Source organism: Halomonas sp. DP5Y7-2, assembly GCF_019802025.1.
Taxonomy (GTDB): domain Bacteria; phylum Pseudomonadota; class Gammaproteobacteria; order Pseudomonadales; family Halomonadaceae; genus Halomonas; species Halomonas litopenaei_A.
In genome coordinates this window covers 628,427-686,097 of the sequence record NZ_JAHVHY010000003.1, presented here as the reverse complement: position 1 = coordinate 686,097, position 57,671 = coordinate 628,427, and the positions used below count along the sequence as shown (strand labels likewise).

Annotated in this window: 52 protein-coding genes and 2 tRNA genes (2 of these 54 running past the window's edge); 20 read left to right on the top strand and 34 right to left on the bottom strand. The window is 61.9% G+C overall.

The window, feature by feature from the left end:
• Positions 1-1,208, top strand: the 3' portion of a protein-coding gene (locus KUW18_RS06680) for a TRAP transporter permease (protein ID WP_206942539.1). The gene continues 979 nt to the left of window position 1, outside the view; 1,208 of the gene's 2,187 nt are visible here — the last part of the coding sequence; its start codon lies off the left edge, out of view; the stop codon is at positions 1,206-1,208.
• A gap of 210 nt (positions 1,209-1,418) precedes the next feature.
• Here the strand turns inward: KUW18_RS06680 and metF are convergent, their stop codons facing one another.
• Positions 1,419-2,264 carry a methylenetetrahydrofolate reductase [NAD(P)H] gene (gene metF / locus KUW18_RS06675; RefSeq protein WP_222561030.1) on the bottom strand — a complete coding sequence of 282 codons (846 nt, stop codon included), beginning with the start codon at positions 2,262-2,264 and terminating at the stop codon, positions 1,419-1,421.
• 260 nt (positions 2,265-2,524) lie between these two features.
• On the opposite strand from metF, the gene KUW18_RS06670 reads away from it, so the two are divergent.
• Entirely contained in the window at positions 2,525-3,460 is a 936-nt protein-coding gene (locus KUW18_RS06670) for an AEC family transporter (protein ID WP_206942537.1), read from the top strand.
• Here KUW18_RS06670 and KUW18_RS06665 read toward each other — a convergent pair.
• Positions 3,457-4,122, bottom strand: a complete 666-nt coding sequence (locus tag KUW18_RS06665; protein WP_222561029.1) for a glutathione S-transferase family protein — start codon at positions 4,120-4,122, stop codon at positions 3,457-3,459. The genes KUW18_RS06670 and KUW18_RS06665 overlap by 4 nt on opposite strands.
• A 137-nt stretch (positions 4,123-4,259) precedes the next feature.
• Between KUW18_RS06665 and KUW18_RS06660 the strand changes: the two genes are divergently transcribed.
• On the top strand, positions 4,260-4,844 hold the full coding sequence (locus tag KUW18_RS06660) for a TetR/AcrR family transcriptional regulator (RefSeq protein WP_222561028.1): 585 nt from the start codon (positions 4,260-4,262) through the stop codon (positions 4,842-4,844).
• Positions 4,845-4,942: 98 nt separating this feature from the next.
• Here the strand turns inward: KUW18_RS06660 and KUW18_RS06655 are convergent, their stop codons facing one another.
• From KUW18_RS06655 to metK, 5 genes are all read right to left on the bottom strand, one after another.
• A complete protein-coding gene (locus tag KUW18_RS06655; RefSeq protein WP_222561027.1) occupies positions 4,943-5,746 on the bottom strand; it encodes a UDP-2,3-diacylglucosamine diphosphatase in 804 nt (267 codons plus the stop codon).
• Positions 5,747-5,835: 89 nt separating this feature from the next.
• Entirely contained in the window at positions 5,836-7,833 is a 1,998-nt protein-coding gene (gene ligB, locus KUW18_RS06650; RefSeq protein WP_222561026.1) for an NAD-dependent DNA ligase LigB, read from the bottom strand.
• A 248-nt stretch (positions 7,834-8,081) separates the two neighbouring features.
• Positions 8,082-8,204 carry a hypothetical protein gene (locus KUW18_RS19740; RefSeq protein WP_261315831.1) on the bottom strand — a complete coding sequence of 41 codons (123 nt, stop codon included), beginning with the start codon at positions 8,202-8,204 and terminating at the stop codon, positions 8,082-8,084.
• The gene (locus KUW18_RS06645) at positions 8,201-8,422 is read right to left on the bottom strand and encodes a hypothetical protein (protein ID WP_206942530.1); all 222 of its coding nucleotides are present in this window, start codon (positions 8,420-8,422) and stop codon (positions 8,201-8,203) included. Before KUW18_RS06645 ends, KUW18_RS19740 begins: the two co-directional genes overlap by 4 nt.
• Positions 8,423-9,039: 617 nt before the next feature.
• On the bottom strand, positions 9,040-10,260 hold the full coding sequence (metK, locus tag KUW18_RS06640; protein ID WP_206942528.1) for a methionine adenosyltransferase: 1,221 nt from the start codon (positions 10,258-10,260) through the stop codon (positions 9,040-9,042).
• A gap of 368 nt (positions 10,261-10,628) precedes the next feature.
• Between metK and tkt the strand changes: the two genes are divergently transcribed.
• Positions 10,629-12,620 carry a transketolase gene (gene tkt / locus KUW18_RS06635; protein ID WP_206942526.1) on the top strand — a complete coding sequence of 664 codons (1,992 nt, stop codon included), beginning with the start codon at positions 10,629-10,631 and terminating at the stop codon, positions 12,618-12,620.
• A 193-nt stretch (positions 12,621-12,813) separates the two neighbouring features.
• Here tkt and KUW18_RS06630 read toward each other — a convergent pair whose 3' ends face one another.
• From KUW18_RS06630 to KUW18_RS06620, 3 genes are all read right to left on the bottom strand, one after another.
• Entirely contained in the window at positions 12,814-13,236 is a 423-nt protein-coding gene (locus KUW18_RS06630) for an Hsp20/alpha crystallin family protein (RefSeq protein ID WP_222162130.1), read from the bottom strand.
• Between the two features lie 25 nt (positions 13,237-13,261).
• On the bottom strand, positions 13,262-13,759 hold the full coding sequence (locus KUW18_RS06625) for an Hsp20/alpha crystallin family protein (protein WP_222561025.1): 498 nt from the start codon (positions 13,757-13,759) through the stop codon (positions 13,262-13,264).
• Between the two features lie 185 nt (positions 13,760-13,944).
• Positions 13,945-14,997, bottom strand: a complete 1,053-nt coding sequence (locus KUW18_RS06620; RefSeq protein WP_206942525.1) for a class I fructose-bisphosphate aldolase — start codon at positions 14,995-14,997, stop codon at positions 13,945-13,947.
• A 177-nt stretch (positions 14,998-15,174) separates the two neighbouring features.
• Here KUW18_RS06620 and KUW18_RS06615 point away from each other — a divergent pair, with 177 nt between their 5' ends.
• The 5 genes from KUW18_RS06615 to fba all read left to right on the top strand — a co-directional run bounded on the left by KUW18_RS06615 (position 15,175) and on the right by fba (position 19,797).
• Complete coding sequence (locus tag KUW18_RS06615; RefSeq protein ID WP_222561024.1) at positions 15,175-15,564, top strand: CidA/LrgA family protein; 390 nt, start codon at positions 15,175-15,177, stop codon at positions 15,562-15,564.
• The gene (locus KUW18_RS06610; protein ID WP_206942521.1) at positions 15,561-16,277 is read left to right on the top strand and encodes an LrgB family protein; all 717 of its coding nucleotides are present in this window, start codon (positions 15,561-15,563) and stop codon (positions 16,275-16,277) included. Before KUW18_RS06615 ends, KUW18_RS06610 begins: the two co-directional genes overlap by 4 nt.
• A 114-nt stretch (positions 16,278-16,391) precedes the next feature.
• A complete protein-coding gene (locus KUW18_RS06605) occupies positions 16,392-17,417 on the top strand; it encodes a type I glyceraldehyde-3-phosphate dehydrogenase (protein ID WP_206942519.1) in 1,026 nt (341 codons plus the stop codon).
• Positions 17,418-17,487: 70 nt separating this feature from the next.
• Positions 17,488-18,666: a phosphoglycerate kinase gene (locus KUW18_RS06600; protein WP_206942517.1), complete on the top strand. Its 1,179-nt coding sequence runs from the start codon at positions 17,488-17,490 to the stop codon at positions 18,664-18,666.
• A gap of 66 nt (positions 18,667-18,732) precedes the next feature.
• On the top strand, positions 18,733-19,797 hold the full coding sequence (fba, locus tag KUW18_RS06595) for a class II fructose-bisphosphate aldolase (protein ID WP_206942515.1): 1,065 nt from the start codon (positions 18,733-18,735) through the stop codon (positions 19,795-19,797).
• A gap of 136 nt (positions 19,798-19,933) precedes the next feature.
• Here fba and KUW18_RS06590 read toward each other — a convergent pair whose 3' ends face one another.
• Positions 19,934-21,031 carry a hypothetical protein gene (locus tag KUW18_RS06590; RefSeq protein ID WP_222561023.1) on the bottom strand — a complete coding sequence of 366 codons (1,098 nt, stop codon included), beginning with the start codon at positions 21,029-21,031 and terminating at the stop codon, positions 19,934-19,936.
• Positions 21,032-21,619: 588 nt separating this feature from the next.
• Complete coding sequence (locus KUW18_RS06585; protein ID WP_222162134.1) at positions 21,620-21,901, bottom strand: DUF4235 domain-containing protein; 282 nt, start codon at positions 21,899-21,901, stop codon at positions 21,620-21,622.
• 282 nt (positions 21,902-22,183) lie between these two features.
• Between KUW18_RS06585 and KUW18_RS06580 the strand changes: the two genes are divergently transcribed.
• The 9 genes from KUW18_RS06580 to KUW18_RS06540 all read left to right on the top strand — a co-directional run bounded on the left by KUW18_RS06580 (position 22,184) and on the right by KUW18_RS06540 (position 31,530).
• Positions 22,184-22,876, top strand: coding sequence for an HAD family hydrolase (locus KUW18_RS06580; RefSeq protein WP_222561022.1), 693 nt, complete (start codon positions 22,184-22,186; stop codon positions 22,874-22,876).
• Between the two features lie 377 nt (positions 22,877-23,253).
• Positions 23,254-24,300 carry a LacI family DNA-binding transcriptional regulator gene (locus tag KUW18_RS06575; protein ID WP_222561021.1) on the top strand — a complete coding sequence of 349 codons (1,047 nt, stop codon included), beginning with the start codon at positions 23,254-23,256 and terminating at the stop codon, positions 24,298-24,300.
• Entirely contained in the window at positions 24,297-25,268 is a 972-nt protein-coding gene (locus KUW18_RS06570) for a sugar kinase (protein WP_222484442.1), read from the top strand. The genes KUW18_RS06575 and KUW18_RS06570 overlap by 4 nt, the downstream gene beginning before the upstream one ends.
• Positions 25,269-25,363: 95 nt before the next feature.
• A complete protein-coding gene (locus KUW18_RS06565) occupies positions 25,364-26,344 on the top strand; it encodes a 2-hydroxyacid dehydrogenase (protein ID WP_222561020.1) in 981 nt (326 codons plus the stop codon).
• Positions 26,345-26,431: 87 nt separating this feature from the next.
• On the top strand, positions 26,432-27,445 hold the full coding sequence (locus KUW18_RS06560; RefSeq protein ID WP_222561019.1) for a TRAP transporter substrate-binding protein: 1,014 nt from the start codon (positions 26,432-26,434) through the stop codon (positions 27,443-27,445).
• A 57-nt stretch (positions 27,446-27,502) separates the two neighbouring features.
• Positions 27,503-28,108, top strand: a complete 606-nt coding sequence (locus KUW18_RS06555) for a TRAP transporter small permease (RefSeq protein ID WP_222561018.1) — start codon at positions 27,503-27,505, stop codon at positions 28,106-28,108.
• The gene (locus KUW18_RS06550) at positions 28,105-29,412 is read left to right on the top strand and encodes a TRAP transporter large permease (protein WP_206942504.1); all 1,308 of its coding nucleotides are present in this window, start codon (positions 28,105-28,107) and stop codon (positions 29,410-29,412) included. The genes KUW18_RS06555 and KUW18_RS06550 overlap by 4 nt, the downstream gene beginning before the upstream one ends.
• A gap of 52 nt (positions 29,413-29,464) precedes the next feature.
• Positions 29,465-30,145: an HAD family hydrolase gene (locus KUW18_RS06545; RefSeq protein WP_222561017.1), complete on the top strand. Its 681-nt coding sequence runs from the start codon at positions 29,465-29,467 to the stop codon at positions 30,143-30,145.
• Positions 30,146-30,354: 209 nt separating this feature from the next.
• Positions 30,355-31,530 (top strand): acetyl-CoA C-acetyltransferase, encoded by a 1,176-nt coding sequence (locus KUW18_RS06540; RefSeq protein WP_206942501.1) that lies wholly within the window; start codon positions 30,355-30,357, stop codon positions 31,528-31,530.
• Positions 31,531-31,618: 88 nt separating this feature from the next.
• Here the strand turns inward: KUW18_RS06540 and KUW18_RS06535 are convergent, their stop codons facing one another.
• The 18 genes from KUW18_RS06535 to rlmE all read right to left on the bottom strand — a co-directional run bounded on the left by KUW18_RS06535 (position 31,619) and on the right by rlmE (position 50,594).
• Entirely contained in the window at positions 31,619-33,064 is a 1,446-nt protein-coding gene (locus tag KUW18_RS06535) for a sodium:solute symporter (protein WP_409995822.1), read from the bottom strand.
• A 43-nt stretch (positions 33,065-33,107) separates the two neighbouring features.
• On the bottom strand, positions 33,108-33,347 hold the full coding sequence (locus KUW18_RS06530; protein ID WP_206942497.1) for a hypothetical protein: 240 nt from the start codon (positions 33,345-33,347) through the stop codon (positions 33,108-33,110).
• 63 nt (positions 33,348-33,410) lie between these two features.
• The gene (locus KUW18_RS06525) at positions 33,411-34,619 is read right to left on the bottom strand and encodes an MFS transporter (protein ID WP_224851887.1); all 1,209 of its coding nucleotides are present in this window, start codon (positions 34,617-34,619) and stop codon (positions 33,411-33,413) included.
• 101 nt (positions 34,620-34,720) lie between these two features.
• Positions 34,721-36,853, bottom strand: coding sequence for a polyribonucleotide nucleotidyltransferase (gene pnp / locus KUW18_RS06520; protein ID WP_206942495.1), 2,133 nt, complete (start codon positions 36,851-36,853; stop codon positions 34,721-34,723).
• A gap of 203 nt (positions 36,854-37,056) precedes the next feature.
• Positions 37,057-37,326: a 30S ribosomal protein S15 gene (gene rpsO, locus KUW18_RS06515; protein WP_206942494.1), complete on the bottom strand. Its 270-nt coding sequence runs from the start codon at positions 37,324-37,326 to the stop codon at positions 37,057-37,059.
• A gap of 90 nt (positions 37,327-37,416) precedes the next feature.
• Positions 37,417-38,379: a tRNA pseudouridine(55) synthase TruB gene (gene truB, locus KUW18_RS06510; protein ID WP_206942493.1), complete on the bottom strand. Its 963-nt coding sequence runs from the start codon at positions 38,377-38,379 to the stop codon at positions 37,417-37,419.
• On the bottom strand, positions 38,379-38,795 hold the full coding sequence (gene rbfA / locus KUW18_RS06505; protein ID WP_222561015.1) for a 30S ribosome-binding factor RbfA: 417 nt from the start codon (positions 38,793-38,795) through the stop codon (positions 38,379-38,381). Before rbfA ends, truB begins: the two co-directional genes overlap by 1 nt.
• Before the next feature lie 21 nt (positions 38,796-38,816).
• On the bottom strand, positions 38,817-41,354 hold the full coding sequence (infB, locus tag KUW18_RS06500) for a translation initiation factor IF-2 (RefSeq protein ID WP_206942491.1): 2,538 nt from the start codon (positions 41,352-41,354) through the stop codon (positions 38,817-38,819).
• Between the two features lie 27 nt (positions 41,355-41,381).
• A complete protein-coding gene (nusA, locus tag KUW18_RS06495) occupies positions 41,382-42,875 on the bottom strand; it encodes a transcription termination factor NusA (protein ID WP_206942490.1) in 1,494 nt (497 codons plus the stop codon).
• A gap of 87 nt (positions 42,876-42,962) precedes the next feature.
• On the bottom strand, positions 42,963-43,424 hold the full coding sequence (rimP, locus tag KUW18_RS06490; protein ID WP_206942489.1) for a ribosome maturation factor RimP: 462 nt from the start codon (positions 43,422-43,424) through the stop codon (positions 42,963-42,965).
• A 210-nt stretch (positions 43,425-43,634) separates the two neighbouring features.
• A tRNA-Met gene (locus KUW18_RS06485) sits at positions 43,635-43,711 on the bottom strand.
• Positions 43,712-43,842: 131 nt separating this feature from the next.
• A tRNA-Leu gene (locus tag KUW18_RS06480) sits at positions 43,843-43,929 on the bottom strand.
• Positions 43,930-43,945: 16 nt separating this feature from the next.
• Positions 43,946-44,380, bottom strand: a complete 435-nt coding sequence (secG, locus tag KUW18_RS06475) for a preprotein translocase subunit SecG (RefSeq protein ID WP_206942488.1) — start codon at positions 44,378-44,380, stop codon at positions 43,946-43,948.
• A gap of 4 nt (positions 44,381-44,384) precedes the next feature.
• Positions 44,385-45,131, bottom strand: coding sequence for a triose-phosphate isomerase (tpiA, locus tag KUW18_RS06470; protein ID WP_206942486.1), 747 nt, complete (start codon positions 45,129-45,131; stop codon positions 44,385-44,387).
• A 152-nt stretch (positions 45,132-45,283) separates the two neighbouring features.
• Entirely contained in the window at positions 45,284-46,633 is a 1,350-nt protein-coding gene (glmM, locus tag KUW18_RS06465) for a phosphoglucosamine mutase (protein WP_206942485.1), read from the bottom strand.
• Complete coding sequence (gene folP, locus KUW18_RS06460) at positions 46,626-47,420, bottom strand: dihydropteroate synthase (RefSeq protein WP_206942612.1); 795 nt, start codon at positions 47,418-47,420, stop codon at positions 46,626-46,628. The genes glmM and folP overlap by 8 nt, the downstream gene beginning before the upstream one ends.
• 196 nt (positions 47,421-47,616) lie before the next feature.
• On the bottom strand, positions 47,617-49,608 hold the full coding sequence (gene ftsH, locus KUW18_RS06455) for an ATP-dependent zinc metalloprotease FtsH (RefSeq protein ID WP_206942484.1): 1,992 nt from the start codon (positions 49,606-49,608) through the stop codon (positions 47,617-47,619).
• 317 nt (positions 49,609-49,925) lie between these two features.
• Positions 49,926-50,594, bottom strand: a complete 669-nt coding sequence (gene rlmE, locus KUW18_RS06450) for a 23S rRNA (uridine(2552)-2'-O)-methyltransferase RlmE (protein WP_206942483.1) — start codon at positions 50,592-50,594, stop codon at positions 49,926-49,928.
• A gap of 327 nt (positions 50,595-50,921) precedes the next feature.
• On the opposite strand from rlmE, the gene KUW18_RS06445 reads away from it, so the two are divergent.
• Complete coding sequence (locus tag KUW18_RS06445) at positions 50,922-51,248, top strand: YhbY family RNA-binding protein (RefSeq protein ID WP_222561060.1); 327 nt, start codon at positions 50,922-50,924, stop codon at positions 51,246-51,248.
• Positions 51,249-51,385: 137 nt separating this feature from the next.
• Here the strand turns inward: KUW18_RS06445 and greA are convergent, their stop codons facing one another.
• The 4 genes from greA to dapB form a co-directional block, all read right to left on the bottom strand.
• Positions 51,386-51,862 (bottom strand): transcription elongation factor GreA, encoded by a 477-nt coding sequence (gene greA, locus KUW18_RS06440; RefSeq protein ID WP_206942482.1) that lies wholly within the window; start codon positions 51,860-51,862, stop codon positions 51,386-51,388.
• Positions 51,859-55,089 (bottom strand): carbamoyl-phosphate synthase large subunit, encoded by a 3,231-nt coding sequence (gene carB / locus KUW18_RS06435; RefSeq protein WP_222561014.1) that lies wholly within the window; start codon positions 55,087-55,089, stop codon positions 51,859-51,861. Before carB ends, greA begins: the two co-directional genes overlap by 4 nt.
• A gap of 51 nt (positions 55,090-55,140) precedes the next feature.
• Positions 55,141-56,286, bottom strand: a complete 1,146-nt coding sequence (carA, locus tag KUW18_RS06430) for a glutamine-hydrolyzing carbamoyl-phosphate synthase small subunit (protein ID WP_206942479.1) — start codon at positions 56,284-56,286, stop codon at positions 55,141-55,143.
• A 367-nt stretch (positions 56,287-56,653) separates the two neighbouring features.
• Positions 56,654-57,472 carry a 4-hydroxy-tetrahydrodipicolinate reductase gene (dapB, locus tag KUW18_RS06425; protein ID WP_206942468.1) on the bottom strand — a complete coding sequence of 273 codons (819 nt, stop codon included), beginning with the start codon at positions 57,470-57,472 and terminating at the stop codon, positions 56,654-56,656.
• Between the two features lie 99 nt (positions 57,473-57,571).
• Here dapB and KUW18_RS06420 point away from each other — a divergent pair, with 99 nt between their 5' ends.
• On the top strand, positions 57,572-57,671 hold the beginning of the coding sequence (locus tag KUW18_RS06420; RefSeq protein ID WP_206942466.1) for an esterase-like activity of phytase family protein. 1,007 nt of this gene lie beyond the right edge of the window; only the first 100 of its 1,107 coding nucleotides appear in the window; its start codon is at positions 57,572-57,574; its stop codon lies off the right edge, out of view.

The window sequence follows — 57,671 nt, the reverse complement described above, 5'->3', positions numbered from 1 at the left end:
CTGGCCTGATGGGTATGATCAACGGCACCAGTGCCGGCAACGTGGTATCCACCGGCTCGCTTACGATTCCGCTGATGAAGAAAGTCGGCTACCCCGCACGAAGCGCCGGCGCCATCGAAGCCGCTGCTTCTACTGGCGGCCAGATCATGCCGCCGATCATGGGTGCAGGGGCCTTTATCATGGCCGAGATCACCGGGATTCCCTATACCGAGATCGCGGTGGCGGCGCTGATTCCTGCCATCCTGTACTTTGCCTCCGTCTACTTCATGGTTGACTTCGAGGCGGCCCGCAAGGGCATGCGTGGCATGCGCAAGGAAGAAATTCCCCAGTTCTCATCGCTGATCAAGCAGGTCTATCTGTTTGCTCCGATCATCATCTTGATCGTGGCCTTGTTCATGGGCTACTCGGTGATCCGTGCCGGCACCCTGGCCACCGCTTCCGCGGCTGTCGTCAGCTGGCTGTCGCCGCACAAGATGGGAATACGCTCCATCCTTCGCGCCTTGAGCCTGGCCGGCACCATGTCGATCCAGATCATCGCGGTGTGTGCCTGCGCCGGCCTCATCGTCGGGGTCATCGCGCTGACCGGTGTGGGTGCTCGCTTCTCCTCCCTGCTGCTTGGATTGGCCGGCGTCAGTCAGCTGCTGGCGCTGTTCTTTGCCATGTGCATCTCGATCCTGCTGGGCATGGGCATGCCCACCACGGCGGCCTATGCGGTGGCAGCATCGGTGGTCGCCCCCGGCCTGATCGATATCGGCATTCAGCCGCTGGTCGCCCACTTCTTCGTGTTCTACTTTGCCGTGGTGTCTGCCATCACGCCGCCCGTGGCCTTGGCTTCCTATGCCGCAGCAGGCATTTCCGGTGACAACGCCATGGGGACCTCGGTGGCCTCGTTCAAGATCGGCCTGGCGGCCTTCATCGTGCCGTTCATGTTCTTCTACAGCCCGGCCATGCTGATGGAAGGCGACTGGGCGCAGATCCTCAGGGTAGGTACCACTGCGACCATCGGTATCGTGCTGCTGGCAGCTACCGTGCAAGCCTGGTTCTTTGGTCCGGTCAAGGCCTGGCAACGCCTGGTGATGCTGGTGGGCGCCCTGTGCCTGATCTACGGCGGCATCGTCACCGACCTGGCGGGTCTTGCCATTGCCATCGGCCTGTTCTTCATGCAGCGCGCCAGCGGCGGTGGCGCCAGAAGTGCCACGACTGGCTGATACACGCGCAGTGCACCGATGTGACGTCAACTAACCCTCGCCCCGCCATCTGGCGGGGCGTTCTTTTGGCCACTCGCGACGGGCCATGAGGCCCACCAACGACGAAGGCCCCGCCAATGGCGAGGCCTTCGTTCTTGTTATCGTGGTGGCCCGCATCGGGCCAAGGGTCCAGCGTTGTTGTTATATGAGCGCCGAAGGGCAACCCGACAGTCAATGACCGGCAAGATTGTCAACGATCTTTAGCGTCGGCTCTGCCTGATTCAGGGTGTAGAAGTGCAAACCGGGAGCGCCGCCATCCAGCAGCCGCTGTGCCAGGCGCGAGATCACCTCTTCCCCGAAGGCCGAGATAGACGCGCTATCGTCACCGTAGGCTTCCAGCTGCTTGCGAATCCAGCGCGGAATTTCCGCCCCGCAGGCGTCAGAAAAACGCGCCAGCTTGGAATAGTTGGTGATCGGCATGATGCCGGGAATGATCGGCGCTTCCACGCCCAGCTGGCGCGCTCGCTCGACGAAATGGAAATAGGCGTCCGCAGTGAAGAAGTACTGGGTAATCGCCAGGTTCGCTCCGGCGTTCATCTTGCGCGCAAAATTCTGGAGATCAGCCTCAAAGCTCGGGGCCTGAGGATGCGACTCGGGATAGGCGGCCACCGCGATCTCGAAGTGATCCCCGGTTTCCTGCCGGATGAACTCTACCAGTTCATTGGCATAGCGCAGCTCACCGATCCCCCCCATACCCGAAGGCAGATCACCGCGTAGCGCCACCAGGCTATTGATGCCCTGGGCCTTGTAGTCTGTCAGCAGGTCACGCAGCTGGGCTTTCTCGCTGCCGATGCACGACAGGTGCGGCGCAGTGGTGATACCGCTCTCACGCACGGCATTGACGGTCGCGATGGTACGGTTCTGCGTCGAGCCGCCGGCGCCGTAGGTGACTGAGAAGAACCGCGGGTTACGCTCGGCCAGAAGATCCCTGTTGCGCATCAATTTCTCCCGCCCGGCATCGGTGTTCGGAGGGAAAAATTCAAAGCTGATGCCCAACGGGTGCTCTTGTGCGCTCATAGCCAGTGGTCCTTATCGCGAGTGGCGGATCACCGCCACAGGGTGCCCGATCATGTGATGTCCGCCATTGTGACGACTCCACCGCGTGACCACCAATGAAAGTTTCGCGAGTGAACTTCAATTTCTTTCATATAAAAAAAGAGAAATTGATAACCATAAATTCTAAAGACTCCTGTGGCTGGCGTCATCAATGGTCTACTGACACCCTCACTGCCAACGGGCATCATGTTGGCTTCGCCACTCACTCAAGGATGATGTTCATGGCTGTCGACCCCAGCTCACTGATGGGCCCACTGTGGACGCTGCTCGCCTTCGTCGCGTTAGGGGTACTGGCGGCCAGGATGTTGAGAGTGGATGCTCGCCCCGTGGCGACACTGCTGGTCTACCTGATCGCTCCGTTGACCTTCTTCAGAGCCCTGGTGCTGGGTGGGCCCACCCCCGCCTACCTGGCGCTGACAGCAGCCTTGTTCGTGATCGCAAGCCTGGTGGCGATGGGGGTCAATCTACTGGGTAAGCGTTGGCTTCCAGATGAAGAGGGATCGGTGCTTGCCTTCTCGGCGGGCACCGGCAATACCGGCTACTTCGGCCTGCCTGTCGCGCTGGTGCTGCTGCCGCCCTCGGGCGTCACGCTGTATCTGTTCTGCGCTCTCGGCGTCACCCTCTACGAGTTCACCGTGGGCTTTTACCTTAGTGCCAGAGGGCGCTTCTCAGTGCGCGACAGCCTGCTCAAGATTGTCCGACTGCCACTGGTCTACGCGTTTCTGGCAGCGCTGCTGGTGGAAGGCGTTGGCATTCACGTACCCGCCGAGGTCACCGATGCCATGGCGGTGTTTCCTGCCACCTACACCCTGCTCGGCATGATGATCATCGGTATGACGCTGGGCCGCGTATCGCCGCGCTCGCTGGACGGTCGTTTCATTGGCGCCTGTGTGGCAGTGCGCTACGCCCTCTGGCCAGTGCTGATGCTGATAGCCGTTGTGCTGCTGCAGCTGACCATCGGGCTAACTAGGGATATGGCGCTGGCGTTATTGCTGGTCGGCGTCGTGCCCATGGCCGCCAACGTGGTGGTGGTGGCCATGGAGCTGGGTATCGCCCCAGAAAAAGGCGCGCTGGCGGTGCTCATCACCACCCTGGCTGCGCCCCTGGTCATCCCGCTATATCTCAGTGCCATGCTGGCACTAGTGGGACTGAGCTAGCCCGAGGTCCTACCCGGAAAAACGGGTTCTACCAGAACCGCCTGGCCTGAGGGGCGCGCCCTTAGCCGTTCCACGTACGCGCGGACGCGGGGAACCGCCTCGACCAGGGGCTGAGCAGGCGGCGTGGCCACCATGTAATCCAGCATGGGGGCCGCCAGCGCATCCGCCAGAGTGAAGTCATTCCCCGCCAGATAGTCTCTTCCCTCCAGCCGTACGTCGATAATCCCCAGCATCTTCTGCGCGTCCGGGGTGGCTTCACTCAGTTTGTCTGCACGCACCTGGCCATTGGCTCCCCTGGGGAACACCAGTTCCAGCAAGTAGCGTCTGACGATGGCCTGGTCCACCTGGGTGGCCAATGCACTGCACCACTGGTCCACCACGGCACGCTCCCAGATATCCGTTGGCAGCAGCGCTGGGCCCTCAAAGGCGGCGTCCAGATAACGACAGATGGCAACACTTTCATAGAGGCGCCGCTCGCCATGCAGCAAGACCGGGATCTTGTCGAAGGGGTTGAGTGCAAGCAGCTCGGGCGTGTGCAGCCCCACGGAGATACCATCGGCCTCAAGGCCAACGCTGTGCTCTATGCCCTTCTCATGACACACCAGCATCACGCTACGCACAAAGTTCGAGAACGACGGACCTACTATATAAACACTTGCCATGCCAACCTCCCCTATCTATCAGACACGGAACCGCCGGCAGTCGCCGACGTCTGCTGTGTGAGTCGGACTCACTCGTCTTGCAGCATGGCCGCTGGCACCATATGTTCAACAACATATTTTGTCGCCGGATACCGCCCATGCCCTGGAGCAACGAACGCAAGCGCGAGACCCGCCATCGCATTCTCGATGCAGCGGCTCGCTGCTTTACCCAACGAGGCTACGATGCCGTCAGCATCGACGAGGTGATGGCCGACGCCGGCCTGACCCGGGGTGCCTTTTACGCCCACTTCGACAGCAAATCATCGCTCTACGCCAATGCCATTCGTCATGCGGCCAGACGTGGGGCCATTGAGCTCGAGCAGCTCGAAAGTCGAGAAGCGCGTATCGATGCCTATCTGAGTCAGTCCCTCGACAAGGACGAGGTGTCCTGTCCGCTGGCCTGTCTGGTCAGCGATGTAGCACAGCGCGACGAGCAGGTACGCTCCACCTACACCGCCCTGCTGGAAGGCTTTCTGGAGCGCTTTCTCGGGACCTCAGAGATGGACAGCGACGCGCGAAAACGCGCGCTCGGTCAGATGATTGCGATGATCGGCAGCCTGGCCATGGCACGCACGGTCAATGACCCACGACTGGCGGAGGAATTGCTGGAGGCCGGCAGAACGCTGGCAAAGGCCAGCGAGCTAACCGGCGGCCGCGGCGCCGCTGTCGGCCAAGAGGCCTGAACAACGAACGCTGAGTCAGGCCGGGCAAGCGAACGGGTGCCTCTCGATGGCGGGTAACAGCCCCCTTCTCGGCCCTTCTCGGCCCTTCTCAATCCCTCTCAGGCCCCCGCCAGGACACCCTCGGGGCAGGCACGTGGCATCGCGGGTTCGGCCTCGATCACACGCCCCTCCCAATCGATCAATGCCAAACTGCCATCGGGACGCTCAATGAGAGCCGTGCAGTGCTCTACCCAATCACCGTCATTGCAGTACAGCACGCCATTCTGGGCGCGAAAACCGGCCTTGTGGATATGCCCCCCCACATAGCCATCCAGACCTTCTCGGCTGGCCTGATGGATCGCGGCCTGCTCAAACTGTTGCACGTACCGCTGCGCGGCACCGATACGGCCTTTCACCGCGGCTGCCAGTGACCAGTACGGCAAGCCCAGCAGACTGCGCGCCTTGTTGCACCAACGGTTAAGCGAAAGCACGAACTGATGCATGCCATCACCCAAGGCCATCAACCATGGGGCCAGGCGTACGTGAGTATCAAACTCGTCGCCGTGACTGACCAACAGACGACGCCCGTCGGCGGTTTCGTGGATCGCACGACGCTCGATACGCACCCTATGCATGCGCAAGCCACAGAGTTGGCGCAACGCAGCATCATGATTTCCGGGAATATAGATGATCTCGCATCCGCCCTTGGCCAAACGCAGGATGCGCCCTACCAGCCGCTGCTGTTCGGCAGGCAGCGCAGCGCGTCGATGCATGGCGATCAGGTCGATGACATCTCCGACCAGATACAAGCGTTCGGGGCGAACTCGGCGCAGTAACCGCGACAGCAGCGCTGCCTGACAGTCGCGAGTGCCAAGGTGAAGATCGGAAACAAACAGGGTACGGGCGGTCAGTGACGTGGCCATGAGCATCCTCCTGTGACGCCCTAAAGCCTGTCTCTTCTTGGTGACAGCGGCGTGGCGTGGCCGTGACGATCCGATGACCGCAGGGCGCACTACTGCGCCAATGTGCCTGCCACGTCGGTAGCGCCATCATCCACCGGGTGGGACTCAGCGAATCCCGCCACGCCGCCCCCCGCCAGCTGCTGCGCCAACGCTTGCACCTCCGGGTGCATCACAAACCGGCGCCAGCGCGCCGCGCCCACGCTTCCAACCCCTTCACGAGCCAGCCAGTCCCGCTGCGTCATTGCGACCAGCCCGCTCCAGCTATCGCTCTCGCCTAGATCCCCCGACGCGGGAGCCCCTAGCGCCCGAATCCAGCGGCTGAAGCTGCGATCAGGTGTACGGGAGAAAACGTCAAACAGACGCTGCGCGGTCACTGGCCCGATGCCATCGACCTGGGCCAGCTGCTGTGGCGTCAGCCGTTGCCAGGCGAGCAGGTCATCGACCAACCCCGCCTCCAGCAGTGCCCGCCAGGTACCCTCACCGACGCCATCCAGATTCAGCGCCGCCGCTTCGCTCAACCACTCCAGGCGAGCCAGAAACTGCTGGTAGCAGTCTGGCGTAGGATGCCAGCAGCTGAGAAAGTCATAGTCCGCCGGGTCTGGAAGCGTCAGTGGAGCACGTTGGGGGGCTCGCCAGGCAACGCTCTTCACCTGAGGAATGATCAAGCCAGCAAGTTGAATGACGGCCTGGTCCCCAGGGCGCAGGTCCCACTGGCGCCAGCGCTCCAGGCTACCCAGACTGACCTGGCTCAGCGTGCGCCCGTCGATGGTCACCGGCACCAGCCGTGCCACCGGAGTGATCCTTCCACTACGCCCGATCCGGAAGTCGATGCCGGCGACCTCCGCCAGGGCTTCCCGTGGCGGATATTTCCATGCCAATGCCCAGATTGGCGGTCGGTCCGTCCAGGATGCTGCGCCAGGGCGCCGGCCGCGTTTCACCACCACCCCATCGGTGGCGAACGGCAACGGCGTGCGATGCCAGCGATCGCGCCAGTCGGCAACCTGCGATGGCATGGACACCAGATAGCTGTACTGCGCTACCAGGCCTAGGCCCAGCGCCTCGAGGCCTGCGAGGCGATCTTCCATGTCGTCAGGCCCGGCTGGCCAACCCCAGATGAACACTCCGATACGCTGCCCCTGTTCCTGTGTCAGCGCATCACGCGCCAGCCATCCGGCGATCCGGTTGCGCGCACCGCTGCCACCCTGGGTCCGCTGTACGTGCTGGGACAGTCGCTCGAACAGCTCTCCCTGAAACACCAGGGTGCCGTCATTGGCCCATGCAGACCAGGCGTCAGGTAGGTGCTTGGGGATGGCGTCTATCATGGCAGCGTGGTGAGTCCAGCGACGCCCTTCATGGCGGTTGCCACGGCTGACAAGGTCCGCCAACTGACCGTCCCGATAGATCAACGTCATCGCGACGCCATCGACCTTGGGCTGTATCCAGATATCTCGTGTACAGCCGCTCGCCCTCGAGGTTGCCAACTCCACCGCGGCGGCAGTCGAGAGAGCGTCAACGGTACCGGCGTCAAACAACGGGTCGCGAGACAATGCCTGGTCCTCGCTGGCAACAGGTCTGGCGCTGGCAGTCGCCGGAGGCTCCGCGCATACTCTATCCAGCCACTGCTCCACCTGGCGGATATCCTCGGCCTTGCGCAAGCCTCCATGAGCCACCGGATGTGCCAGCCGCTGGTCAGACAGCGTCTCATCAACAGACAGCGTCTCGTCAACAGACAACGAGGCGCCTGCCTCTGCAGCGTCGGGAACGGCGAGCGGAAAGCAGACACCTAACTCCTGATAACGCTGCCAGGCCTGGTCGAACACATCGTCACTGACCGGTGAGCTACCATCTTGCCGATAGGCAAGCTCCCAGGCATCGAGCCGCTGCTTTCTCTCGGCAAGTTGCTCGCTGGCAATAGCGTGGGACCACGCGGGACATTCGGCCATGGCAGCCCCGGACAGCGGCCACCACAACAGCAGTAGTATCCATGGGAGCAGAGCGCGCCATCCAGAGATGACGGCGCTGATGACGCTGATATCCTTGCTGCGCATCACTGGCCCTCCGTGGCCACTAACACCAGACCTGCTGGCTCGCACGACATCTTCACGACAGCTATTGCAGACAGCGACTACAAGCCGAGACAGGGCTTAGAGACCGAGATTCGAGACAGGCACTCGCTGGCCTTTGTCACCTGTGGCCTTTACCAGCAGGTCCTGAACGATCGCCCACTATTGCCCCACTATCGCCTCACTATCGCCCCACCAACCGCCCCACCATCGCCCCCGCGCTACACGCAGACTCAGATGTCGCCGTGCTGGCGGCTCCGAAGGTGCCGGTCACTCCGCTTTACCGCCCACCACGTCAACCCCAGCAGCGGAGACGCAATGGCGATACCCAGCAATATCTGCTGTGCGATCGTCATAGCGAGGCCTCCCCGGCTGGCCGGTGGGTCGGCATGACAACATTGCCGGCAAGCCGCGACAGCCGCTGGGTCGCCAGCACGAATGCTGGAACACTCAAGGCAATCACGATGACGGCCGTGAGCAAGCCCTGCTGCTGCAACAACATCATCATGATGGCGGCGGCGGTCACCAGGAATGTCGCCAAGGCCGCCGCGACTTCAAGCGCCAGCTTGGTCAAGAACAACTCGCGGTACTGCAGATAGGCATCGCCTTCCAGGCAGCCGTCCTGAGGCTCGCGAGATGACCTTGCTGCACATGGCTCTGAACATGTGTCTGACCATGGCTCTGAACCTGTGTCTGACCATGACGTGACTGATGATGTCATTGTTGGGGGATAGCGCGTATCGACCCTCTGCTGCTCCTGGTATCGGCTCATTTGTTCGATTCCCCTGTCGTATCGCTGTGGGCAACCAGGCAGCACATTTGCCTGACGGGGCCTCTTGGATGGCGGTTCCTCTGTCCTGGAGGACGCTGGCACCTGGCCGGATACTGGTCAGTTTAGTCGGCGGCTGCGAAGGCTACTGTGGACATGCTTGCTAAGGAATAGAACCGGGACCAAATCACACTCTGCCCCCCATCTTGTCGTCACAAAAGGGGAGAAACGCTCACATGAATACGCAAGAAAGTAAGCATCTTCTTCGCAGTCAGTAGCTATTCACCCAGCCCTGGAGATATCGCCCCTTGCCGATCGCTGGCAGAGCAAAAAAGACCCGCCCAGCTTGGCTGGGCGGGTCTTGGTATGACGGACACCAGGCGGGAGGCTAGCGTGTCGTCAATCTATCACCAGCGGGCACATTACAGCCCTGCTGCACTCCGCAGCGCATCGGCACGATCCACCTTCTCCCACGGGAAGGCGGTGAAGGTCTCGGTGTGAGTCTTGCCCTCGGTATCGGTCCAGCTATAGCTGGCCTCGAAGGGTTCACGGCCGAAGTGGCCGTAGGCCGCTGTCAGCTGATACATGGGGTGCAGCAGGTCGAGCATGCGGGTAATCGCATTGGGGCGGAGGTCGAAGTGTTCACGCACCAGCTCGACGATACGCTCATCGTCGATACGGCCTGTACCAAAGGTATTGATGGAAACAGAGGTAGGCTCTGCCACCCCGATCGCGTAGGACACCTGAATCTCACAGCGCTCTGCCAGCCCAGCTGCCACGATGTTCTTGGCCACATAGCGGCCTGCATAGGCGGCGCTGCGGTCGACCTTGGACGGGTCCTTGCCGGAGAAGGCGCCGCCACCATGGCGCGCCATGCCACCGTAGGTGTCCACAATGATCTTGCGCCCGGTCAGTCCACAGTCTCCTACCGGACCACCAATCACGAACTTGCCGGTCGGATTGATGTGGTAGCGGGTATTGTCCGACAGCCACTCCGCCGGCAGCACATGTTCGATGATCTCGCGCTGAACCATCTGACGCAGCTGTTCCTGATCGATCTCCGGATCATGCTGGGTCGATAACACTACCGCGTCGACGGCACAGGGCTTGCCCGTATCGTCGTAGCGCATGGTCAGCTGGCTCTTGGCATCTGGGCGCAACCAGGGCAGCAAGCCCTGCTTGCGCAGCTCGGCCTGACGCTCGACCAGACGATGGCTGTAATGAATCGGCGCCGGCATGTACGACTCGGTCTCGTTGGTGGCGTAACCGAACATCAGGCCCTGATCGCCAGCCCCCTGATCCTCCGGCTTGTCGCGATCCACGCCTTGGGCGATCTCGACACTCTGCTTGCCGATCAGGTTCATCACCCCGCAGGTTTCCCCGTCGAAGCCTACGTCGGAGGAGGTGTAGCCAATATCCATGATCACCTTGCGCACCAGATCTTCGAGATCGACCCAAGCGGAGGTGGTGATCTCACCGGCCACGATGGCGACACCAGTCTTGACCAGCGTTTCGCAGGCCACGCGGGCATTCTTGTCCCGCGCGATGAGCGCATCGAGCACGGCATCGGAAATCTGGTCAGCAATCTTGTCCGGGTGTCCTTCGGACACGGACTCGGAGGTAAACAGGGAGTATTCGCTCATGGCGTCCTCGACCCTCTGTAGGATAATCGGCAGGCGGGCCTGGCAGGTGGAAACAGAAGCGTCCGCTGGAGCGGGCGCAATGTGCAGATTCCGCGCGGACCTGGCGGAGCAGAATTCTACACGCTCGACCGCTCTGTTCCTAGCGATCCGGCTGCCTGCGGGCCGCCGCTACGGCCAGGGTCAAGGCTGCGTGCATTTGATGGATCGCCCTTTTCCGGCGACAATATGTCCCCGACCGATCTGCGCCGCCCCTTCGCCCTCGCTGTCCGCGGGCTTGACTGGCGGCGCTCAGCCTTGACGCCGCTGCGCCGCCCACACCGGGCACGCCAACGTCAGATTGACACTTTGCCCCAGGCGAGGAGCCCTCAATGCCGTCCCGTTTCGAACTGGCCAACGCCATTCGCGCCCTTTCCATGGATGCTGTCCAGAAAGCCAACTCCGGCCACCCCGGAGCCCCGATGGGCATGGCCGATATCGCTGAGGTACTGTGGAACGACTATCTCGTCCACAACCCCGACGATCCCAAGTGGGCCGATCGCGACCGTTTCGTGTTGTCCAACGGCCACGGCTCCATGCTGCTCTACTCCCTGTTGCACCTGTCCGGCTATGACCTGGGCCTGGAAGAGCTGCAGAACTTCCGTCAACTGCACGCCAAGACCGCCGGCCATCCGGAATACGGCTACGCGCCAGGCGTCGAGACCACCACTGGACCGCTTGGTCAGGGGCTGGCCAACGCGGTGGGCATGGCCATGGCGGAGCGCACGCTCGCGGCGCAGTTCAACCGTCCGGGTCATGAGGTCGTCGATCATCACACCTACTGCTTCTTGGGTGACGGCTGCCTGATGGAAGGCATCTCCCACGAGGTCGCCTCCCTCGCCGGAACTCACAAGCTGGGCAAGCTGGTCGCCTTCTACGACGACAACGGTATCTCCATCGACGGTGAGGTCGAAGGCTGGTTCACCGACGATACTGCCAAGCGCTTCGAGGCCTACGGCTGGCACGTGGTGCCCAATGTCGACGGCCACAAGCCAGAGGAAATCAAGGCGGCCATCGAGATGGCCCGCGCCCAGGATGATCGTCCCAGCCTGATCATCTGCAAGACCATCATCGGTTTCGGCTCCCCGAACAAGCAGGGCAAGGAAGAGTGTCACGGCGCTGCGTTGGGCGAGGAAGAAGTCGCCGCAGCCCGCAAGCAGCTTGACTGGCCCCATGCGCCGTTCCACATCCCCGAAGAGGTGTATCAGGGCTGGGATGCCTGCGAGCGCGGCAAGCAGCACCAGGCGGACTGGCAAGCACGCTTCGAACGCTACCAGGAGGCACACCCGGAACTGGCGCGTGAATTCCTGCGGCGTCAGAAGGGCGAGCTGCCTAGCGAACTGAACAGCGAAGCACTGGTTGAGGCGGCACAGCAAAAAGGCGACACCATCGCCTCACGCAAGGCGTCCCTTGGCTGTCTGAACGAGCTTGGCCCGCAGCTGCCAGAATTGCTTGGCGGCAGCGCCGACCTGGCACCGTCCAACCTGACCTTCTGGAAGGGCGCTGAAGCCATCACCCCGGAAGCCCCTGGCGGCAACTACCTGCACTACGGGGTGCGTGAGTTCGGTATGGGTGCCATCATGAACGGCATCGCGCTGCATGGTGGTTTCGTTCCCTACGGTGCCACCTTCCTGATCTTCATGGAATATATGCGCAATGCCGTGCGCATGGCGGCGCTGATGAACCAGCAGGCGATCTTCGTCTACACCCACGACTCCATTGGCCTGGGTGAAGACGGACCGACCCACCAGCCCATCGAGCAGCTGACCAGCCTGCGCACCACCCCCAACCTGTGCACCTGGCGTCCTGCGGATGCGGTCGAGACGGCAGCAGCCTGGGCCCATGCCATCAAGCGCAGCGCCGGCCCCACTGCGCTGGTCCTGTCACGCCAGAACCTGCCCCACCAGGACCGCAGCAAGAGCCAGCTGGCCAATATCCAGCGCGGCGGCTACGTGTTGAAGGACAGTGAAGGCACCCCTGAGCTGATCCTGATCGCCACCGGTTCCGAGCTGACCCTGGCCATGCAAGCCGCCGAGTCACTCGAGGCCGACGGCAAGCAGGTGCGCGTAGTGTCGATGCCGGCCACCGATGTGTTCGACAGCCAGGACGCTGACTACCGAGAGTCGGTCCTGCCGCGCAATGTGCGTGCACGCCTGGCCATCGAGGCGGGACACCGCGACTACTGGACCAAGTATGTGGGCTTGGACGGCGACGTCATCGGCATGTCCAGCTTCGGTGAATCGGCACCTGCCGGCGATCTGTTCAAGCACTTCGGCTTCACCGTGGACAACCTGGTGGCCCGCGCCAAGGCTTTGCTCGACTAGGCCATCAGCGCTGAGCTCGGCCAGTCCGGCTACAGGTTCCACACTCAGCGTGTGGCTGCTGACAGCGCGTACTGGTGGTGAGCGAAAAATGAAAGGGGCACGGCGAACGCCGTGCCCCTTTTTATTGAACCGCACCGAGCTGACTCACGGCAGCGAGAGAGACGGGCCTGAGTCGCTGCACAGGCGCTCTGACCTAGGCCGCCTCGACCTCGATGCGGCGCGGTTGATGACTCGCCCTTCGCGGTAGTCTGATAGTCAACTGGCCATGCTCCATGTTCGCCACGATAGCATCCGTGTCGAGTTCAGGACTCAGAGTAAAACGCCGAGCGTAGCCACTGGCCTTGTACTCTGCATACAGGGAGGCCATCCCATCAGGGATAGACAGTGCCATTTCGCCCTCAATGGACAGCACCCCGTCATGTACCTCGATACTCACGCCGTCCCTGGACACCCCAGGCATATCGGCTACGAGCACGACGGCCTCCCCGTCCTCACGAATATCCACCCTTGGCATCAGGTGTTCTTTGTCGCGCGCCGGCAGCGGTGTCTGTTGTGATGCATGGGGAGAGCCACTCTGGGAAACCGGCGCAGGTTCATGGCGTGCTACGTCGTTCATCGCTATGTCCTCCTGTCGAGTCGTTTCAGTGCAAAGCGTCGACCTGGATGCGCCGCGGCTTCAGCTCCTCGCGCTTGGGCAACACGACTTCGCAGACGCCGTGACGGTGAGACGCCCGAGCGCGGTCCACATCGACTCCTTCCGGCAACGCGATGCTGCGCTTGAAGTCGCCGCTAAAGCGCTCCTGTCGGTATCGCGTCGGGGACGCATCCGCAGGTTCTGCTGCGTCTTCGCGCCGACCACTGATCGTCAGCAGGTTGCCCTGCACACTCAGCTCCAGTGAGGCGGGGTCCATGCCGGGCACAAACAGATATACGTGCACGGCGTCATCGGTACGACCAATGTTGATGGCAGGAAAGCTATCCGCTGCCACCGAGCGAATATTCGCTGCTCCATACGGGGTGGAAAGATGGTGGGGCGAGAACGCTCTGGAAGAGAAGGGTGACGCCTGGTCCAGCCACTGTTGCATCCAGCGGAATGGAGCATCCATTTCTGCATCGAAACGCCTGAGATCTCCAAACATGGTGAACACCTCCGACAGTAACGTTGTGACAGGGGGTTTCCCCTAGACGCTACATAGGTGTCAAAAGACGAAAATCAAGCCCTCCACACAAAATCCCGCCAGTCCCTGTGGGAACTGGCGGGTTCTTGAGACGCCGCTAGAGACACCCGCTCGGCGACCAATGTCTGCTTGACACTCAGTCGCCGTCAGGCGATTGTCACGTCCGGGGCGAGATAGACGTCCTGAATCGCATTAAGCAGGGCAACGCCCTCGCGCATCGGCTTCTGAAACGCCTTGCGGCCGGATATCAGCCCCATGCCCCCGGCACGCTTGTTGATGACAGCGGTGCGCACGGCCTGGGTCAGGTCCCCCTCCCCGCTCGAAGCGCCCCCGGAGTTGATCAGCCCGGCACGCCCCATGTAGGCGTTGGCCACCTGATAACGGGCCAGGTCGATGGGGTGATCGCTGGTCAGCTCGCTGTAGACCTTTTCATGGGTGTTGCCAAAGCCGATCTTGCGGTAGCCGTCGTTGTTCTCAGGCAGCTTCTGTTTGACGATATCCGCCTTGAGCGTTGCCGCCAGGTGGACCGCCTGGCTGGTGAGGTCGGAGGCAACGTGATAATCCGTTCCCTCATGCTTGAAGCCCGGGTTACGCAGGTAGGCCCAAAGCACGGTAACCATCCCCAGCTCGTGCGCACGCTCAAAGGCGGCACTGATCTCTTCGATCTGACGACGGCTTTCGGGTGAGCCAAAGTAGATCGTCGCACCGACCGCCACGCAGCCCATGTCAAAGGCCTGGTCGACCTCAGCGAACAGCGTCTGGTCATACAGGGCGGGATAGGTCAGCGTCTCGTTATGGTTGAGCTTGAGCATCATCGGAATGCGATGAGCGTAGCGACGCGCGACCGACGACAGACCACCAAGGGTAGAGGCCACGGCATTGCAGCCCCCTTCAATGGCCAATTCGACAATGTTGGCGGGATCAAAGTAGATGGGGTTGGGCGCAAAGGATGCCCCGGCGGAGTGCTCGATCCCCTGATCCACTGGCAGGATACTCAGATATCCTGTGCCGCCCAGCCGGCCGTGATCGAACAGCGTCTGCATGCCCCGCAGCACCGCCGGGGTCCTATCGGAGTCCATCATGACGCGGTCGACAAAGTCGGCACCGGGCAGGTGCAGCTGCTCCTTGGCAATTCCACGACACTCGTGCGTCAACAGATCCTCTGCCTCGGCGCCCAGCCAGCTGGCAATATCACTCATCATGCATCTCCCTGTCGTGCCCGAATCCGTCGGGCGGTCGGTAAAGGTCAACGTCAACAGGGTAGCGGAAGAGCATCACGAACGAGAGCCCCCAAAGCTGACCCGGGTGTCAGTTATCGGCACAATGGCTCATTTCCATTGGCCCCAGTCAGTGACATGACGCACTTGAGGAATGATATGGCGGCGCTCAATACATCGGGTCTACGAGGTTTCCTGTGGCTTTGCCTGTTCTGGCTGGCTGGCGACCTGGCAACAGGCGTCGGACAGCTGCCACTATCCCCTGGCGTCGTGGGGTTGATGCTGATGACGGGCTTCCTGCTGGCGCGTGGCAGAATGCACGCCGACATTGCTGCGGCGGCACAACCTTTGATCATGCTGCTGGCGATGCTGATCATGCCCGGCGTGGTCGGCGTCTTCTGGGTCTTCGACCAGCTGGCCGGTTACTGGCTGGCGGTCGGCCTGGCGCTGACGCTGGGTACCCTGCTTAGCGTGGCCAGCACCTTGTGGCTGATGCAGCGTCTGCTTCCCCAAGACACGCCGTCTGCTCCCTTCAGGAAAACCCAATGAGCCTGTCCATCACGGATTACCTGAGCATGCCCATGCTGGCCATCGTGCTTTCGATTGGCGCTTATCTCGCGGGTATGGCCCTGTTCAAACGCCTGGGCTCGCCGGGATGGTGTCCCCCGGTATTGCTGGCTTCGCTGCTGCTTGCTGCCTTGCTGAAGGGGGGCTCCATCGACTACGCGGACTATCGCGAAGGAGCACAGTGGCTGATGCTCCTACTGGGCCCCGCCACCGTCGCCTTGGCCGTGCCGCTCTATCAGCAGATGCACCACGTGCGCGCGCTGTGGAAACCACTGCTGGTGTGCTTGCCCATCTCTACGGTGCTGGCCGCCTTCTATGCGCTGGCCATCGCCTGGTCGCTGGGGGCGCCACCGGAGCTTTTGGCCTCGCTGGCCCCCAAGTCAGTGACCGCCCCTATTGCCATGGGGGTGACAGAGCGCCTGGGAGGCTCCGTGTCGATCTTGATGGGGGGCCTGCTGATCACCGGCGTCGCGGCAACGGCCTGTGTCAGCTTGCTGGGCAAGGTGTTCAGGATCACCGATCAGCGTCTGCTGGGCCTGGCGCTGGGTATCAACGGCCATGCCATCGGTACGGTGCGTGCCTTTGAACTGGGCCCCACCGCCGGCGCCTTTGCATCGCTCGGCATGACCTTGACCGGCGTACTGACGGCCTTGCTGATGCCATTGGCCTGGGAGCTGACAGGCCTTGCTGGCTGAAACGATTCACTACCTCAGGGTACGCCACAAGCGGCGAGTAGCCGCGACGTGGGGGCCGATTTGAGATAGACTCTCGCGCCTGTGTCCATCCCACTCAGGAGAGTGTCGAGCCCCATGGCCCAGCGTATTGCCATCAATGGCTACGGTCGCATTGGCCAGTGCGTCCTGCGAGCCCTCATCGAGCGCAATGACCCTTCCCTGGAAGTGGTCGCCATCAATGAGCTATCGGGCCTCGATACCATCACCTACCTCACTCGCTACGATACGACCCATGGTCGCTTTCCTGGCAGTGTGGAAAGCCGCGATGGCCACCTGCTGATCAATGGGCACCCCATCCGCGTGCTGTCAGAGGCAGAGCCCGACCGACTGCCCTGGAAAGCGCTGGATATCGACCTGGTGCTGGAGTGCTCAGGCAGCTTCAAGGACCGCGCTACCGCCGAGCGACATCTGGCTGCCGGTGCCCGGCGTCTGCTGTTCTCACAGCCCGCAGAGAGCGATGTCGACGCCACCATCGTCACCGGCATCAATGACAGCGACCTGACTGCCTCCGCCAGGGTGATCTCGGCAGCATCGTGCACCACCAACTGTCTGGTGCCGATCCTGACCATTCTGGATGAAGCCTTGGGCATCGAGCATGGTGTCACGACCACCATTCACTCGGCCATGAACGACCAGCCCGTGATCGATGCCTACCACCAGACCGATCTGCGCCTGACTCGCTCGGCCATGCAGTCTATCGTGCCGGTGGATACCGGCCTGGCGCGGGGGATCAACCGCCTGATGCCGCACCTGGCAGAGCGCTTCGAGTGCCTGCATGTGCGGGTGCCGACCATCAATGTCTCGGCCATGGACCTGTCGATCTGTGTGCAGCGCGATACCTCGGCCCAGGCTGTCAATCGCCTGCTGCAGGAGGCCAGCAACTCCCGGCTTGCTGGCCTGTTGGGGTATACCGAGGAGCCCATGGCGTCCATCGACTTCAACCACGATCCGCGCTCCGGTATCGTAGACGCCACCCAGACGCGGGTGGCCGGTGGTCGCCTGCTGAAGCTGCTGTGCTGGTTCGACAATGAATGGGGCTTCGCCAACCGCATGCTCGACGTGGCCACGCGCCTGAACCAGTTGCCCCGAGCGTTACCGTGATGCCTCTTCCCCTGGCCATTCTTTCCTACTCGATGTCTCTCTCAGACCGTTCAGACGAGGATCTGCCGACATGAACGTGCGCAAGATGACCGATCTCGACCTCAAGGGTCAGCGGGTGCTGATTCGTGAAGACCTCAACGTACCCGTCAAGCATGGTCAGGTGACCAGTGATGCCCGACTGCGCGCCAGTCTGCCGACGATCAAGGCCGCCCGGGATGCTGGCGCCAAGGTCCTGCTGATGAGCCACCTGGGGCGCCCCACCGAAGGTGAGCCCGCCGATGAGTTCACGCTTGCACCGGTGGCTGCCTACCTGGGCGACCTATTGGACTGTCCGGTACGACTGGTCACCGACTATCTGGACCAGGCCCCGGAACTGGAAGACGGCGACGTCGTACTGCTCGAGAACGTGCGCTTCAACAAGGGTGAGAAAAAGGACGACGATGCCCTGGCCCAGCGCTATGCGTCACTCTGCGACGTGTTCGTGATGGATGCATTCGGCACCGCCCACCGCGCCCAGGCCTCGACCCACGGCGTCGCGCGCTTTGCTCCCACTGCCTGCGCCGGCCCGCTGCTCGCCGCCGAACTCGACGCCCTGGAAAAAGCCCTGGCCACGCCCAGACGGCCGATGACGGCCATTGTCGGTGGCTCCAAGGTTTCCACCAAGCTTGAGGTGCTCAACGCCCTGTCCGAGAAGTGCGATCAACTGATCGTTGGCGGAGGCATCGCCAATACCTTCATCGCAGCGGCGGGACACAACGTCGGCAAGTCGCTGTACGAAGCCGATCTGGTGGGCAAAGCCAAGGCCTTGATGGCCAAGGTCGAGATCCCGCTGCCTACCGATGTGGTCGTGGCGACCGAGTTTTCCGACTCGGCAGAGGCGGTCACCAAGCCAGTCGACCAGGTTGCGGACAATGAAATGATTCTGGACATTGGTCCAGAGAGCGCCGCGCGCCTGGGCGATATGCTGAAAAGCGCCGGCACGATCCTGTGGAACGGCCCTGTGGGCGTGTTCGAGATCGACCAATTCGGCGGTGGCACCGAGGCCCTGTCCCACGCGATTGCCCAGAGCGACGGTTTTTCCATCGCCGGCGGTGGTGACACCCTGGCCGCCATCGACAAGTACGGCATCGCCGACCAGGTGTCCTACATCTCTACCGGTGGCGGCGCTTTCCTTGAGTATGTCGAAGGCAAGGAACTGCCCGCGGTCGCTGCCCTGGAAGCAGCGGCACGTCAGGCCACTGACGCCTAACCACCCGATTACGTCATGGGCGTGCCTGCGGCACGCCCCTTACCCCTAATAGATTCAGGTATCTCCATGGCACTCGTCAGCATGCGCCAACTGCTGGATCACGCCGCCGAACACGGCTACGGCGTCCCGGCCTTCAACGTCAACAACCTTGAGCAAGTCCGCGCCATCATGGAAGCGGCCGATGCCACCGACTCACCGGTCATCCTGCAGGCCTCCGCAGGGGCGCGTAAATACGCCGGCGCTCCCTTCCTGCGCCACCTGATCCTCGCCGCTGTTGAAGAGTTTCCGCATATCCCGGTGGTCATGCACCAGGATCACGGCACCAGCCCCGCGGTGTGCCAACGCTCCATCCAGCTCGGTTTCTCTTCCGTCATGATGGACGGCTCACTCGGCGAAGATGGCAAGACGCCTACCGACTACGCCTACAACGTCGACGTCACTCGCCGTACGGTCGATATGGCCCATGCCTGCGGCGTGTCCGTGGAAGGCGAGCTGGGTTGCCTGGGCAGCCTGGAAACCGGTATGGCCGGCGAAGAAGACGGTATCGGCGCGGAAGGCAAGCTCAGCCATGACCAACTGCTGACGGATCCGGAAGAAGCGGCTGACTTCGTCAAGTCCACCGGTGTCGATGCCCTGGCAATCGCCATCGGCACCAGCCACGGTGCCTACAAGTTCACTCGCCCGCCGACCGGCGACACGCTGTCGATCCAGCGCATCAAGGAAATCCACGAGCGTATTCCGGACACCCACCTGGTCATGCATGGCTCTTCCAGCGTGCCCCAGGAATGGCTCCAGGTCATCAACGCCCACGGCGGGGCGATTCCCGAGACCTACGGTGTACCCGTTGAGGAAATTGTCGAAGGCATCAAGCACGGTGTGCGCAAGGTCAACATCGATACCGACCTGCGTCTCGCCTCCACGGGTGCCGTGCGCCGCTTCCTGGCTGAAAACCCGGCAGAGTTCGATCCGCGCAAGTTCCTCAAGCTGACCGTGACGGCCATGAAGGATATCTGCATCGCCCGCTATGAGGCCTTCGGCACTGCCGGCAATGCCAGCAAGATCAAGCCGATCAGCCTGGACGACATGTTCGAGCGTTATGCCCGCGGAGAGCTGGACCCCAAGGTGAAGTAACACCACCGCGAGCAGCCCGCTGGATCGATACGCCCTCGCCTCCCAAGGAGGCGAGGGCGTTGTAGTATCGGCTGCGGAGCAGGCGCTGATTCGTCAGAGCGCAGACGGTACCTCACTGATCCGCAGCCCACAGCCATCATCCTGTGGCTGAGTCGGTAGCGTCTTCCAGGCGCCGCCTCAACGGAATGTTGCTGTCCGCTCTGTGCGTGGCGAGTGACAGGTCTGCACGAATATCCGCAATGGCGTCCAACACCGGCTCCAGCGCTGTCAGCTGGCGCGGAGCACGCAGTCGGCGCTCCAGAGACCGATAGACCTCATCGGGATCCTCACCCGGTGCATGGCTGGCGGTGAAGGGCGCCAGGGACGGACCATTGGCGGCGACAGGCTCGAACAGACGCGCATAGGGGTCTTCTCCCGACCAGGACAGACACAGCAAGTGGTCCCGTGTCACCTGCACATTGAGGTCCGGCAGGCTTCGCGCCAGCCGCACCAGCGTATCGATCACATCGCCGGAGAGAAACGCCGCCAGTGCCTCGCTCTCTTCCGTACAGGCAACGAAGTAACGGGCGAAGTCGCCTTCTCCCCACACCTCACCTGTACTGCCATGATGCAGCGGGCGCCATTTCCCCTCTCGCAGGTTGCAAAGATCCACCGCCGCGACATGTTGCAGATCGCAGATCAAACCATTGCGATAGTAGGTGCGGCGGTCCTTGTCCGTACCCTCGTCATAGGCAAACCGGTAAACCCAGTACTCACCCGCAACACGCTCATCGATCGCCTTGCGACAATAGAGCAGCTCGCCATTGTCTGAGTATGTCCGCTGAAAATCGGTGATCTTGCCGCGCAGCGTCGCCAGCATGGCGCCAAGATCCACGTCCGGCTCGGCCAGGCGAAAGTCCAGCTCTGCCGCGCGCTGCACCAGCTGACGCAGAAAGGCGGCGACATTTTCGGTGGCATGGAAGTCAAACCCAAGCAGAGCCACCCCGATCACCGCCAGGGGCAACAGCCACGGCCAGGAAAGCCCCCCCGCCAGCGTAATGACAAAGCCCAACGTCCCGAGCAACAAGCACAGCAAGCCTAGCGCCGTCATGCCGGCGGAGGGTCGCGGGTTCAGAGAGATTCCCCGGTCCCGGGCACGGTCCAGCACGTCGATCAACGCCTCCCGAGACAAGGCCGCCTCGGCAGTGCGTTTTTCGCGGCGCACGAACCGGTATGCCTTCCAAAGCGGCGTCATCGTCGCGGCCCTCGTCTACTCATGTCTTTCTACTCATGTCGATAAATGATCTCGTCCACTCGGGGAAGCGCGCGGTGCCAGCCGTCTAGGTCATGACACGATCTTGACCCTACGGCGGGTGGCGCATTCGTTCAGGGCAACTCGAAGGCACGCCCTTCTTGTCGGACGCTGGAGCTCTCCGCGAGTGAAACACATCTCATCATTTCCCCTGAGACATAGCTGTGCCCAAGCGATAGACATGGCGCACTACAGCGCAGTGACTAGCGAGGGCTCTCAGGAGGGGAGGCCATTGGCTGACAGGGGCATCGACCCGGGCAAGCGCTACTGAGACAGGAAAATAAGGGCTCACCCGGAACGTCTCTGCGGACAATGCGTTATCCGCCCCCCGGGAGACTTGGGGCTGGGGCTTGGGCTGGGGCTTGGGCTGGGACAGCCGCCATCGCCCAAGGCTTTTGCATGCGCGGCGCGAAAGCGGTGGAGCTGGTGGGCCAGGCCCAGAGGAAGGTCACGTCATGAGGGGCACCGCCAGGCATCATGGAGGTGTCTGGCGCCCTGAGCGCCAGACACACAACCACACCCGCGAAACGTCTACTTGCCGGGTCGAGGCAGACGGTGCCGCGAGCGCCGGCGCTGAGCGAGGGCCTTGTTGCCGGCGCTGCGCCCGACTACCCGCGCTACGCCCACCAGGACTCCCGTGGCAGCGCCCCAAAGCAGCGCGTCTCGCCAGCGCACGTCGTCCCGCTCAGGATTATCCGGCGGCTCGGCATCCGCCACCTTGCGATACGTCTTCTCGGCTGCCTGTCTCGACATCAGGCTGGCCCCTACCGCGGCGACGGATCCGACAATGGACCACAGTGTCTCTTCCTTCACATTTACCTCCTTGAACGTTGACGATGCCCGCTTCACTGGCGGGCAAATCAAACGGGTACTCCTTCCCCGAATGTGAGATGTCGAACATCACGCCAAATCAGCATAGCCAAGACCGCCCCCTCCCCTCAAACCGGTCATTCATGCACCGCAATAGTGCACAATGCGCAGCGTGAGAAAACAGTGTTCAAAAATTATGGTTTTCGCCTACGAACACAGGCAGACTCCGCGGAAATCTGCAACACTGTTCGATAACGCTATTGCACGACTCGCGAGGTCGCTCCCATGCCCCGCCCTCTATGCCTTCTATTTGACTGTGACGGCACGCTGGTAGACAGCGAGCCACTGCTGGCGGCAGAAATGGCCGTCAGCCTGACTGCAGCCGGCCTTCCCTTCAGGGCCGAAGATTACATGGGCGATTTTCGCGGGGCGCGGTTTCGCAATATCGTCGCGGCGCTCGAGGCTCAGCATGGCCGTGTCGACCCCGACCACCTCGAGTCTCTCGAAGCCAGCATGCGTGCCAACCTCAACCGCCGCCTGGCCACCGACCTGACGCCAATTGCCGGCGCCACCGAAGCGCTGGCAGCGTTATCCCGCTATTCCATGGGCGTGGTCTCGAATGGGCCCGAAAACAAGGTGCGCACGTCGCTGGCCACCGTTGGCTTGACGGAGGTCTTTGGCAACCGGCTCTTCAGCGGCTACACCGCCAATTGCTGGAAGCCTGATCCCTGCCTGTATCTTCACGCGGCAAGCATCATGGGCTTCGCCGCCGAGGACTGCGTGGCCATCGACGATGCCATCGTTGGTGTCCAGGCGGCCCTTGCTGCCGGCATGACGGTGATACACCTCAATCGCTTTGCCGATGCAGAGGAAACCCCTGAGGGCGCCCACATGATCACCAGCATGTTTCAACTGCCCACCGTCATCGGCCGCCTCCAGCGCGACCGCGACCGCCACTCGATGATATCCAGCGGCTAAGAAACACGACATAAAGGCCTGCGCCGACGATTCACTGCGTTGCGCGCTGTTCGCACTTCTCAGCTATACCGCATAGGCTTCGGGTTCTGCGCGGTCGCCTTGGGCCGCTCGGCTGAGGACTTCAGCGCTGCCCTAAGGTCGCCCACTTCTGCTTTTCATGGCCCGGCTTGCTGCCGGGCCTTTTCATTGATGCGCGTCACACCCGACCTTTGTCTAAGCCCTGACGTCTTGCCCGACGCCCGCCTTGACGCCTAAGCTTTGCACCATATGGGAACGTTCCCATTTTGACCCAGAGTGGCGTGACGCTGCCGCCATGGCCACCTCTTGAACCCATATCTTCTTCGCGCCATCAACCCCGCCTGAGACTCTGCCAGAGCATGAACCAACGACAACACCGCGCCACGATTCTGGAAGTTGCCCGCGAAGCCGGGGTCTCCAAGACCAGTGTGTCCCGCTACTACAGCGGTGAGCGCGAGCGCCTGTCTACGGCCATGCAGGAGCGTATCGTGGCGGCGGCAACGGCCTTGGGCTATCAACCGAACCCCATGGCCAGAGGACTCAAAGGAGGTCCCTCTGGCTTGATCGGCATGCTGGTCGCCGATATCCACAATCCGTACTCCGTCGCCATCATGCACGGCGTGGAAAAGGCCTGCCGACAGGCCGGACTGTCGCTCATGCTATGCAACAGTGACAACGACCTTGATCAGGAGCGCCAGCAGCTGGCGTTACTGTCCTCCTATCGTATCGAAGGACTGGTGGTGAATGCGGCGGGCCGCCACAGCGATGCGCTAGCACAGCTGGCGGCGAGCGGAACTCCGATGGTGCTGCTGGATCGTTCGCTCAAGGGAGTCGATGTCGATGAGGTGGGCCTGGATAACGCCACCGCCATCGATATGGCCATCGACCACCTGGTCGAGCAGGGCTACACCCGCCTGCTGTTTGTGTCTGAGCCCCCAGCTCAGGCGAGCTCACGCCAGGCCCGCCTGGAGCGTTTTGAGACGCAATGTCACGCACGCGCTCTTGATGCACACTCGCTGGCGCTCGAGCTGAAAGACCACCAGGCGCTGGACGCGGCGCTTGCCCGTCATGTGGATCACCCTCATCCGTCCTGCGCCGTTCTCTGTGCCAACGGCCAGGTCACCCTGGCCGTGGCACGACGGATGAAATACCTCGGCTACCCCCTGGGAGAGATCGGGTTGATGGGTATCGACGAGCTAGAGTGGTGCGACCTGACCGATCCCGGTATCACCACGCTGGAGCAGCCCACCGACCTGATCGGCCAGGCTGCTGTTGACTGTCTGAAGCAGCGCAGCAGCCATCAGGCGACAGCAGCGCGTCGCCACATGTTCGCCCCTACCCTTGTTCCGAGAGGATCGACCCAGCGGCCACTGGCCACCTCTTCATTACCCGAGATTTCATCATGAACCACGATACTCCCGACATTCTTTCCTTCGGCGAGGCCATGGCCCTGTTCGTTGCCGACGTGCCTGGCGATCTGGCCGACGTCGAACGCTTCTCACGCGGCTGCGCGGGGGCCGATACCAACGTCGCCATCGGCCTGTCGAGACTGGGGTTCAACGTTGGCTGGATGAGTCGTGTCGGCAACGACAGCTTTGGTCGCTATCTGCGCTCGACGCTGGAAAAAGAAGGTCTCGACTGCCGCTATCTGACCACCGACCCGGACCATGCCACTGGCCTGGTGTTCAAGGAACGCGCCGAGGGAGGCGCCGACCCGAAGGTCGAGTACCTGCGCAAGAACAGCGCCGCCAGCCAGATGTCGGTGGCGGACGCAGCCCAGATCGACATTCCATCGCTGCGGCACCTCCATGCAACCGGCATCACGCCCGCCGTATCGGCGAGTTGTCTGGAGCTATCGCGCCATCTACTGGGCCAGGCCCGCCAGCATGGGGTCAGCGTATCGTTCGACCCCAATCTCCGCCCCACCCTGTGGGCCAGCGAGCAGCAGATGCGCACGACCCTCAATGAGCTTGCCGCCCATGCCAATTGGGTCTTGCCGGGCCTTGCCGAGGGCAGGTTGTTGACCGGCCAAGACACGGCCCATGACATCGCAGGCTTCTACCTGGACCAGGGTGCTGAGGCGGTGGTGATCAAGCTGGGGCCTGAAGGCAGTTTCTACCGCGGCCGTCTCACAGGTCACGATGAGGCTTTCACCGTACCCGGCGTGCCGGTTGCCAAGGTGGTGGATACAGTCGGTGCTGGCGACGGCTTCGCGGTAGGTTTCATCAGCGCCATGCTGGACGGCCTGGACCCCCGTGAGGCGCTCAAGCGCGCCAACCTGATCGGTGCCGCGCAGGTGCAAGTCCTGGGCGACATGGAAGGCTTGCCGAGTCGTGCTCGGCTGGGCCAGCTGGAAGCCGCGCTGCCTGCCTGAGCCGTGGCGTTGCCGCCAGGGACATCCTCGCGGCAACACTCCCACTGACGGCCACGACAGTAACAACAACCGCGACAACGACAAGAGAGTCCCCCATGACCCGACGTATTCTGGTGTTTCGCGAGATCAGCGCCGATCAGCTCGACAGCCTTCGCGCTGACTTCGAGGTCGACTATCTGCCTCACGTGACCCATGCCGATGACCCTGCATTCATGGACGCCCTGTCACGGGCCCACGGACTGGTCGGCGCCAGCCTCAAGATCACTCCAGCCCTGCTTGATCGGGCCCCGCAGCTCAAGGCCATCGCCAGTATCTCGGTGGGCTATGACAATTACCCTGTCGATGAGCTGACCCGTCGCGGCATCTTGCTGTGTAACACGCCGGATGTGCTGACCGAGACCACCGCCGACACCGGCTTCTTGTTGATCATGAGTACCGCCCGGCGCGCCATCGAGCTGGCCGAGCTGATCAAACAAGGCAAGTGGACAGAAAGTATCGGCAAATCTCACTTCGGTACCGACGTGCACGGCAAGACCTTAGGCATGGTCGGCATGGGGCGTATCGGTGCCGCCATCGCCCGTCGCGGTGCGCTGGGCTTCGGTATGAAGATTCTCTACGCCAAGGCCTCGCCCAAGCCGGCACTGGACGCAGAACTGGGTGCACAGCACCGAGAGCTCGATCAATTGCTGGAAGAAGCGGACATCGTCTGTGTCACGGTGCCACTGACCGAAGAAACGGAAAAGCTGATCGGTGCCGCCGAGTTCGCCCGCATGAAGGCCGGAGCGATCTTCGTCAATGTGGCCCGCGGCAAGGTGGTCGATGAAGCCGCCATGATTGCAGCGCTCAAGGACGGCACCCTGCATGCAGCCGGTCTCGACGTATTCGAGAAGGAACCCTTGCCCGCCGACTCCCCGTTGCCGCACATGGCCAACGTGGTGGCGCTACCCCACATTGGCTCCGCCACTCACGAAACCCGCACGGCCATGGCTCAGCGCGCTATCGACAATATTCGCCTGGCGCTCAGCGGCCAACGCCCACTGAGCCCGGTCAATGCAGACGAACTGAACGACGGATAGACGCCGGGCGACAGCTTCGGCAGGTCTCCCGTTTCACCGGCTCCACCTGTAACACCCCAGATGCATACCACAATAATTGAGGTAATCATGACACACGCCCTCGCCCCCTCCCGCCGCACTACCCTGACTCGCCTCGGCCAGAGCCTGTTGGCCGGCGCCACGCTGGTCGCAGGACTGAGTCTTACCGCCCCGGTTCACGCCTACGACCTGCGCTTTGGTCATGGCGGCACGGAAGACACCGCCTATCACCTGGGCGCCACCCGGTTCAAGGAACTGCTGGAAGAGCAGGACGTCGATCTTGGCGTCCAGATCATGGGAAATTCCGTGCTTGGCCACGAGACCGAGATGTTTGAACAGCTGATGGCTGGCGCCCTGGATATGTCCATCGTCAACCCCGGCTTGATCACCGACTTCTCTGACACGGCCAATGTCTTCTCCATCCCCTTCCTGTATCGCGATCAGGAGCACTGGCAGACCGTCCTGGACGGCGACGTGGGCCGGGAAATCGCCGACCAGATCACCGCCGAAACCGGCGTGAAAGTGCTGGCGTTCTTTGGTGGCGGCAAGCGCCAGATCGTCTCCAGCCGCCCGCTGGAAAGTCTCGATGATCTCGATGGCATGAAACTGCGCACCAATCCTACCAAGCCCCTCATCACCGCCTGGTCGGCGCTGGGGACAGACCCGACCGTCATGGCATGGAAAGAGATCTACACCGGTCTGCAACTGGGTGCCATTGATGGCCTGCTCAATGAAGCCGAGTGGATCCACCGCATGCGCTTCCACGAGGTAGCGCCCCATATCGGTCTGTCCGAGCATGACATCACCGTGCGCTTGCTGACCATGTCGGAACTGACCTGGGACCGGCTGGACGATGCCCAGCAGGAAGCGGTCATGGCAGCCGCCAGCCAGGCCGCCAGCTACGCCCGCGGCGTGCAGCTCGAACAAGATGCCGAAGCACTCGAGCTGCTGGTGGAAGAAGGGGCCACCCTGCATGAGCTCGACCGCGAGCAGATGCAACAGATCGTACGTGAACCGCTCGCCAAAGTGATTGACGAAATGGGGCTGAGCGAGCTCCACCAGATGATCGTCAACGCCGAGTAATGATCCTTCAAGCACCGGGGCCTGCCCCGGTGCCCACCGTCTCAAGAGGATGAAGCCATGAGGCTCTTCCTGGATCTTCTTGCGCGCATCAATCGCGCCCTGGAGAAACTGCTGCACTGGGTATTGCTGGCCCTGCTGTTCGGCTTTATCGCCCTGATCATCTATCAAATCGTCAGCCGCAACCTGCCGTTGCTGCCTCGCCTGTACTGGACAGAAGAGTTCAGCCGATTTGCGTTCCAGTGGATGATCATGCTCGGCACCGCCATTGGCGTGCTGCATGCGGATCACTTCGTGCTGGAAGCCTTTCCGCGAGGTTCCCGCGCCGATCGACTGACCCGCTGGATACGTGATCTTGCCTGTCTTGCCGTCGGCACGATCTTCGTCGTGCACGGCCAGGAGTTCGCCCTCTCGGGTCTTCGTCGCAGCGCCACGGCCTCCGGCATGTCGATGATCTTCGTCTACGCCACCTTCATGGTCTGCGGCGTGTTCATCATGTTGTTCGCCATCGAACGTCTGGTCCGTGCCGCACTCGACGGCCTCGATAGCATGGAAGCTGCCATGAACACTCCGGACCCCGTACAGGAATCCATCGATGCGCAGCAAGGTCACCAGGTGACCTTGGAGGCGCCCTCTCAGGACGCTAGTGACGGGAGGCCCTCATGATCTCCATGGATGCACTCTTTATCCTGCCGTGGCTGCTGTTCGGCCTGCTTGGCGTACTGATTGTGGTGGGCGTGCCGATTGCCATGGCGCTGGTACTGACGGCGGTCGGCATGGTGATACTCGACCCCCGCCTGACCTACTGGGTCATGTTCCAGCGCATGTACAACGGCATGGACTCCTTCGTGTTGCTCGCCGTGCCGCTGTTTCTGCTGGCTGGCAATCTGATGAACGCTGCGCGTATCACGGATCGCCTGATCACCCTGTGCATGCGCCTGGTGGGTCATGTCAAAGGCGCCCTGGCCCACGTCAATGTCATGGTCAGCATGCTGTTTGCCGGCGTATCGGGTTCGTCTACTGCCGATAGCGCAGGCGTCGGCACCGTGCTGATTCCAGCCATGCAGCGAGAGGGCTACCCCACTCACTTTGCCGTTGCCGTGACGGCAGCATCATCGGTGATGGGCATCATCATTCCCCCGTCGATCAACATGATCGTCTGGGGAGCGCTGACCAACACCTCCATTGCGGGTCTGTTTCTCGGTGGTATCTTGCCAGGGGTGATGATCGGCATCGCACAGCTGCTGATGAACGTCGGCTATGTGCGTCGCTACCAGGTGCCCGTGCGTCCCCGCGCCAGCTGGCGACAACTGGCCAGTTCCGGCAAGGACGGGCTGCTGGCTGCCGGCATACCGGTAGTCATCATTGGCGGCATCACGCTGGGTATCGTCACCCCGACAGAGGCCGCCGTGATCGCCGTGCTGTACGCCCTGGCCCTGGGCTTCATCGTCTATCGGGAGCTGAGCTTCCGCCAAGTACTGGATGCGTCCACCGACACGGTACGGCTGTGCTCGCTGTCGCTCTTCAGCCTCGTCGGCGCGGCCATCTTCGGCTACCTGATCAGCTTCTACCAGATACCTCCCAAGCTGATGCAAGGCGTCAACATCACCGACCCGATCACCTTGCTCATCATCATGACGGTGGTCATGCTGGTCATCGGTACCTTCATGGATTCACTGCCGGCAATGGCCATCATGGCACCGATCTTCCAGCCCCTGGCCATGCAGGCGGGCGTTCATCCCGTGCAGTTCGGCGTCATCGCCGTCATGGCCCTCGGCCTAGGGCTGATCACTCCACCCTATGGACTGTGCTTGATGATATCCGCCAAGATCGGGGGAATCCCCCTGCTCAAGGCGCTTGGCACGACCATGCTGTACCTGTCGATCATGCTGGCGGTCATTTTGCTGCTGATTGTCTTCCCCGACATCGTGCTGACCATACCCCGTCTGATTGCACCGGATTTTGTCTGACCATCCTGGTGGCGACCGTCGACGCGGTCGCCGCTCCATCAATGAGGAACCCATGTCCCAGACTCAGCCGCCCCTTTGCCTGCTGTTCGATTCCGACGGCACCCTGGTAGACAGCGAGCCGTTGCTGGCGCGTGCCATGGCCGACACCTTTCCGCCCTTTGGCCTGCCGTTTTCCGCCGAACAGTACATGGAGGAATTTCGCGGCGTCCGCTTTCTCGACATCGTGCAGGAGCTGGAAAGACGTTTCGGCTCGCTGGCTGACGACCAGCGTCAGATCATGGAAGATCGCCTGCGCGCCAACATGGCCGAGCGCATGGAGCAGGAACTCGTGCCGATAGCGGGTATCCCGCAGGCGCTGGACGCCCTGGCCGACCACCCCAAGGCGGTAGCCTCCAACGGCCCTATCGCCAAGATTCGACTGGCTATGGAAACCAGCGGACTGGCCCCGCACTTCGGCGATCACCTCTTCAGCGCTTACGAGCTGGGTGTATGGAAGCCGGACCCGGGACTCTACCTAGCCGCTGCAGAGGCCATGGGCGTATCCCCCGAGCACTGCGTCGTCATCGATGATGCCGCCGTCGGTGTCGAAGCAGGCCTCAAGGCAGGAATGCAGGTGATTCACATCAACCACTTCCCGGAAGAAGAAGACACCCCGGAAGGGGCGGTGGGTATTACCCATGCAGACCAGCTGGTCGACACCATCGAGCGCCTCGCCGCCAAGGCCACGATGTAAGTCACCGGGGGGCGGCTCCCCTCGCCATACATCCGTATTGGCTTGATGAGAGGAGCCTTGCCTCTATGCGCGATTGGCCACAACGCCTCCAAAACCAGACCCGGTAGCTATACTAAAGTCCCCCGTAGAAACCCGGCATCCGGGGATTGCCGCGCTGCACAAGGCTCCCTATGCTGACGGGACAGCCCCTACAAGTCAGGAGACACTCCATGCAAGAAGTGGTGATCGTTGCTGCACGTCGTACCGCCGTTGGTTCCTTCGGAGGCTCGCTCGCCGGCATTCCCGCCAGCGACCTGGGAGCCGCCGTGATCAAGGACGTGATAGCGCAGACCGGCATCAAGCCGGAAGAGGTCGACGAAGTTCTGTTGGGGCAAGTACTCACCGCGGGAGTAGGCCAGAATCCAGCACGCCAAGCCTCGATCAAGGCAGGCCTGCCCGACGCCGTACCTGCCATGACCATCAACAAGGTCTGCGGTTCCGGCCTCAAGGCGCTGCACCTGGGTGCTCAGGCGATCATGCTGGGCGACGCCGAGGTGATCATCGCCGGTGGCCAGGAGAACATGTCTCTGGCACCCCACGTGCTGCCAAATTCGCGCACCGGCCAGCGCATGGGCGACTGGAAAGCGGTCGACTCCATGGTCAATGATGGCCTGTGGGACGCCTTCAACAACTACCACATGGGCATCACCGCCGAAAACCTGGCAGAAAAATACGGTATCACTCGCGAAGACATGGATGAGTTTGCCGCTGCCTCTCAGCAGAAGGCGGCCGCAGCCATAAAGGAAGGCCGCTTCAAGGGTCAGATCGTTCCTATCGAGATCCCGCAGCGCAAGGGTGACCCGGTCGTCTTTGACACCGACGAAAACCCGCGCGAGGTCACCGCGGAAAAGCTTGGTGGCATGCGCCCCGCCTTCAAGAAAGATGGCACCGTGACCGCTGGCAATGCGTCCTCCATCAACGATGGCGCCGCCGTCGTCATGCTGTGTTCCGCTGCCAAGGCAGAAGCTCTCGGATTGACGCCGCTGGCCCGTATCAAGGCCTACGCCAACGCTGGCGTTGACCCCGCCATCATGGGCATCGGACCGGCACCGGCCACTCGCCGCTGCCTGGAAAAGGCCGGCTGGACCCATGAAGAGCTGGATCTTATCGAGTCCAATGAAGCCTTCGCCGCCCAGTCACTGTCCGTCAACAAGGAACTGGGCTGGGACACCTCCAAGATCAACGTCAACGGTGGCGCTATCGCTATCGGTCACCCGATCGGAGCCTCCGGCTGCCGTATCCTGGTCAGCCTGGTCCACGAGATGATCGCCCGTGACGCCAAGAAAGGCCTGGCCACCCTGTGTATCGGCGGTGGTCAGGGCGTGGCGCTTGCCATCGAGCGCTGATCGACAGGTCGACCACAGTGGAAGCACAGCAAAACCCCCGCCAACGGCGGGGGTTTTGCATATCTGGGTAACACGCCATCAGGCGTGATCACGCTTCTGCCTGCACGCCACGCGTCGTCCACCAGGGGGCCGCAAGGCGGAAGAAGCGGTCCACCACCGCCGGGTCGGTGGGCGAGGTCATCAGCGTCACGCCGACGAACACCGGCAGATTGATCATCATCCCCCAGAACCCAGCGTGTATACCCAGCGGATGCGGCCACAGCGTGATGCAGGTCACCGTCACGATAAACCCGGCGAGGATACCCGCGATGACCCCTGGCGCGTTCGCTCTGGGCCAGAAGAACATGCCAATAAATGCCGGTACCACCTGCGAGGCGAACCCCAGACCAATCAGCAGGATCATGACCAGGCTACCTGGCTCAGCAATGGCCAGAGGGGCAATGATCAGAGCCATCAGAGCGACCACCAGGCGCTTCGCCCATTGCCCCGCCCGCTCATCTGACCACCCGGCCCAGGGCGCGATCACATCGCGGCTCAGGCTCAGTGCCACGGAATGGATAAAGGGCTCCGAAGACGACATGGACGCCGCCAGAGTCCCGGCACCCAGCAGCCCCACCAGCACCACAGGCAAATGCGTCATCGCATATTCGAGTACCACCGTGTCCGCTCGATCCAGACCAGGAAGGGCAAATACGCCGATAAAGCCCACCGTCACCAACGGCAGGATCACCAGGTAGTAGCTAGGCAGCCAGGTGGCAGCGAGACGCAGGGAGCGCGCTGAAGTGGCACTCATCCACTGGGTCCATACCGGCGGCATGAAAGACAGCATGGATACGATGATCGATGTGGTCCAGAAGGCAAAACTCATGTCGCCTCCGGCGCCGGGCAGCGTCAGGTACTCAGGACGCTGTTCAAGGACCTGCTGATAGACATCGGCAAACTGCCAGCCACCGGTAAACACATGGGTGGCCCACAGGCCTACTATCCAGGCCACCACGAACATCAGCACCCCCTGAAACACATTGGTGCGGCCGATGGCACGCTGACCACGCAGGGTGAGATACACAGCAATGGCGCCAAGGACGACCACAACCCCCGCCCATACCGGTATCAGGCCGCCACTCATCACGTGCAGAATGTAAGCCGAGCCGACCGTCTGCAGGACCGCATAGGCCAATGACCCCACCGCCATCACCAGCGCAGCGAGAGCACCAAGCGCTCGACTCTGATAGCGATCGGCGATGGCGCTGGCTTGGGTAACATGACCAAAGTGGGCGCCAAAGGCCCATACCTTGGGCCCGAAGTACCACGCTACCAGCGCGAGATACCCCAGATAGACCACCACATAGAACACCGGAATGCCCTTGGCATAGGCCCAACCCGGTGCCCCCATGAAGGTGTAGGCACTGACGCTACCGGCGGCAATCAACAGATACAGTGTGACCGGCCCCATGCTGCGCCCCGCGACTCCCCATTCCTCCAGGGTTGACGCTGGGCGGGATCCGCGACGACGCCCACCCAGACCAATCACCATCGCCACCAGAACATAGCCCAATGTCAGACCAAGCGGCAGCCATTCAGTGCTCACCGTCATCCTCTCCTTTCTCTCGAAGCAAACGATTTCCCAGCAGCATCGCCAGCACGCAGCACAGCAAGATCACATAGCTCCAGGCCACGATAGCGGGGACGCCCAGCACCAACTCGGCCCGGTTGATCCATTCGATCACGGGCCACACCCCGGCCAGCACGATCACCCCAAAGATCCCCAGCAACAGCCAGCCTCGCCAGGAGGACGGGCGCACGAAGGATGGAAGCATCAGCATTCCTCACGTTCGATACTTGATGAAAAGAAACACGCAAGATTAGGCCGTTGTACGCCCTCACCCGTGGGAGGATCGCTGACGGCCCACCACGCGTGAGGGTGTCGCCAGCACCAGCAAAGCGGCGAGGGAGAACAGGCCACCCGCTGCCAGGAGTACCGACGACAGTCCCCAGCTATCGACCACCCGCCCGCCGGACAGGGCGCCAAGACCAATCGATAGGTTGAAGACGAAGGCCATCATGGCGGTGGCCGCTTCCGGATTGGTCGCCGAGCGCAGTATCCAGGTTTGAAGGCTGACCGAAATGCCACCGAACACAAATCCCCACAGCATCAACAGCGCGCTTGCGCCGGTCGCTGTGACGCCAAACCACGGAAAGCCCAGCGCCACCCCAGCCAGCACCAGAGGAATCAATAGCACCGTCAGATACGGCTGGCGGCCCGCCAGCCCACCGGCAATGAAATTGCCCATCAGACCGGCAGCACCGAACAGCAGCAACAGACGCGAGACATCACTCAATGGGATTCCCCCGAGTCGCTGCAAAATGGGGCTGATAAAGGTATAGGCGGCGAAGTGGCCGACCACGATCAGGGCAGTTGCGAGTGCACCGATACACACGCCTGGCAGTTTCAGCTGTCCGCCCAGGCTTACCAGACGCACCGGTTTCTGCGCGGGCAAGGACGGCAGCAGCTGCCATAGACAGAGACACACCAGCAGGCTCAGCCCACCCAGGGCGGCAAAGGCAATACGCCAGTCAGTGACACCTCCAAGCCAGGTGCCGGCAGGAACCCCCAACACCGTCGCCGCTGCCACACCACTGAAAATGAATGACATCGCCCTCGGCACATGCTCCAGCGCGACCAGCCTGCCGGCCAAACCACCGGCAATGGCCCAGAAACCGCCGATACAGCAGCCGATGAGCACGCGAGTCGCCAACAGCCCTGCGAAGCTGTCCATCAGCGCGCCGAGCACGCTGGCGATGGTCATGACCAGCATGAGGCCTGTCAGCAGATAGCGTCGGTCCAGGCGCCCTACCGCGACCGGCAGCAAAGGCGCGGCAAAGGCGGCAACGACGCCAGGAACCGTAATCATCAGGCCTGCCTGCCCTTCGCTGACATCCAGCGACGTAGCGAGCTGCGATAGCAACCCGATAGGCAGCTGTTCTGCCGTGACCAGCAGGAAGATACCTGCCATTACGCTGAACACGGCACACCAGTCTCGTCGCTGGGTGACGGTCGTCATGCCAGAGCCACTACCCTCATCACTCATGCTTGCCTCAAACCTCATCCCCTGCGCACTTGACGATCAGGGGCGTAACACAAAAACGCCCCCGCGGCGTCAGCAACGGGGGCGTCGATGGCTTGCCGTCATTAGACCTCGGTAGCGGCTTCCTCAGCTTCAAAAGCCGCCTTTTCTTCCTCGGTCATTTCCTTGATGGTCAGCTTGACGCGATTGCGGTTGTCGATGTCGAGCACCTTGACCACCACCTCATCACCTTCGTTCAGATAATCACGCACGTCATTGACACGCTCTGGCACGATCTGGGAGATGTGCACCAGGCCGTCGGTGCCAGGCATGATGTTGACGAAGGCGCCGAAGTCGGCGATACGCACCACCTTGCCGCGGTACAGCTTGCCGATTTCCGCCTCGGCGGTGATCGCCAGCACGGTATCGATGGCCTTCTTGGCCGCCTTCTTGTCCTCGGCGTAGATACGCACGGTGCCGTCGTCGTCCAGGTCGATGGAGGCGCCGGTATCGTCGCAGATCTTGCGGATGGTGGCGCCGCCCTTGCCGATGACGTCGCGGATCTTGTCCGGGTCGATCTTGATGGTGGCCATGGAGGGCGCGTTGTCGGATACCTCGGCGCGGCTCTCGGCGATCACGGTGTTCATCTGCTCGAGGATGCTGATGCGCGCATCATGGGCCTGGTTCAGGGCCGTTTCCATGATCTGCTCGTCGATCCCCTCGATCTTGATGTCCATCTGCAGGGCGGTGACACCCTCGGCGCTACCGGCCACCTTGAAGTCCATGTCGCCGAGGTGATCCTCGTCGCCCAGAATGTCGGTCAGCACGGCGTAGCCGTCGGCGTCCTTGACCAGGCCCATGGCGATACCCGCCACCGGAGCCTTGATCGGCACACCGGCGTCCATCAGTGCCAGCGAGGTGCCGCAGACGGAGGCCATGGAGCTGGAGCCGTTGGACTCGGTGATCTCGGAGACCACGCGAATGGTGTAGGGGAAGTCCTCTTCCGCCGGCAGCATGGCCTGGACACCACGACGGGCCAGACGACCGTGACCGATCTCGCGACGCTTGGGACCGCCCATGAAGCCAGCCTCGCCCACCGAGTAGGGGGGGAAGTTGTAGTGCAGCAGGAAGCGGTCCTTGCGCTCACCTTCCAGCGATTCGATCAGCTGGGAGTCACGCAGGGTGCCCAGGGTCGCGACGACCACCGCCTGGGTCTCGCCACGGGTGAAGATGGCGCTGCCGTGGGTCTTGGGCAGGGTACCGACCTCGATGGCCAGCGGACGCACGGTCTTGTGGTCGCGACCGTCGATACGCGGCTCGCCCTTGATCACGCGAGCACGCACCACGCGCTTCTCGAGACCGGCGAAGGCGCCTTCGACCTCGGAGGCGTCAAACTTGCCCTCTTCTTCACCGGCAAGTTGCGCGACGGCCTCGGCCTTGAGCGCGGACAGGGCATCCTGGCGCTGCATCTTGTCGGTGATGCGGTAGGCCTCGCCGACCTTGGCTTCGAAGCCCTGGGCGACGGCGTCCTTGAGCGCAGTGTTCTCGGCGGGAGGCTGCCAGTCCCACTTGGCCTTGCCGGCCTCGGAGGTCAGCTCGTTGATCGCCTGAATGACGGTCTGCATCTCCTGGTGACCGAACAGCACGGCGCCCAGCATCTCGTCCTCGAGCAGCTCTTCGGCTTCGGACTCGACCATCAGCACGGCCTTTTCGGTCCCTGCGACCACCATGTTCAGCTCGGAGCCTTCAAGCTCTTCCACGGTGGGGTTGAGGAAGTAGCCGCGCTCTTCGTTGAAGGCCACGCGTGCAGCACCGATGGGGCCATTGAACGGCACACCGGAAATGGCCAGAGCGGCAGAGGTGCCGATCATCGCAGCGATATCCGGATCATGGTTGCGATCGGTGGACAGCACGGTGCAGATCACCTGGACTTCGTTCATGAAGCCCTTGGGGAACAGCGGACGGATCGGACGATCGATCAGTCGAGAGGTAAGGGTTTCCTTCTCGGTGGGGCGTCCCTCACGCTTGAAGAAGCCGCCAGGAATCTTGCCGACCGCGTAGGTCTTTTCCTGGTAATGAACAGACAACGGGAAGAAAGGCTGGCTGGGATTGGCTTCCTTTCTTGCCACCACGGTGCACAGCACCACGGTGTCGTCCATGGTGACCATCACGGCACCGGTGGCCTGGCGGGCGATACGCCCGGTTTCCAGGGTGACGGTGCTGCGACCGTACTGAAACGTCTTTTTGACCGGATTCACGGCGACTTCCTTTACTTTTCGATGTTTGGGTCGTTTTGACTCGCGCACTATTTTAGGGGGTCAGACCCGCGAGGGCCACCACAAAGGACAAAGGACCTGCCTGGCCTCCCCTACTGCGGCCAAAAACGACAAAGGGCAGCCCCGAAGGACTGCCCTTTGTGTGACGCCGCTTCCACAAGGAAGCCTTGTCATGTCAGCACTGCTTAGCGACGCAGGCCCAGACGCTGGATCAGAGACTGATAGCGCTCGAAATCCTTGCGCTTGAGGTAGTCCAGCAGCTTGCGGCGCTGGTTGACCATGCGGATCAGGCCACGACGGGAGTGGTGGTCCTGCTTGTTGGTCTTGAAGTGATCCTGCAGGCCGTTGATGTTGGCGCTCAGCAGGGCCACCTGAACCTCGGGGGAACCGGTATCGTTGTCACCACGGCCGTATTCGTTGACGATGTCGGCCTTCTGTTCGGCGGTAAGTGCCATCTGTCTCTCCAGTAAGCAATATGCCTGAATGATGAATGTCGGAGACCACGCATATTTGCAGTCTCCAGCTGCCACAACCCCTTGAGGAGGTCAGTCTTGCCCCGAGCCCGCGACGAACGAACTCAGCAGGCGCCGAGGCACGATGTCCCCGACTGGCTCCACCAGACCAAGCCCGATAAAGGACTCGCCCTGATAAAGTCGATACAGTGATCCTTCGCTGGCCGTCATCTGGGCCAACGCGTGCTGCTCCACCTCGCCACGGGCGGTTCGCCCAAAGCGCATGGCCGCGGCACCAGCCTCACTGAGGCGGTGTGCCGGCAGATGCTGAAGCAGGCTGTCGATCGGCGCTAGATGCGCTTCACGTGCGGCGGCGTCATCGGCCTCGAGCATCTCGAAATCGAGCATGCCCTCGGCATCGAAAGGGCCTGTCTTGAGCCTTCTGAGCTGCGAAATATGTCCTTCGCATCCCAGCGCCTTGGCCATGTCCTCGGCCAGGGTACGCACATAAGTGCCTTTGCTGACCCGGACCTCCAACTCGAAGGCGGGTGCATTCCCGGCAAGGCTCGTCGAGAGTAGCCGGGCATCATACACCCTTATCCGTCGCGTTGCACGATCTACGCTTTTGCCCTCTCGGGCTAGTTCATACAACTTGCGCCCCTGATGTTTCAGCGCAGAGTACATTGGTGGCAGCTGATCCTGCTCACCAATGAAGCTGTCGACCATGGATGCAACATCCGCCTCGCACAGCGAGGGCACCACACCCTCGGCAATGACGTTGCCCTCGGCATCACCGGTGTCCGTGCTGCGACCCAGTTCCACCCGGGTCCGGTACACCTTGTCAGCTTCAAGCAAATGGCTGGAAAACTTGGTGGCTTCGCCGAACAGTACCGGCAAGAGCCCCGTCGCCATGGGGTCCAGCGTGCCGGTGTGACCGGCCTTCTGCGCCTGGTACAGGCGCCTCGCCCGCTGCAATGCGAAATTGCTGGACATGCCCTTGGGCTTGTCCAGCAACAGTACGCCGTCGATCGGTAATCCTCGGCGACGACGAGCCATTAGTCCTTGGCCCCGTCTTCACCCTCGGAAGGGTCATCCTGATCATCGGCGTGGCGCGAACGATCGCTCGCTACCGCCTCCTCAATCAGGGACGACAGGTGTTGACCGCGAACCACGCTTTCATCGTAATGAAAGCGCAATTCCGGCACATGGCGCAGCTTGATACGACGCGCCACCTGGCTACGCAGGAAACCACCAGCGCGCTTGAGCACCTGAAGGTTTTCCTTGATCCGCTCGGGGTCTTGCTCCCCCAGCAGGGTGATATGCACGTCGGCATAGCCAAGATCACGGCTGACCTCGACGCCGCTGACGGTGACCATCCCCAGGCGCGGGTCCTTGACCTCGCGCTGGATCAGGACCGCCAGCTCCTTCTGGAGCTGGTCGGCCACTCGGTCGGTACGCTTGAATTCGCGCATGGATAACGACTCCCCGAACGCTTACAGCGTGCGCTCGACCTTGACCTGGTCAAAGACCTCGATCTTGTCGTTGACCTGGACATCGTTGTAGTTCTTCACGCCGATGCCACACTCCATGCCGTTGCGCACTTCCTGGACGTCGTCCTTGAAGCGGCGCAGCGACTCGAGCTCACCTTCGTAGATGACCACGTTGTCGCGCAGCACGCGGATCTTCTTGTTACGGAAGACCGTGCCTTCGACCACCATGCAGCCAGCCACCGCACCGATCTTCGGTGCACGGAAGACGTCACGGACCTCGGCCACACCGACGATCTCTTCCTTCCACTCAGGCTCGAGCATGCCGCTCATGGCCTGCTTGACCTCGTCGATCAGGTGGTAGATGACGCTGTAGTAGCGCAGCTCCAGACCTTCACGCTCGATGATCTCGCGGGCAGCCGCGTCGGCACGCACGTTGAAGCCGACCACGATCGCCTCACTGGCCAGGGCCAGGTTGGCATCGGTACCGGTGATACCGCCGACACCGGAGGACACCACGGAGACCTGCACCTCGTCGGTGGACAGCTCCTCGAGGGCGCCTTTGATGGCTTCCAACGAGCCCTGCACATCGGCCTTGAGCACGATGTTGACCTTGGCCGCCTCTTCCTGGCCCATCTGCGAGAACATGTTCTCGAGCTTGGCCTTCTGCTGACGTGCCAGACGGATCTCGCGGTACTTGCCCTGACGGAAGTTGGCCACTTCACGGGCCTTCTTCTCGTCGGCGACAACCATGAAGTCATCACCGGCTTCCGGCGTGCCGTCGAGGCCCTGGATCTCCACCGGCATGGCGGGACCCACCGCATCGACCTGCTTGCCAAGCTCGTTGGTCAGCGCACGTACGCGACCATAGTGCAGGCCTGCCAGGACGATATCGCCCTTCTTCAGCGTACCATTCTGGACCAGTACGGTAGCCACCGGACCACGTCCCTTGTCGAGCCGCGACTCGACCACCACGCCCTTGCCAGGCGCGCTCGGGACTGCCTTGAGCTCGAGCACTTCGGACACCAGGTGGACCGCTTCCAGCAGCGCCTCGATGCCTTCGCCGGTCTTGGCGGAGACGTGGACGAACTGGGTGTCACCACCCCATTCTTCCGAGATGACGCCGTGCTGGGACAGCTCGTTCTTGACCCGGTCGGGATCGGCTTCCGGCTTGTCGATCTTGTTGACCGCCACCACCATCGGCACTTCCGCTGCCTTGGAGTGCTCGACCGCTTCGATCGTCTGAGGCATCACGCCGTCGTCGGCAGCCACGACCAGGATGACAACGTCAGTGGCCTTGGCACCACGGGCACGCATGGCGGTGAACGCCGCGTGTCCAGGCGTATCCAGGAAGGTCACACCATCACTGTCGTCTTCGACGTGATAGGCACCGATGTGCTGGGTAATGCCCCCTGCCTCACCGGTAGCCACCTTGGCACGACGAATGTAGTCGAGCAGCGAGGTCTTGCCGTGGTCGACGTGACCCATGACCGTGACCACCGGAGAGCGAGTGATTTCCTCACCCTCGTAGGAGATGGCTTCGAGCACTTCGGTCTCGAGGGCATCATCCTTGACCAGCTTGGGCGTGTGACCCATTTCTTCCACCACGATCGCCGCGGTGTCCTGGTCGATGGTCTGGTTGATCGTCACCGCCGCGCCCATGGTGAACATGGCCTTGATGACTTCGTTGGCCTTGATCGACATCTTGTCGGCGAGGTCCGCCACCGAGATGGACTCGGGAATGGACACTTCACGGACGATCGGCTGGGTCGGCTTCTGGAAGCCATGCTTGCCGTTGCCCTGGCTGCCACCACGGCGGCTGCCACGACGCTCGGCACGCTTGACCTTCTTGCCGCCACCACGGCGACGCTCTTCGCGATCGCTACGGTCGTCGTCGTCACGCTCGTTGCGACCCTTCTTGCCGCCCTTGCCCGCAGCCTTCTTGACGGCAGCGCGGCGCACATCACCACGGCCTTCCTTCGGCGGCGCCGGGGGCTCGTCTCCGGCAGGAGCGGAGGTATCGAGCTCGGGCACGGGGATATCGGGCACTGCGGCGGCCTGTTCAGCTTCACGCTGGGCCTTGGCCGCCTGCTCGGCTTCCTGAACCGCCTTCTCTTCGGCGCGCTGCTTGGCCGCTTCGGCTTCTTCAGCCTCACGACGCGCACGAGAATCGGCCATATCACCGACCAGCTGACGCGGACCGTGGTCCTCGGCCGGGGCCGGAGTTTCTTCCGGGGTCTCTTCGCGCTTGACGTAGGTGCGCTTCTTGCGAACCTGCACCTCGATGGTCTTGCCGCGCTCGCTCGTCTTGATCTTGCTGCGCGTCTTGCGGGTCAGGGTGATGCGATTGCGCGCACCAGCACCGACGCCTGCACCACCACCGTGGCTCTTGGTCAGGAAGTCCAGCAGCTTGCGCTTGTCTTCCTCGGACACGGCATCGCCTTCCGACTTGTGCTCGAGTCCGGCTTCTTTCATCTGCTCCAGCAGACGGGGCACTTCACGCCCCACCTTTGCTGCAAAATCCTTAACGGTCATCTCTGACATTACGACCCTCCTCAGCCCGTGACCCTGTTACTGTTCGCTCTCGAACCAAGGCGCACGGGCGGTCATGATCAATGCCGCGGCGCGCTCTTCGTCCACCTCTTCGATGTCCACCAGATCGTCGACGGACTGTTCGGCCAGATCTTCCATGGTCTTGATACCACGGCTAGCCAGAATGAAGGCCAGGTGGCGCTCCATACCGTCCATCTCAAGCAGATCATCCGCCGGCTGGGCTCCGTCCAATTCCTCCTCGGAGGCAATGGCCAGGTTCAAGAGCTCGTCCTTGGCGCGAGCTCGAAGCTCCTCGATGAGGTCTTCGTCGAACTCTTCGATTTCCAGCATTTCCTCGACCGGCACGTAGGCCACCTCTTCCAGAGAGGTGAACCCTTCCTCGACCAGCAGCCGGGCGACATCATCGTCGATGTCCAGATGCTGAACGAAGTGCTCGACCAGGCTGTCGATTTCCTGATCGCGCTTGGCCTCGGCGTCGGCTTCGGTCATGACGTTGATACGCCACCCGGTCAGCTCCGACGCGAGACGCACGTTCTGACCACTACGGCCGATGGCCTGGGCCAGGTTGTCTTCCGCTACGGCGACGTCCATGGCATGGGCATCTTCATCCACCAGGATGGAGGCCACGTCCGCCGGCGCCATGGCGTTGATCACCAGCTGTGCAGGATTGTCATCCCACAGCACGATGTCGACACGCTCATTCTGAAGCTCGGAGGAGACCGCCTGTACCCGCGAACCGCGCATACCGACACAAGCACCTACCGGATCAATCCGACGATCATTGGTCTTGACCGCAATCTTGGCGCGAGAGCCTGGATCACGTGCCGCACCCTTGATCTCGATAAGCTGCTCGGCGATTTCCGGGACTTCGATCTTGAACAGCTCGATGATCATCTGCGGGTTGGTACGCGACAGAATCAGCTGAGCACCGCGCGCCTCGGCGTCGACCTTGACCAGCAGGGCACGCACACGCTCGTTCATGCGATAGCGCTCGCCGGGAATCATCTCACTGCGCGGCAGGAACGCTTCAGCGTTGTCGCCCAGGTCAATGATCAACCCGTCACGTGTCGTCTTCTTGACGATACCTGCCACCAGCTCGCCTTCGCGTTCGGCATAGATACGTACGACTTCGGCACGCTCAGCTTCGCGGACCTTCTGCACGATCACCTGCTTGGCGGTCTGTGCGGCGATACGACCGAAGGCGGCATTTTCGATGCGTTCTTCAACCACGTCACCCAGGCCCAGCGGTGGATCGCGCTTTTCGGCGAAGGTCAGCTTGATTTCGGCATCCGGGCCGTCGAAGTCGTCGTCCTCGACCACCACCCAGCGACGGAAGGTCTCGTACTCACCCGTCACGCGATCGATGTGCACGCGCACGCTGGCTTCCTCATCCTCGAAGCGCTTGCGCGAGGCACTTGCCAGCGCAGCTTCTACGGCCTCGAAGATGACCTCGCGGGGGACACCCTTTTCATTGGAGATCGCATCAACGACCGCCAGAATTTCTTTACTCATGCCTTAAAGCCTCGCCAAAAAACCGATCCTTGTTCTCTCTTGTCGTGCGTCAACTGTTGCGCATCAGCCGTGGCGCACCCGAGTACGTCAGTTATCGAACTGCGGTACCACCCGCGCCTGATCGATACCATCGATCGGGAAGCAATATTCCTCGCCGTCGATCTGAACCAGTACCTCATCGCCCTCGACGCCTGCCAGCAGTCCCTGAAACTTGCGCCGCCCTTCGAACGGGGAGCGCAACTTCAGCGCCACGTGATGGCCGGCGTAACGAGAGAACTGGTCGAGCGTGAACAGCGGACGATCCATGCCCGGCGAAGACACCTCGAGCCGGTATTCACCAGCGATCGGGTCTTCGACGTCCATGATGGCGCTGACCTGGCGACTAATATCGGCACAGTTGTCGACGCTGACACCATCGGCATGATCGATATAAATCACCAGACGGGAATGTTTTCCCTGGGACAGGTAATCGATACCCCAGAGTTCGAACCCCATGGCAGATACCACCGGTTCGATCAACGCATTGAGCGCAGCATCTTTGGTCGCCACGAATGAAAGCTCCTACAGCCGTTGCATCAGCACCTGGCCGGGAGTGAACAGGAAAGTCAGGTGGCTGATTGGCGTTCGCGCTGCCGGGCACACCCGGCAAGCTGCTAACAAAAAGCCCCTTCACAGGAAGGGGCTTTTCCAAGAAACCTGTCACCATCTGGCAGATGTTACGCATGCCCCTTGAGGATACCTGCATGCCTGCCAAGAAGATGGTAGCGGGGACCGGATTTGAACCGATGACCTTCGGGTTATGAGCCCGACGAGCTACCAGACTGCTCCACCCCGCATCAATCTAGGCCGGTGAGTATACTTCGCCATGACCAGGGCGTCAAGGCATCTCACCGAACCGCCAACCCTGAAAAGATCACTGGGCGTACCAGGAGAGCTTGTTTTCCCAACGGCGATGCCGTTTGGAAAATGGTGCCGAAGGCGGGACTTGAACCCGCACGACCATACGGTCACTACCCCCTCAAGATAGCGTGTCTACCAATTCCACCACTTCGGCTAGGGGAGTCCGGAGATCAGCTGTCGCTGTCCTCCAGCACTGGCGCAGCATTATCCACATCAGCTGACTCACCGTCAAGCGTGGGCGCGGAATTTTCGGTGTTTTCCTCACCTTGCGCTGGTGCGCTGTTCTGCGTGGAGCTGTCGTCCAGTGTTGGCGTACCGTTTTGCTGCTCGATGACCTCGGCGTCAGGAATACCTGCCACTGGCGCAGCATTGCCTGCCTCGGAGGCGAAATAGGCCAGCGTCAGCGAGGTGGCAAAGAAGCATGCCGCCAGCGCGCCGGTGGCCTTGGACAGAAAACCGCCGCTACCACGGGAACCAAAGACGGTCTGAGAGGCACCGCCACCGAACGAAGCGCCGGCATCGGCACCCTTGCCCTGCTGCAGCAGGATAAGGACGACCAGGGCGATAGCGATCGCCACGTGGATCATGAGAATGGCAACTTGCATGGATTCAACCTGCTGACTGACAAATGGCTAGAAAATCGTCGACCTTCAGCGATGCTCCGCCGATCAGGCCGCCGTCGATGTCCGGTTGGGCCAGCAATTCCGCCGCATTATCGGGCTTCATGCTGCCGCCGTAGAGAACCTGCATGGACGCCGCCAGGGCGCCACCGTACTGCTCGAGTCGCGCTCGGATTGCCGCATGCACGTGCTGCGCCTGCTCGGGTGTCGCGGTACGCCCTGTGCCAATCGCCCACACCGGCTCGTAAGCCAGCACGAGACGGGCTCGCGCATCACTGTCGAGCACGTCCAATACCGCGCACAACTGTCCCAGCACCACCTCTTCGGTGCGACCCGCATCGCGCTCTTCGAGGGTCTCGCCGAGGCAAAGCACCGGCGTCAGGCCCTGATGGAGCGCCGCCTGGACCCGGGCCAGCACTGCGGCGTCATCTTCTCCGAACAGCGTGCGCCGCTCAGAATGGCCCACCAGCACCATCTGTGCACCAACGTCACGCAGCATGGCGCCACTGACTTCACCGGTATAGGCGCCATCTGGCTTGTCGCTCAGCGTCTGACCAGCGACACGCACGGAGGATGGAAGTGCCTCTCGCGCCGCTCCGACATAGGGAAAAGGTACAGCCAGCGCTACGGTAACCGCCTCGGGCAGGTCGGCACGGGACAGCGCTTCGGCGAAGCTGTCGATCAGGCTACGCGAGCCGTTCATCTTCCAGTTGCCGGCAATCAGCGGTGCACGCATGGATCATCCTCTTTCAAGGTGGGCCGAAATGGTATAGGAGAGGCCCTGTCAAGACAACAATCATGACGGACACGCCGACCCAGTACCTGGGGCCAAGCAGCGGCCCCGATAGTGTCAGAACTGGCGTCAGCGTGCCGCCGCAAGGGACAGGGTCAGCTCACCAGCCCACGCACATCATCGGCAAGGCGACGTGCCAGCCCCTCAACGTCCAGATGGGGGCGACCCTCGACCATGACGCGAATCAACGGCTCAGTGCCGGATGGACGCAGCAGCACTCGCCCTTCAGCCCCCAACTCCGCCTCTACGGCCTTGGTCGCAGCGTCCAGGCTAGGCTCTGCCATCACGGCCTTGGCATCAACACCCGCGGGCAATCGCACGTTGACCAGTGACTGGGGGGCTTTCTCGAAACCGTACAGCAACCGCGACAGCGGCTTCTCCTCGCGCACCATGTAGGACAGCACCTGCAGCGCCGAGACAATACCATCCCCCGTCGTCTGCACATGACGGCACACGATATGACCCGACGACTCGCCGCCAAGCAACCAGTTGTTGGCCGCCAGTCGCTCCATCACGTAACGGTCGCCGACCTTGGCCCGCTCGAATGGCACACCCATGCCTTCCAGCGCTGCCGCCAGCCCAAAGTTGCTCATCAGGGTGCCGACCACTCCCCCACCCAGTTCGCCTCGCTCGTGGCGGTCCTTGGCGATCAGGTAGAGCATGTCGTCGCCATCGATTTCATGACCATCGGCATCGACCATCAACACGCGGTCGCCATCCCCATCGAAGGCCACCCCCAGATCCGCCCCCTGCTGAATCACTGCGGCGCGCAACGCCGCGGGATGGGTCGAGCCGACCTCACGGTTGATATTCAGGCCATCTGGCTCGGCGCCTACCAGGGTCACCTTGGCACCCAACTCTTTGAATACCGCAGGAGCGATGTGGTACGTGGCCCCATGGGCGCAGTCGAGGACGATCCGCAGCCCATGCAGGTTGACGCGGTCCGGAATGGTCGACTTGCAGAACTCGATGTAGCGCCCGGCAGCATCATCGACGCGACTTGCCTTGCCCAGCTCATCCGGCGGCACGGTGGTCAGCGTCTCTTCCAGGGCTTTTTCGATCCGCTCTTCGATCTCGTCACCCAGCTTCGCGCCTTCGGCCGAGAAGAACTTGATGCCATTGTCCTGATAGGCGTTGTGGGACGCCGAAATCACGATGCCGGCATCCGCCCTGAAGGTACGCGTCAGGTAGGCAATACCGGGCGTCGGCATTGGCCCCAGCAACATGACGTCAACGCCGGCTGCCGACAACCCTGCCTCGAGGGCCGACTCGAACATGTAGCCGGAGATCCGCGTATCCTTGCCAATCAACACGCGCGCCCGCTGCCGGCGCGGCTCGAGCACGCGCCCAGTCGCCCATCCAAGCTTGAGCATGAAGTCAGGGGTGATGGGCGCCTGCCCGACGGTGCCGCGAATTCCGTCCGTGCCAAAGTAGCGTCTAGCCATGGTGTTCTCCTTCCTCGAGAACGGCCCAAGTCATGTTCACCGCGTCCACATGGGGCCCCACATCGTGAACGCGCAATATGCGAGCACCGCGCTCGACCGCCAGCGCCGACAAGGCCAGGCCTCCCGGCAGACGCTCTTCGACAGCGCGATCGAGCACCTTGCCGATCATGCTCTTGCGAGACATGCCGACCAGCAGCGGAAGCCCCAGGGCTTCTAGACGCTCCATGCGGTGCAATAGGCGAAGATTATGCTCTACCGTCTTGGCGAAACCAAAGCCCGGGTCCAGCAAGATACGTTCCCGACGCAGCCCAGCAGCCTCACATTCTGTGACACGGGATTCCAGGAAGCGCGCGACTTCTTCCTCGACCGGTTCCGCGTAGCTCGGTGCGTCTTGCATATCGCCCGGCTCACCCAGCATATGCATCAGCACTACTGGCAACCCCGTTCCGGTCGCCGCTGCCAGCGCACCTTCGCGCCGCAGGTTGCGCACGTCGTTGATCATGCCTGCGCCAGCCAGTGCGCTTTCACGCATTACCTCAGGCGTCGAGGTATCCACCGACACCAGGGCGTCCAGCTCGCGCACCAGCGCCTCAACCACGGGAACAACGCGATCCATTTCCTGCTGGGCGCTCACCGGAGCGGCCCCCGGCCGGGTCGACTCGCCACCCACGTCAATGATGGCGGCACCTTCCGCCAGCATCTGTTCAGCGTGACGCAGGGCATCATCGATCACCATGTGGCGCCCGCCGTCAGAGAAAGAATCAGGCGTCACGTTAAGAATGCCCATGACGCGGGGAAAGGTGAGATCGAGCCGATGTCGGCCGCAGGGCAGCACGGCGGGATAACGAGATTCCATCGGTGAAAAAGTCCTGGCTGGAGACATGGTAAGACACGAGATGAGGGCCACTATCGCAGCATCGCGCGACAGCTGCCCCTGCAACGCCAGAGGCGCCCCGTGGGGCGCCTCTGTCAGGGGCAGAGCATCAGCTGCCGGCGGGGCCGCCGAGGGGGTCGGAGGGACGACGACCGGGACTGTCATCGTCTTCCTCGTCACCTTCTTCGCTGTCAGCACTGGGCTGATCATTGTCGGCAGTGGCAGCGGGATCGCCGGTCACCGGAGACCCACCACCGGAGCCAGGCTCATCCCAGTCCTTGGGTGGACGCGGATCACGACCTTCCATGATGTCCTTGAGCTGGTCGGCATCGATGGTCTCGTACTGCATCAGCGCGTCAGCCATGGCATCCAGCTTGTCACGATTGTCCTCAAGGATCTGTTGTGCCTGCGCGTAGCAGCCATCGATGATCTTGCGGACTTCACGATCAAGGCGCGTGGTGGTGTCGCCGGACTTGAGCTTGCCGCCGCCCTGACCCGGGCCGCCGAGGAACTGATGCGACTCGTCCTCGTCGTACATGATCGGACCCATCTCTTCCGAAAGACCCCACTTGGCCACCATGTTGTGGGCAAGCTCAGTGGCGCGCTTGATGTCGTTGGATGCCCCTGTCGTGACGCCATTCGGACCCAGCGTCATTTCCTCGGCGATACGGCCGCCGAACAAGGAGCAGATCTGACTGATGATCTGCTGCCGCGACAGGCTGTAGCGATCCTGTTCCGGCAGGAACATCGTCACACCCAGCGCACGCCCACGAGGAATAATGGTGACCTTGTACACCGGATCATGCTCGGGCATGACCAGACCGATGATGGCATGGCCGGCCTCGTGGTAGGCGGTATTCAACTTTTCCTTTTCGGTCATGACCATGGAGCGGCGCTCGGCGCCCATCATGATCTTGTCCTTGGCCAGCTCCAGCTCCTCCATACCCACCAGACGCTTGTTGCGGCGGGCCGAGAACAGGGCTGCCTCGTTGACCAGGTTGGCCAGGTCGGCACCGGAGAACCCGGGGGTACCACGAGCGATGAAGGTCGGCTTGACGTCATCAGCCAGCGGCACCTTGCGCAGGTGGACGTTGAGGATGTGCTCACGACCGCGAATATCGGGCAGCGGCACCACCACCTGACGGTCGAAGCGACCTGGGCGCAGCAGAGCCGGATCCAACACGTCGGGACGGTTGGTGGCAGCGATCACGATGATGCCTTCGTTGGCCTCGAAGCCGTCCATCTCGACCAGCAACTGGTTCAAGGTCTGCTCACGCTCATCGTTGCCGCCACCCATGCCGGCACCGCGCGAGCGACCTACGGCGTCGATCTCATCGATGAAGATGATGCAGGGCGCCTGCTTCTTGGCCTGTTCGAACATGTCGCGAACACGGGAAGCACCGACACCCACGAACATCTCGACAAAGTCAGAGCCGGAGATCGAGAAGAACGGGACCTTGGCCTCACCAGCGATGGACTTCGCCAGCAGGGTCTTACCCGTACCAGGCGGGCCCACCATCAGCACACCACGGGGAATCGTCCCGCCCAGACGCTGGAACTTGGTGGGGTCGCGCAGGAAGTCGACCAGCTCCTCGACCTCTTCCTTGGCCTCATCGCAGCCAGCAACATCCGCAAAGGTCGTCTTGATCTGATCCTGGGACAGCAGCTTCGCCTTGGACTTGCCGAAGCTCATCGGGCCGCCTTTACCGGCGCCGCCACCCTGCATCTGACGCATGAAGAACATGAAGATGGCCAGGATCAGCAGGATCGGGAAGCTGGCAATCAGCAGCCGCGTCCATAAGCTCTGCTGTTCGGGCTTCTTGCCCACCACAGTCACGTTATTGGACAGCAGATCATCCATCAGCTTCGGATCTTCCGCCGAAGGGCGAATCGTCTGGAAGCTGGAGCCATCGTTGCGCTCACCGCTGATCGTGTAACCATCGATGGTCACACTGCGTACTTGTTCATTTTGCACCTGCTGGACGAACTGTGAGTAGTTCATCTGGTTCGGTGCATTCTCGACGCTGAAGTTGTTGAACACCGTCAGCAGCACCGCCGCGATGACCAACCACAGAATCAGGTTCTTCGCCATGTCGTTCAAGGGACCACCCTCAATTGCAAGAATCTGTCGGCCTATGGTGCCTAAGGGTTCGACACTACATGAGCCAGCCTTGTTCAGCCAGCCTGTTGCGACCGACCCAAGGTGTCACTGCGCTGATTTCAGCGAGCGCCACCAGCAGTATACCTCTGCCCCGCCATGAATTTGGCCTCATAGCGAGCACATCTGACATTATCGCAGCATTAGTCGAAAGCTATCGCAGACGCCTTTCGTCGCCCCACATCTCGCCGCCACTCGCTGAGACCGACGCCTTTGTCCGGAGCCTGCTACTGGAGCGAGGGCGTGGCAGCCGGCTGCCGCTACCCCTTGAACCCCTGGGCCAGCAAGTACACCTCCCGGGAGCGCGCCCGCGAGGCACCTGGCTTGCGCGTAACAACCTTGCGGAAGGCACCACGCAGCTCCTTCAGGTACTCGTCAAAGCCTTCGCCCTGGAACACTTTCGCCAGAAAGGTGCCCTCGGGACGCAGCGTCTGCCTTGCCAAGTCCAGCGCCAGCTCCACCAGGTACATGGCCTGCGGCTGATCGATCGCCGCCATACCACTCATATTGGGGGCCATATCCGACATCACAAGGTCTACCGGGCGATCTTGCAGGCGCGCCAGCAACTCATCGAGCACACTGTCTTCGGTAAAATCTCCCTGAACGAAATCGACGCCCGCCAGGGCATCCATCTCCAGGATGTCCGAGGCGATGACAACGCCACTGTCCCCCACTCGCTCGGCCGCTATTTGACTCCAGCCGCCTGGAGCAGCGCCCAGGTCAATCACCGTCATACCGGGCTTGAGCAGCTTGTCCTTGTCATCCAGCTCAACCAGCTTGTAGCTCGCCCGGGAGCGATAGCCATCCTGCCAACTTTGCTGGACATACTGATCGTCGAAGTGCTCCTTCAGCCAGCTCGCACTCGTCTTGCTGGACGAGGGCTTCTTGCTGGAGGATTTCTTGCTGGAAGGGGGACGAGAGGCTGCCACTACACCACCTGAGAGAAGTTGCCGGGGACGATGTCCTGAAGCGGCTGACCGAGACCAATGGATGGGATGGTCTACAGGCTGCTCCGTTCGGAGTGCCGCTCACCTGGACAGAGAATGACCATGAAGCGCGGTATCGGTTCGGACGACGCCCGGGTCGAAGGCGTATCGATGGGGGTGTCCGGTAAGCGCCGACAGCGATTGAAAAAATGGATGCCGGGGGCGCCATCGACGACAATCGACAGGCGACATCGCTTTCACCGCACGGGGTTTACCCGTACCATGTGCGGTCACGCGCCCAACGGCCAATACGGAATGAAGCAAGATACCATGAGCTTGTCACAGGCACAAAAGAAAGCAATGCGCAGCATCGGCCACCACCTCGACCCGGTGGTCACGGCCTCGGAGAACGGCATTTCCGCGGGCCTGTTGGCCGAGCTCGAACGCGCCCTCAATGACCATGAACTGGTCAAGGTGAAGCTGGCGATTCCCGACCGCGACGACCGCACCGCCGTGCTGGACGAACTGGTCAACCAGAGCAAGTCCGAGCTGATCCAGAAGATCGGCAAGGTCGCCCTGCTGTATCGCAAGAACCCCAAGGCCAACCCGAAGCTGTCCAACATCACTCGCTTCGAGAACCACCACGGCCGCCACTGACAGCGCTAGCCACTGACGGCTATCAGGTCAGCCGCCAAGCGCGGAAGGCGACGGCTCAAGGCCAGCTTTAACACCAAACGACACCGCCCCGCCAGGTTGCCTGGCGGGGCGGTGTCGTTGGAGCGGGAGAGTTGCGCTTAGATGTGCTCGACGCCGGTAATCTCGTACTCGACTTCGCCGCCAGGAGTGCGCACCAGCACCACTTCACCTTCTTCCTTGCCGATCAAGGCGCGGGCAATGGGTGACGTGACGGAGATGCGACGCTCCTTGATGTCGGCCTCATCCTCACCAACGATGCGGTAGGTCACCTCTTCGTCGGTATCCAGGTTCAACAGCTCGACGGTCACGCCGAAGATCACCTTGCCCGTCTTCGGCAACTTGGTGACATCGATGACCTGGGCGTTGGACAGCTTACCCTCGATCTCTTGAATACGGCCTTCGATGAAGCCCTGCTGCTCGCGGGCAGCATGGTACTCGGCGTTTTCCTTGAGGTCGCCATGCTCGCGGGCTTCCGCGATGGCAGCGATCACTGTCGGGCGAGCCTCGCTCTTGAGCTGCTCGAGCTCTTCACGCAGGCGTTGCTCACCGGCGACGGTCATCGGGACCTTGTTCATGTATTCGCTCCTGCATGCAGTTCCTGTAGCCGCCGCACGGTAACGGCATTGCCGTACTCGAGCGCCAAGCAAACGGCACTGGCCCCTGCCAGCGTCGTGGCATAGGGAACCTTGTGGGCGAGTGCGGTGCGGCGGATCACCGAGGAGTCGTTGATGGCCTGGCGGCCCTCGGTGGTATTGACGATATAGGCGATCTCGTCGTTCTTGATGGAATCGACGATGTGCGGCCGGCCTTCGTAAACCTTACTGACGACCTCAACGGGCAGACCAGCCTGTTCAAGGGCTGCCGCCGTTCCTCGGGTCGCACAGAGTGTGAAGCCCAATGTTACCAGAGAACGAGCCACTTCGATAACACCCGCCTTGTCCGGCTCGCGTACCGACAGGAACGCCTTGCGATCACCGGTCAGCGGCGGGATCGCCTCGCCAGCACCCAGCTGAGCCTTGTAGAAGGCCTCGGCAAAGGTCTCGCCAGAGCCCATCACCTCGCCGGTGGACTTCATTTCCGGCGACAGGATCGGATCCACACCGGGGAACTTGTTGAACGGGAACACCGCTTCCTTGACGCTATAGAAATGCGGCACGATCTCCCGCTCGAACCCTTGCTCCTTGAGGCTGACGCCAGCCATGCAGCGGGCGGCAACCTGCGCCAGCGAGGTGCCGATGCACTTGGATACGAAGGGCACAGTGCGCGAGGCACGCGGGTTGACCTCGATGACGTAGATTTCGCCGTCCTGCCAGGCCAGCTGGACGTTCATCAGACCCTTCACGCCCAGCTCGACGGCCATGCGCTTGACCTGCTCGCGCATCTCGTCCTGCACGTCCGCCGGCAGCGAGTACGGCGGCAGCGCACAGGCGGAGTCGCCCGAGTGCACACCGGCCTGCTCCACGTGCTGCATGATGCCGCCGATCACGACCTGATCGCCGTCGGACACTGCATCGATATCCACCTCGACCGCCGCACTGAGGAAATGGTCGAGCAATACCGGCGAGTCATTGGAGACCTTGACCGCATGGGTCATGTAGTTCTCGAGCTCGCTGGCGTCGTAGACGATCTCCATGGCCCGGCCGCCCAGCACGTAGCTCGGGCGCACCACCAGCGGGTAGCCGATTGCTTCGGCCTTGGAGAAGGCCTCATCGAAGCTTCTGGCGGTGGCATTGGGGGGCTGCTTCAGACCCAGCTTGTCGATCATCTGCTGGAAACGCTCGCGGTCCTCGGCACGGTCGATCGCATCCGGGGTAGTACCAATGATCGGCACGCCAGCAGCCTCGAGGGCACGGGCAAGCTTCAGCGGGGTCTGGCCACCGAACTGGACGATCACGCCGACCGGCTTTTCCTTGTCGGCGATCTCGAGCACGTCCTCCAGAGTCACCGGCTCGAAGTACAGACGGTCAGAGGTATCGTAGTCGGTGGACACGGTCTCGGGGTTGCAGTTGACCATGATGGTCTCGTAGCCGTCATCGCGCATGGCGAAGGCGGCATGGACGCAGCAGTAATCGAACTCGATACCCTGGCCGATACGGTTCGGACCTCCACCCAGCACCATGATCTTCTGGCGGTCGCTGACCTCGGCCTCGCACTCTTCCTCATAGGTCGAGTACATGTAGGCGGTGTCGGAGGCAAACTCGGCGGCACAGGTGTCTACCCGCTTGTACACCGGGCGGATACCGGCATCCTGGCGTGCCTTGCGCACATCGTCCTCGGAAACGCCAAGCACCTTGGCCAGGCGCGCGTCACCGAAGCCCTTGCGCTTGAGACGATAGATCTCGCCAGCATCCAGCGAGGACAGCGAGCGACTGGCCAGATCCTGCTCGATCTTGACGATATTTTCGAGCTGGACCAGGAACCAGGGGTCGATATTGGTCAGTTCAAAGACGTCTTCCACGCTCATGCCGGAACGCATAGCGTCGGCGATGTAGAAGATGCGCTCGGCACCGGCAGCCTGCAGCTCGCCCTTGATCAGCGCCATGTTGTCAGCGCTGAAGTCGGTCACGATGGGGTCGAGGCCATCATTACCGGTCTCCATGCCGCGCAGGGCCTTCTGCAGAGACTCCTGGAAGGTCCGGCCGATCGCCATGACCTCACCCACCGACTTCATCTGGGTGGTCAGGCGGTCATTGGCCTGGGGAAACTTCTCGAAGGTGAAACGCGGAATCTTGGTGACGACGTAATCAATGGACGGCTCGAACGAGGCCGGAGTGCGCCCGCCGGTAATATCGTTCTGCAGCTCATCCAGGGTGTAGCCCACCGCCAGCTTGGCAGCGATCTTGGCAATCGGGAAGCCGGTGGCCTTGGAGGCCAGCGCAGAGGAGCGCGATACACGCGGGTTCATCTCGATGACCACCATGCGCCCGGTCTCGGGGTCCACGCCAAACTGGACGTTGGAGCCACCGGTCTCGACGCCGATCTCGCGCAGCACCGCGAGAGAAGCGTCACGCATGATCTGATATTCCTTGTCCGTCAGCGTCTGCGCAGGCGCCACGGTAATGGAGTCACCCGTGTGGACTCCCATGGGGTCAAAGTTCTCGATGGCACAAACGATGATGCAGTTGTCGTTCTTGTCGCGAACGACCTCCATCTCGTATTCCTTCCACCCCAGCAGCGATTCGTCGATCAACAGCTCATGGGTCGGAGAGAGCTCAAAGCCACGATGGCAGATTTCCTTGAACTCTTCCTTGTTGTACGCCACGCCGCCGCCAGAGCCGCCCATGGTGAAGGACGGCCGGATGATGGCCGGGAAGCCCAGTTCGCTTTGAATTTCCCAGGCCTCGTCCATGCTGTGAGCGATCTTGGCCTTGGGGCACTCCAGACCGATATTCTTCATCGCCTTGTCGAAGCGATCGCGATCCTCGGCCTTGTCGATGGTGTCGGCATTGGCCCCGATCATCTCAACGCCATACTTTTCCAGGACACCGTGACGATCCAGGTCCAGTGCGCAGTTCAGCGCGGTCTGGCCCCCCATGGTCGGCAGCACCGCATCGGGGCGTTCAGCCTCGATGATCTTCTCTACCGCCTGCCAGGTGATCGGCTCGATATAGGTAGCGTCGGCCATGGCGGGATCGGTCATGATCGTCGCCGGATTCGAGTTGACCAGGATGACGCGGAACCCTTCTTCACGCAGGGCCTTGCAGGCCTGGGCGCCGGAATAGTCGAACTCGCAGGCCTGACCGATGACGATCGGGCCTGCGCCGATGATAAGGATGCTTTTCAGGTCTGTACGCTTGGGCATGGTGCTTCCCGCAAGAAAATTGGACGATGAACCGGAGTCTGGGTGAGCGCCTTAACGACGGCTTTGCATCATGTCGATGAAGCGGTCGAACAGCGGCGCCACATCGCGGGGGCCTGGGCTCGCCTCGGGGTGACCCTGGAAGCTGAAGGCCGGGCAATCGGTACGCTCGATACCTTGCAAGGTGCCGTCAAACAGGGAGCGGTGGGTCGCTCGCAGGGTGTCCGGAAGCGATGTCTCGTCGGCGGCAAAGCCGTGGTTCTGACTGGTGATCATCACATGCCCGGAATCGAGATCCTGCACCGGGTGGTTGGCACCGTGATGACCATGATTCATCTTGACCGTGGCTGCCCCACTGGCCAGCGCCAGCAGCTGGTGACCCAGACAGATACCAAAGACAGGCACCTGGGTGGTCAGAATCTCGCGGATTGCCTCAATGGCATAGTCACAGGGCTCGGGGTCGCCGGGGCCGTTGGACAGGAACACGCCATCGGGCTTCATCGCCAGCACCTCAGCCGCTGGCGTCTGCGCCGGCACCACCGTCAACTTGCACCCGCGGCTGGCCAGCATACGCAGAATGTTGAACTTGACCCCATAGTCGTAGGCCACCACATGGAAGGGGCGCTCGCCGGCAGCAGCGTTAACGTAGCCTTCGCCCAGCTGCCATTCGCCTTCATTCCATTCGTACGCTTCGCTACAGGACACCACCTTCGCCAGATCCATGCCCTTGAGCCCCGGGAAGGCACGCGCGGCTTCCAGCGCGCGCGCTACGGCGTCATCGCCCTCGGCCTCGCTGCCCGCCAAGATGGCGCCATTCTGGGCCCCCTTGTCGCGCAGAATGCGCGTCAGGCGGCGCGTATCGATATCTGCGATACCGACGACATTCTGACTGGCGAGATAATCGGACAGGCTCTGGGTGGAGCGGAAGTTACTGGCAACCAACGGGAGGTCGCGGATGACGAGGCCCGCGGCGGCGATGCTGGAAGACTCGATGTCTTCGGGATTGATGCCGGTATTGCCAATATGAGGGTAGGTCAGCGTGACGATCTGTCGAGAGTAGGAAGGGTCGGTGAGAATTTCCTGATAGCCGGTCATGGCCGTATTGAACACCACTTCGCCACTGGTCTGCCCGTCTGCACCAATGGCCGTGCCGTGGAATACGCTGCCATCTTCCAGGGCCAATATTGCGGGTTTGTTCAACGCTACGTCCTCCCAAAGCTCGTCAAGGTATCCACGACCGCTGCCACCGCCCGTGACAGCCTGTCGCCAGGCCATTCGGCACCGACCCGGCCCGCCGCATGACAAGCACACGAGGGGCCGGGCCGTAAAAAAGCGGGACGAAACCCGGTGTTTGACCGGTTTCATCCCGCTTGTTGTCATTCGCTCGGAATGCACGGCCGCCACACTACGCCAGCAAGCGTCGTTAAATGCGCTTTCTGGGCGGCACTTTCATGCCCGGCTCGGCCAAAATTTTTGGAATGTTACAGCATTCAGAGGTATCTGACTACCCCCGTTCACGCATCAACCCCCGGCAGCCTTTGCCACCGAACGTTGCGACCAGACAGACTTACTCAAGCCCCAGCACATCGTTCATGCCATAGCGTCCGGCATCGCGCCCGGCCACCCAGCGCGCAGCGCGCACAGCACCGCGGGCAAAGGTCATGCGGCTAGACGCCTTGTGGGTAATCTCGATGCGCTCACCTTCCGTCGCAAACATAACGGTGTGCTCACCGACGATATCCCCTGCACGCACGGTAGCGAAGCCAATCTCCTTGGCATCACGGGGGCCGCACTGGCCGACGCGCTCGAATACACCGTGCTCCTTGAGATCACGATCCAGAGCGGCGGCAACCACCTCGCCCATGCGCAGCGCCGTGCCGGAGGGGGCATCCACCTTGTGTCGATGATGGGACTCGATCACTTCGATGTCGTAACCTTCATCGCCAAGCGCCTTCGCCGCGGTTTCCAGCAACTTCAGCGTCAGATTCACACCGACACTCATGTTGGGCGCAAACACCATGGCGACCCGGTCGCGATAGCTGTCGAGCTCGGCCAGCTCGTCATCGGACAAGCCCGTGGTGCCAATCACGATCGCCTTGCCATGCTGGGCGCAGAACGCCAGGTTGGCCAGCGTCACCTTTGGCGCGGTGAAGTCGATCAAGACGTCAAAATCATCGACGATAGCGTCCAGGGAATCGACCGCAGTCACCTCCAGCCGACCGATACCCGCGAGCTCTCCCAGGTCTGCGTTCGTCAGCGAACTGCCCGGCTCAACGATACCACCGGCGAGAGAAGCCGCTTCATCCTGGGCGACGGCGTTGACCAGGGTGCGACCCATGCGACCGGCGACGCCGACAATAGCAATACGAGGGGCGGTTGAACTCATGCAAACTCCAGCGCTGACCAATGATAAAACTGCAAGAAACTTGGCGCAGTATACCAATGCCACACCACAATGCCTTGCCCACGCTTCAATGAGGCCTCCATGTTGCCCAAGCCCTTGCCCCCACACTGCCTGGCCATCGGACTGATCATCCTGTCGTCGTGGCTCAGCGGCTGCACTACCCAGGTCGCCTCAGCCAACC

Coding starts and splice junctions, on each gene's coding strand:
- metF (WP_222561030.1), bottom strand. CDS start 2,264: ATGAGCGCACAAGAGCACCCGTTGGGCATCAGCTTTGAATTTTTCCCT.
- KUW18_RS06670 (WP_206942537.1), top strand. CDS start 2,525: ATGGCTGTCGACCCCAGCTCACTGATGGGCCCACTGTGGACGCTGCTC.
- KUW18_RS06665 (WP_222561029.1), bottom strand. CDS start 4,122: ATGGCAAGTGTTTATATAGTAGGTCCGTCGTTCTCGAACTTTGTGCGT.
- KUW18_RS06660 (WP_222561028.1), top strand. CDS start 4,260: ATGCCCTGGAGCAACGAACGCAAGCGCGAGACCCGCCATCGCATTCTC.
- KUW18_RS06655 (WP_222561027.1), bottom strand. CDS start 5,746: ATGGCCACGTCACTGACCGCCCGTACCCTGTTTGTTTCCGATCTTCAC.
- ligB (WP_222561026.1), bottom strand. CDS start 7,833: ATGCGCAGCAAGGATATCAGCGTCATCAGCGCCGTCATCTCTGGATGG.
- KUW18_RS19740 (WP_261315831.1), bottom strand. CDS start 8,204: ATGACGATCGCACAGCAGATATTGCTGGGTATCGCCATTGCGTCTCCG.
- metK (WP_206942528.1), bottom strand. CDS start 10,260: ATGAGCGAATACTCCCTGTTTACCTCCGAGTCCGTGTCCGAAGGACAC.
- tkt (WP_206942526.1), top strand. CDS start 10,629: ATGCCGTCCCGTTTCGAACTGGCCAACGCCATTCGCGCCCTTTCCATG.
- KUW18_RS06630 (WP_222162130.1), bottom strand. CDS start 13,236: ATGAACGACGTAGCACGCCATGAACCTGCGCCGGTTTCCCAGAGTGGC.
- KUW18_RS06625 (WP_222561025.1), bottom strand. CDS start 13,759: ATGTTTGGAGATCTCAGGCGTTTCGATGCAGAAATGGATGCTCCATTC.
- KUW18_RS06620 (WP_206942525.1), bottom strand. CDS start 14,997: ATGAGTGATATTGCCAGCTGGCTGGGCGCCGAGGCAGAGGATCTGTTG.
- KUW18_RS06615 (WP_222561024.1), top strand. CDS start 15,175: ATGGCGGCGCTCAATACATCGGGTCTACGAGGTTTCCTGTGGCTTTGC.
- KUW18_RS06610 (WP_206942521.1), top strand. CDS start 15,561: ATGAGCCTGTCCATCACGGATTACCTGAGCATGCCCATGCTGGCCATC.
- KUW18_RS06605 (WP_206942519.1), top strand. CDS start 16,392: ATGGCCCAGCGTATTGCCATCAATGGCTACGGTCGCATTGGCCAGTGC.
- KUW18_RS06600 (WP_206942517.1), top strand. CDS start 17,488: ATGAACGTGCGCAAGATGACCGATCTCGACCTCAAGGGTCAGCGGGTG.
- fba (WP_206942515.1), top strand. CDS start 18,733: ATGGCACTCGTCAGCATGCGCCAACTGCTGGATCACGCCGCCGAACAC.
- KUW18_RS06590 (WP_222561023.1), bottom strand. CDS start 21,031: ATGACGCCGCTTTGGAAGGCATACCGGTTCGTGCGCCGCGAAAAACGC.
- KUW18_RS06580 (WP_222561022.1), top strand. CDS start 22,184: ATGCCCCGCCCTCTATGCCTTCTATTTGACTGTGACGGCACGCTGGTA.
- KUW18_RS06575 (WP_222561021.1), top strand. CDS start 23,254: ATGAACCAACGACAACACCGCGCCACGATTCTGGAAGTTGCCCGCGAA.
- KUW18_RS06570 (WP_222484442.1), top strand. CDS start 24,297: ATGAACCACGATACTCCCGACATTCTTTCCTTCGGCGAGGCCATGGCC.
- KUW18_RS06565 (WP_222561020.1), top strand. CDS start 25,364: ATGACCCGACGTATTCTGGTGTTTCGCGAGATCAGCGCCGATCAGCTC.
- KUW18_RS06560 (WP_222561019.1), top strand. CDS start 26,432: ATGACACACGCCCTCGCCCCCTCCCGCCGCACTACCCTGACTCGCCTC.
- KUW18_RS06555 (WP_222561018.1), top strand. CDS start 27,503: ATGAGGCTCTTCCTGGATCTTCTTGCGCGCATCAATCGCGCCCTGGAG.
- KUW18_RS06550 (WP_206942504.1), top strand. CDS start 28,105: ATGATCTCCATGGATGCACTCTTTATCCTGCCGTGGCTGCTGTTCGGC.
- KUW18_RS06545 (WP_222561017.1), top strand. CDS start 29,465: ATGTCCCAGACTCAGCCGCCCCTTTGCCTGCTGTTCGATTCCGACGGC.
- KUW18_RS06540 (WP_206942501.1), top strand. CDS start 30,355: ATGCAAGAAGTGGTGATCGTTGCTGCACGTCGTACCGCCGTTGGTTCC.
- KUW18_RS06535 (WP_409995822.1), bottom strand. CDS start 33,064: ATGGTGATTGGTCTGGGTGGGCGTCGTCGCGGATCCCGCCCAGCGTCA.
- KUW18_RS06530 (WP_206942497.1), bottom strand. CDS start 33,347: ATGCTTCCATCCTTCGTGCGCCCGTCCTCCTGGCGAGGCTGGCTGTTG.
- KUW18_RS06525 (WP_224851887.1), bottom strand. CDS start 34,619: ATGAGTGATGAGGGTAGTGGCTCTGGCATGACGACCGTCACCCAGCGA.
- rpsO (WP_206942494.1), bottom strand. CDS start 37,326: ATGGCACTTACCGCCGAACAGAAGGCCGACATCGTCAACGAATACGGC.
- truB (WP_206942493.1), bottom strand. CDS start 38,379: ATGGCTCGTCGTCGCCGAGGATTACCGATCGACGGCGTACTGTTGCTG.
- rbfA (WP_222561015.1), bottom strand. CDS start 38,795: ATGCGCGAATTCAAGCGTACCGACCGAGTGGCCGACCAGCTCCAGAAG.
- infB (WP_206942491.1), bottom strand. CDS start 41,354: ATGTCAGAGATGACCGTTAAGGATTTTGCAGCAAAGGTGGGGCGTGAA.
- nusA (WP_206942490.1), bottom strand. CDS start 42,875: ATGAGTAAAGAAATTCTGGCGGTCGTTGATGCGATCTCCAATGAAAAG.
- secG (WP_206942488.1), bottom strand. CDS start 44,380: ATGCAAGTTGCCATTCTCATGATCCACGTGGCGATCGCTATCGCCCTG.
- tpiA (WP_206942486.1), bottom strand. CDS start 45,131: ATGCGTGCACCGCTGATTGCCGGCAACTGGAAGATGAACGGCTCGCGT.
- glmM (WP_206942485.1), bottom strand. CDS start 46,633: ATGGCTAGACGCTACTTTGGCACGGACGGAATTCGCGGCACCGTCGGG.
- folP (WP_206942612.1), bottom strand. CDS start 47,420: ATGGGCATTCTTAACGTGACGCCTGATTCTTTCTCTGACGGCGGGCGC.
- KUW18_RS06445 (WP_222561060.1), top strand. CDS start 50,922: ATGAGCTTGTCACAGGCACAAAAGAAAGCAATGCGCAGCATCGGCCAC.
- greA (WP_206942482.1), bottom strand. CDS start 51,862: ATGAACAAGGTCCCGATGACCGTCGCCGGTGAGCAACGCCTGCGTGAA.
- carB (WP_222561014.1), bottom strand. CDS start 55,089: ATGCCCAAGCGTACAGACCTGAAAAGCATCCTTATCATCGGCGCAGGC.
- dapB (WP_206942468.1), bottom strand. CDS start 57,472: ATGAGTTCAACCGCCCCTCGTATTGCTATTGTCGGCGTCGCCGGTCGC.